We start from the raw sequence: 55,383 nt of genomic DNA, 5'->3' as shown, positions 1-55,383 counted from the left end.
TACGAGGACCGACGGGAACCTGTGGACAACCTGCCGGCCTGTCGAGTCGTCCCGTAACCGGTGTTTCAGACCGACCGGTGCTTCGGCCAGACCGGCGCCTCAGCTCAAGTCGTCGAATGCGTCCCCGAAGTCCAGGTCGGGTATCGCGGACACCGCCGGAGCCGTGATGCGCGCCGCGAAGTCGTTGCGCCGGCGCTCCGTGTGTGCGTCATGTGCGTCCTTCTGGACGACCACCCACACCGTGACCTCGCCCTGGACGTCGTCCCTGACGCCCCAGTCGTCGGCCAGCGCGGTGATGATGTTCAGCCCACGGCCGCCGTGTGCGGTGACCGAGGGCGTGGCCGGAACCGGGCGGGTCGGACCACCGCCGTCCGTCACCTCGACGGTCAGCCGTCCGCCCGGGTCCACCCGCCATGCGGCCCGGACATCCCCGTCCCCCGCCAGCGCGTCGCCCAGCGGCCGGCCGTGCCGGCACGCGTTGCTCAACAATTCAGAAAGGATCAGTACGGCATCGTCGATGACCGCTTCCGCCACGCCACCGGAGCGCAACTGATCGCGCATCCGCTGTCTTGCTTCCCCCACGCCCGCAGGGCCATGGGGTACGGCCATGCTCGACGACGTGGGCACCTCCTGTGCCACCACCAACGCCACCCCCGAGACCTCCTTCGCCCCACGCCACGGTGTGGATGCCCCCCTGGACTGGACCGGAAACCGGCCAATGCACATGCAGTGACGCACTCGTAACTCTCGAACACGGACCGAACGCGCCGGAGCACTCCCCGTAATGCCATGGCCGGATTTCGACGGTCTGGCCGAGGCCCGCGGACCTCGCAGGTCAACGGCCCAGCTGGCGCAGTACCGCGCGCGGGCGGTTGGTGATGATGGCGTCGACACCCAACTCGACGCAGAGGTCGACGTCTTCGGGTTCGTTCACGGTCCATACGTGAACTTGGTGTCCGGCCCGCTTCAGGCGCTCGATGTACGGCGGGTGGTTGCGCACGATCCGCATGGACGGGCCCGCGATCCGGACACCCACGGGCAGGCGTCCGTCGCGCAGCCGGGGCGAGAGGAACTGGAGCAGATAGACCGTCGGCAGTGTCGGGGAAGCCGCCCGTACGCGGTGCAGCGAGCGCGCCGAGAAGCTCATGACGCGCACGGGCGATTCGGCGGCGGAGGCCGGGGCGTCCAGGCCGAAGCGCTTCAAGAGGTACAGCAGACGCTCCTCGACCTGGCCCGCCCAGCGGGTGGGGTGTTTCGTCTCGATGGCCAACTCCACGGGGCGGCCGGCGTCGGCGACGAGCTCAAGGAGGCGCTCGAGCGTCAGGACGGACTGCTGCTCCCAGGATGGCGGCCGTTGCTGCTCCCAGTCGGGCGCCTCGTCCTGGTTCTTCCAGGAGCCGAAGTCCAGGGCGGCGAGGTCGGCGAGCTCCAGGGCGGAGACGGCGCCGCGGCCGTTGGAGGTGCGATTGACGCGGCGGTCGTGGACACAGACGAGGTGGCCGTCCGCGGTCAGCCGTACATCGCACTCCAGGGCGTCCGCCCCGTCCTCGATCGCCTTCTCGTACGCGGCCAGGGTGTGCTCCGGGGCTTCTTCGGAGGCGCCGCGATGGGCGACCACCTGAATCAGGTGCTGTCGTGCGTGGGTCACCGCGTCATGGTGCCACCGCGCGCGCGTGGTTGCGTCATGCTCCCCACGCGCGTGGGTACGCGCTAGAGGCGGCGGCCCAGGAGCTGCGGTGGTTATGTCGGACTGGTCCCATGTAAGGGAAGGAAGTCCGGGCCTTCAGGTACAAAGGAAGGTCCCGGACCCACAGGCACCGCTTATGGCGCCCTGACGTCCCGTGGGAAAAGCTGACGGCATACAAGGAAGTACCTGCACAGCTGAATCGCGCCGGATCGCGTTCCCGTATGAGCAGGTATGAGTGAGCAAGACCGAGCGCGACCGGAAGAAACAGCAGTGGTGGATCGAGAGGAAGAGCTGTGAGCACCGAGAACGAGGGCAACAACGAGGGCAACGCGGTACCCCCCGCCCCGTCCGCCCCTCCTGTGCCGGTGGACGCTCCCGCTGCTTCCACGCATCCGGAGCATGGGGCTCCACCGCGGCCGGGGCCCCATCCTGGATCTCAGGAGGGCGATGCGACGGCCGTGCTGCCGCCTGTGCCCTCCGGAACGACCGACGGCGCAAGTGCCGTCCCCGGTGCGGAGCCGGGCGCCTGGCCCCCTCCGCCTCCGCCGGCCACGCCCGCGTATGCGAACGGCTCTGGAGCCGGCTGGGGATCCACGTACCAGCAGCCCGCGCCCAAGTCCGGCGGCGGCCGTGGCGGCCTGATCGCCGCGGTCCTGGTGGCTGCGCTCGTCGCGGGCGGCGTGGGCGGCGGCATCGGCTACTGGGCGGCCGACAGCAACGACTCCTCCACGGGCTCGACCACGGTGTCCGCATCGCAGAGCGGCGGCGACTTCAAACGCGACGCGGGCACGGTCGCGGCCATCGCCAACCAGGCGCTCCCCAGCACCGTCACCATCGAGTCGGAGAGCGGCAGCGGCGAGGGCGGCACGGGCACCGGCTTCGTCTTCGACAAGCAGGGCCACATCCTCACCAACAACCACGTGGTGGCGGAGGCGGTCGACGGCGGCAAGCTCTCCGCGACCTTCCCCAACGGCAAGAAGTACGACGCCGAGGTGGTCGGCAACGCACAGGGCTACGACGTCGCGGTCATCAAGCTCAACAACGCGCCCGCGGACCTGAAGCCGCTGCCGATCGGCAACTCCGAGAAGGTGGCCGTCGGCGACTCCACGATCGCGATCGGCGCGCCCTTCGGTCTGTCCAACACGGTGACCACGGGCATCATCAGCGCCAAGAACCGCCCGGTGGCCTCCAGTGACGGCAGCTCCAGCGGCAAGGCCTCGTACATGAGCGCCCTGCAGACCGACGCCTCGATCAACCCGGGCAACTCCGGCGGTCCGCTCCTGGACGCGAACGGCTCGGTGATCGGCATCAACTCCGCCATCCAGTCCGCGAGCAACGGCCTGGGCGGCACCGGTCAGTCCGGCTCCATCGGCCTGGGCTTCGCGATCCCGATCAACCAGGCGAAGAACGTCGCCCAGCAGCTGATCAGGACCGGCCAGCCGGTCTACCCGGTGATCGGCGCCTCGGTCTCCCTCGAGGAGGGCACCGGAGGCGCGAGGATCACCGAGAAGGGCGCGGGCGGCGCGGACCCGGTCGAGCAGGGCGGCCCCGCCGACAAGGCCGGTCTCAAGCCGGGCGATGTCATCACCAAGATCGACGACACGGCGATCGACAGCGGCCCCGCCCTGATCGGCGAGATCTGGACCCACCAGCCCGGCGACACCGTCACGCTCACGTACACCCGCGACGGCAAGACCAACACGACCGAGGTCGCCCTCGGCGAACGAGAGGGCGACAGCTGACCCGCCACTGACCCGCCACGCCGGCTGACCCGTTAGTCTTGATCCCGCGCCGATCTCTGGTCGGCGCGGGGTGGGTTGCCCGAGCGGCCTAAGGGAACGGTCTTGAAAACCGTCGTGGCAGCGATGTCACCGTGGGTTCAAATCCCACACCCACCGCCGCAGGTCAGAAGGGGTGTCTCTCTGTGAGAGACACCCCTTCTGCGTGCACCCTCGGGAGCCTCGCCCCTCCCTCACCCCTGTCGGCCACCCACCAGGCGCCGGGCCGACCCCACCGTCGACCTTGCCTCCCGCTCCGAAAGGCCCACCTGGAGCGCAGCGTCCACCAGCGGTTCGACGAGTTCGTCGCCGATGCCGTTCTCGTACGCCCGGCAGGCCGCCCAGAACAGGCGGGTGTTGCGTTGGCCCTCATGGGCGGTGGCGACGAACTGGACCAGGCCCTGGCCGTGCCCGCCCGTTGAGGAGGGTGTGGGGTGGTGCGTCCTGGGCGGGGGTGTGAGCAGGCGCAGGAGGGCGCGTGGGCAGGGTGCGGGCGCCAGGTGGGAGGTACCAGGAGCCGTGCTGTAGACGCCGTGCGCGGAGCGCGAGCCGGGGCCGACGAGGTAGCCGCCGGCGCCGCGGATGTCGATGCCGGGGGCGAGACGGCCCGCCGAGTTGGGGACGACGACGTCGGGTGGGCCGGACAGCCACAGGTGGCGGCCGCCGCTGGGGGTCAGGACGACGACCGTCTCCGGGATCGTGAACAGGTGGCGCAGGGCGAGTTCGCGCAGCGCCGCCGAGGAGTCGGTGCCCGATTTGGTGTCGAGGTCGATGCCGACGAGGTGGTGTGGCTCAAGACCGCAGGCGATGCCGTAGCCGGTGGCCCAGGGGGCGGCGGCGAAGAGCTCGCGAATGCGTTCCGGTTCGGTCGAGGCGTCGTACACACCGTGCCCGAAGCGACCGCACTCCCCGTGGCAGGGCGGCGCTGTCGGGTCGTCGCGGTGTGGGGAGCGCAGCGCCGGGAGCTTGGTTCGGGACAGTGGGATGACGGCCAGTCCGCGTTCGGCGGCTGACAGCGCGTGTGCAAGGGCCAGCGTCGTGGCCTGCCGGTCGATGGTGGCCATGACTCCATGTTCGTACGCGTGTTCGAAAAAGGGAAGAGGGGGCGGCCTTGTAGAGGCGGTTGGGCCTCGGTTTCGACGGGGTGTTTCCGGTGACCTTGACAGTCCCCAGGATCTGACGGACAGTCAGAAATCCTTGTTCGTACGAGGTCCGGGAGGGCCGTCGTCGTGCACCTCGCCCCCACCGAGCGCCAGCGACGGCTGCGCGCCGAACTCCGTACGTACTTCCGGGACCTGATGCCTGACGGGCCGCCGCGCGCCACTGATTCGGGTCGGCAGCGGGCGCTTCTTCGGCGCATCGGTGCCGACGGCTGGCTGGGGCTGGGCTGGCCGGTGGCGTACGGAGGTCAGGGGCGCGGCGCCGATGAGCAGTTCGTGTTCTTCGACGAGGCCTACCGGGCGGGCGCACCCGTCTCCATGGTCACGCTGAACACGGTCGGGCCGACGCTGATGAAGTACGGGACCGAGGAGCAGAAGGACTTCTTTCTGCCGCGGATTCTGCGGGGGGACGTCGTGTTCGCGATCGGGTACTCGGAGCCGTCGGCCGGGACCGACCTCGCCTCGTTGCGGACGCGCGCCGTGCGCGACGGCGGGGACTGGATCGTCGACGGGCAGAAGGTCTTCACCTCCAACGCGCAGAACGCCGACTGGATCTGGCTCGCCTGCCGCACCGACTCGGACGCGCCCAAGCACCAGGGCATCTCGATCCTGCTCGTGCCCACCGACGCCCCAGGTTTCTCATGGACGCCGATCGAGACGGTGGGCGGGCTGACCACGACGGCCACGTACTACGACGGGATCCGCGTTCCGGAGGGCAATCTCGTCGGCGAGGAGAACGGCGGCTGGGGTCTCATCACCAACCAGCTCAACCACGAGCGGGTCGCGCTCGCGGCGATCGGCATGCAGGCCGAGGACTTCTACGCCGCCGCACTGACCGCGGCCCGTACGCCCGATCCGGTGACCGGGCGGCGCAGAGTTGACGAGCCGTGGGTGCGATCGAGACTGGCCGAGGCGCATGCCCGGCTGGCGGCATCGCGCCTGCTCAACTGGCGTTTGGTGGGGGATGTCGGGGCCGGTCGGCTGGCGCCCGGCGATGCGAGCGGCGTGAAATTCGCGGGAACCGAATCGACGGTCGCGGTGTATCGAATGTGTCAGGAAATTGTGGGAGCGGACGGGTTGATCCGCTCGGGTTCGCCGGGTGTGTTCGGGGACGGCGAGCTGGAGCGGATGAACAGAGCGGCGCAGATCAACACGTTCGGGGGCGGGGTGAGCGAGGTGCAGCGGGAGATTGTGGCGACGATGCGGCTCGGGATGACGAGGGGGCGGCGGTGAGCGAGGAGTCCGGCGGGGACCTCGACGCACGGCTGAAGGCGTACGAGGGACGGGCGGCAGCGGTAGCGGGCGTGGGCAAGGACCCGGTCAACGAGCCGATGATCCGGCACTGGTGCGAGGCGATGGGAGACAGAAATCCGGCGTATGCGGGGCCGAATGCCATAGCTCCGCCGACCATGCTCCAGGCGTGGACCATGGGGGGACTCTCCGGGCATAAGGACCGGTCGAAGGCGTACGACAAACTGCTCGGTCTGCTCGACGACGCCGGTTACACCTCCGTAGTCGCCACCGACTGCGAGCAGGAGTATCTGCGCCCGCTGCGGCCGGGAGACGAGATCACCTTCGACTCGGTGGTCGAATCGGTCTCCGCGCGCAAGACGACCAAGCTGGGCACGGGCTATTTCGTCACGACGCGAATGGATGTACGGGCAGGGGGCCAGCCGGCGGGGACACATCGCTTCCGGATCTTCAAGTACGCACCTGCGATCCGGAGACCAAGGACTCCGGAAGATGCGTCACCGGCGACCGAGGCGGCGGCTTCGGAGGCCTCGACGGTGTCACGGCCCCGGCGTCCCCGTCCTGTCGTCAACCGTGACAACGCCGGTTTCTGGGAGGGCGTGGCCCGGCACCGGCTGCTGATCCAGCGCTGCGACGGGTGCAAGACCCTGCGCTTTCCCTGGCTGCCGGGGTGCAACGCGTGCGGGTCACTGGAGTGGGACACGGTCGAGGCGAGCGGCGAGGGGATCGTGTACTCGTACGTCGTGATGCACCACCCACCCTTCCCGGCCTTCGATCCTCCCCATGCGGTCGGGCTGATCGAACTCGCCGAGGGCGTGCGGATGATCAGCAACGTGGTGGGAGTGCCGCACGACGAGGTGCGGATCGGGATGCCGGTACGCCTCGAATACGAGCGGGCGGACGAGGAGTTGGAGCTGCCGGTCTTCCGTGCTGTCGGAGCCGTCGAGGGGAGTGGGGGCTGACATGGACTTCACACCCACACAGGAGCAGGCGGCGGCCCGTGAGCTGGCCGCGCGAATCTTCGGCGACCTGTCCACGCCCGAGCGGCTCGCCGCCGCCGGGACGGGCAGTGATGCCGAGCTGTGGAAGGCGCTGTGCGAGGCCGGGCTGCTGGCCGCCGTGGAGGAGATAGGGCTCCTCGGGCTGGTGCTCCTGTTGGAGGAACAGGGGCGGACGACGGCCCAGGTGCCGTTCGCGGCGAGCTGTGTGTACGGGCTGTTGGCGGTGTCGGCACATGGTTCGGCGGAGCAGCGGGAGCGGCTGCTGCCGGGCATCGGGGACGGGACAGCGGTGGTGAGCGGGGCGCTGTGCGAAGCGGCTGTACGGGAGGAAAGGCCCGGGGAGTTGAGCGGCACCGTCGCCGCAGTGCCGTGGCTCCGCGACGCCACCCATGTCCTGGTCGTGGACGACAAGCGCCGACTGTGGCTGGTGCGGAGCACAGACGCGGAGTGCACTCCCGTCGAGCTGACGGCGCCCTGGTCTGCGGGGCGGCTGACGCTGGACGGCACGCCGGCAGAGCGGCTCGGCGAGGGGGCGTACGAGAGCGGGGTGCGCCGGGACGGGGCGCACGAGGGCAGGCCGTACGACGACGTACTCGCCACCGCGCGTACCGCCTTCGCGGGGCTGCAGGCCGGAGTGTGCGCGGGTTCGCTGGCTCGGGCGGTGGAGCACACCAATACCCGCGAGCAGTTCGGGCGGCCGCTTGCGGCCAAGCAGGGGGTCCAACTCCGGGCAGCGGATTCGTACATGGACACGGAGGCGATACGGGTCACGGCGTACGAGGCGGCCTGGCGACGTGACGAGAGGCTGGAGTACGCCAGTCATGCGTTGACCGCCGCGTGGTGGGCCTCGGAGGCGGGGCAGCGCGTGGTGCACACGGGCCAGCATCTACACGGCGGCATGGGGGCCGACCTCGACCATCCTGTGCACCGGCACTTTCTGTGGGGGCGGCAACTGGACGCGTATCTGGGATGCGGGAGCGAAGTGCTCCAGGAACTGGGGGAGTTGATCGTGCACGGAGAGGGCGAGGGAGAGGGAACGGGGGTGGTGGAGGCATGAGCGCCGGTGCCGGGCAGATGGTCTGTGTCGGTGATGAGCTGCCGTCGCTGGAGATCGAGATCACCCGCACGCTCATCGTCGCCGGGGCCATCGCGTCGCGCGACTACCAGGACGTACACCACGACGCGGAGCTCGCACGGCAGAAAGGCTCGCCGGACATCTTCATGAACATCCTGACGACCAATGGTCTGGTCGGCCGCTACATCACGGACCACTTCGGTCCCACGGCGGTTCTCCGCAGAGTGGCGATCAGACTGGGGGTACCCAACTACCCCGGCGACACGATGGCGTTGACCGGCACGGTCGAGGAGGTCACGGAGGTCGAAGGCGAGGATGCCGTGGGCAAGACGGTCACGGTGAGGGTGGTCGGGGCCAATGGCATAGGCAAGCACGTCACGGGGACGGTGACCGTGACGGTCCCGGGCGGTGCGGACGGGCTGGGCCGGTCATGAGCGTACGGACGAGGGACACGCTCGGCGGACGGGCGGCGGTCGTGGGGATCGGGGCCACCGAGTTCTCCAAGGACTCGGGGCGCAGTGAGCTGCGGCTGGCGGTGGAGGCGGTGCGGGCCGCGCTCGACGACGCGGGGCTCACGGCGGCCGATGTGGACGGGATGGTGACGTTCACGATGGACACCAGCCCGGAGATCACGGTTGCCCAAGCCGCCGGTATGGGGGAGCTGTCCTTCTTCTCACGGATCCACTACGGCGGCGGGGCGGCCTGCGCAACCGTTCAGCAGGCCGCGCTCGCGGTGGCGACGGGGGTGGCCGAGGTCGTGGTCTGCTACCGGGCGTTCAATGAGCGGTCGGGGCGGAGATTCGGGTCCGGGGTGCAGCGACGGGAGCCGTCGGCCGAGGGTGCGGCGCTCGGCTGGGGCCTGCCGTTCGGGCTGCTCACACCTGCCTCCTGGGTGGCGATGGCGGCGCAGCGCTATCTGTACACGTATGGGCTGACGTCAGAGGCGTTCGGGCAGGTCGCGGTCGTGGACAGGAAGTATGCGGCGACCAACCCGGCGGCGTACTTCCACGGCAGGCCGATCACGCTCGCCGACCATGCCGCCTCGCGCTGGATCGTCGAGCCGCTGCGGTTGCTGGACTGCTGCCAGGAGACTGACGGCGGACAGGCCCTGGTCGTCACCTCCGTGGAGCGGGCGCGAGACCTGCCGCATCCGCCGGCGGTGATCACGGCGGCGGCCCAGGGCGCCGGCCGGAGACAGGAGCAGATGACCAGCTTCTACCGGGACGATCTGACGGGGCTGCCGGAGATGGGGGTGGTGGCGCGGCAGTTGTGGCGTACGTCCGGGCTGACGGCGGCCGATATGGATGTGGGGATTCTGTACGACCACTTCACGCCGTTCGTGCTGATGCAGCTGGAGGAGTTCGGGTTCTGCAAGCCGGGTGAGGCGGCGGACTTTGTCGCTGAGGAGCGGCTGCCGCTCAACACACACGGGGGACAGCTCGGGGAGGCGTACCTGCACGGGATGAACGGCGTGGCGGAGGCGGTACGGCAGCTGCGTGGGACGTCCGTGAACCAGATATCCGACGCCCGCCGGGTGCTGGTCACGGCGGGCACGGGGGTTCCTACGTCCGGGCTGATTCTCGGGGCGGATGACGGAGGCTGAAAACGGGGCGATTCCCGCGGGGGCTACTCCCCACTGCCGAGTGCCTGAGCCTTCCGTACTCCTACGGAACCGCGCGGCGCCGCCCTGTACTACTCCTGTGGGAGGGGTCTCTCAGGGGTGGACCCTCAGGGGTGCGGGCTGTCACGTCCACCTCCAGGAGGTGGAGGTAGCACCACTCCTACAACCTGAGGCGGACAAGGCTTCAGGACCTCCGGCCGATCCGCTCGAGTAGGGGGCGATTCTAGCGTGGAGCCATGACCACACCCGTCTGCACCAGCGCTTCGAACGCCGCTACGCCAAGGGCGGGAACCCTCGCGTATCCGTCGTTCGCGTCGTACGTGAAGGCCCGCCAGCCCGTGCTGCTGCGTACCGCGCGCTCGCTGACCGCGAACCCCAGCGACGCCGAGGATCTGCTGCAGACCGCACTGACGAAGACGTATGTCGCGTGGGAGCGGATCGAGGACCACCGGGCTCTCGACGGCTACGTCCGCCGGGCGCTGCTGAACACGCGGACGTCGCAGTGGCGGAAGCGGAAGGTCGACGAGTTCGCGTGTGAGGAGCTTCCGGAGCCGCAGGCTCCGCCGGCCGGGGATCCGGCGGAGCAGCAGGCGCTTCACGATGCGATGTGGCGCGCGATCATGAGGTTGCCGGCGCGGCAGCGGGCGATGGTCGTCCTGCGGTACTACGAGGACCTGAGCGAGGCCCAGACGGCGGAGGTGCTCGGTGTTTCGGTCGGCACTGTCAAGTCGGCGGTGTCGCGTGCGCTCGGCAAGTTGCGTGAGGACCCGGAGCTGGACCCCGTTCGCTGACGGGTGCGGCGTCGTCGCCAGGGCTCGGCCCCTGGCCCCCGTATCTGCCTGACGGCCTCGTCCTCGAACGCGCCCCGCTCTTGGCTTCTCCGCCACGGCGGGCTGACTGGCGCTCGGCCGTCTCACAAAGCCCTGCCTTGCCACGGAAGCCCTGCACACCCACGTGATCGATCATCCCGGTACTAGTGACATACCGCGCGGTATGTGCGCACAATCAGCCCCAAACCTTTCACGCCACCGCGCAGGCAATGTCGCCCCGGGAGGACGCCGTGCAGAGCACGATGCAGGACGTACCGCTGCTGATCTCGAGGATCCTGACCCACGGGTCAACCATCCACGGTTCATCGCAGGTGATCACGTGGACCGGCGAGGGGGAGCCGCACCGGCGTTCCTTCGCCGAGATCGGGGCGCGGGCCGCCCGGCTGGCGCACGCCCTGCGGGAGCTCGGAGTCGAAGAGGGACAGCCCACGGGCACCTTGATGTGGAACAACGCCGAGCACGTCGAGGCGTACTTCGCGATCCCCTCCATGGGCGCGGTGCTGCACACGCTCAATCTCCGTTTGCCCCCGGAGCAGCTGGCCTGGATCGTGAACCACGCCGCCGACCGTGTGGTGATCGCCAACGGTTCGCTGTTGCCGCTGCTCGCGCCGTTGCTGCCGCATCTGAAGTCGGTCGAGCATGTGATCGTCTCGGGTCCCGGAGACCGTTCGCTGCTGGACGGGGCGTCGGTCCAGGTGCACGAGTACGAGGAACTGATCGCGGACAAGCCGGAGACGTACGACTGGCCGGAGCTGGACGAACGCCGGGGCGCGGCCATGTGCTACACCTCCGGGACAACGGGTGACCCGAAGGGTGTCGTCTTCTCCCACCGTTCCGTCTATCTGCACTCCATGCAGATCAACATGACGCAGTCCATGGGTCTCACCGACCAGGACACGTCCCTCGTCGTGGTCCCGCAGTTTCATGTGAACGCCTGGGGGGTGCCGCACGCGACGTTCATGACCGGTGTGAACATGCTGATGCCGGACCGTTTTCTCCAGCCGGGCCCGCTCGCCGAGATGATCGAGAGCGAGAAGCCGACGCACGCCGCCGCTGTCCCCACCATCTGGCAGGGGCTGCTCGGGGAGCTCAAGGCCAAGCCGCGGGACGTGAGTTCGCTGACGCAGGTCACCATTGGCGGCTCCGCCTGCCCGCCCTCCCTCATGACGGCCTTCGACGAGCTGGGCATGCGCGTCTGCCACGCCTGGGGCATGACGGAGACCTCCCCTCTCGGCACGATCGCCCGGCCGCCGGCCCATGTAGTCGGTACGGACGAGGAGTTCGCGTACCGCCTCACGCAGGGCCGTTTCCCCGCGAGCGTCGAGGCCCGGCTGACTGGCCCCGGCGGCGAGCGGCTGCCCTGGGACGGCGAGTCCGCCGGCGAGCTGGAGGTACGCGGTCCATGGATCGCGGGCGCGTACTACGGCGGCCATGGCGCCACCGAAGCCCTGCGCCCCGCCGACAAGTTCAGCGAGGACGGCTGGCTCAAGACCGGTGACGTCGGCACGATCAGCCCCGACGGCTTCCTGACTCTCACCGACCGCGCCAAGGACGTCATCAAGTCGGGAGGGGAGTGGATCTCGTCGGTGGAGCTGGAGAACGCGCTCATGTCCCACCCCGACGTCGCCGAGGCCGCAGTAGTCGCTGTGCCCGACGAGAAGTGGGGCGAACGCCCGCTGGCCACCGTCGTCCTCAAGGAGGGCGCCACCGCCGACTTCAACACCCTGCGAGCCTTCCTCGCCGACGAGGGCAGGATCGCCAAGTGGCAGCTCCCCGAGCGCTGGACGGTCATCGAGGCGGTGCCGAAGACCAGCGTCGGCAAGTTCGACAAGAAGGTGCTGCGCAGGAAGTACGCCGCGGGCGATCTGGACATCACGCAGATCTGACAGGTCCGACGGCTTTGAGCGCCGCTATCTGAGTTGGTCGGTATGTGAGCCGGGGCGCTGTTTCACGTGAAACAGCGCCCCGGCTCACATATGTGCAACCGATCAGTTCGTGCCGATCCGTGCCAGCAGTTCCACGATCCTGCTCTGCACCTCGGTGCTCGTCGAGCGTTCGGCGAGGAACAGGACCGTCTCCCCCGCGGCCAGGCGCGGGAGTTCGGACTGGTCGACGGCGGCGGTGTAGACGACGAGCGGGGTGCGGTTCAACTGGCCGTTCGCGCGCAGCCAGTCGACGATTCCGGCACGACGGCGGCGTACCTGCATCAGGTCCATCACTACGAGGTTCGGCCGCATCTGCGCGGCCAGGGTGACAGCGTCAGAGTCGGATGAGGCCCGAGCTACTTGCATCCCGCGCCGCTCCAGCGCCGAGGTCAGAGCCAGCGCGATCTCCGCATGCTCCTCGATGAGCAGCACACGCGGTGGGTGCTGCTCGCTGTCGCGGGGCGCCAGCGCCTTCAGGAGTACGGCAGGGTCGGCGCCGTAGGCCGCCTCGCGCGTCGCCTGCCCGAGTCCCGCCGTCACGAGCACCGGGACCTCGGCGGCGACGGCGGCCGTACGCAGCGACTGGAGCGCCGTACGCGTGATGGGCCCGGTCAGTGGATCGACGAACAGCGCGGCCGGGAACGCGGCGATCTGCGCGTCCACCTCCTCGCGCGAGTGCACGATCACCGGCCGGTAACCGCGGTCGCTCAGCGCCTGCTGCGTACCGACGTCCGGCGCGGGCCAGACCAGCAACCGACGCGGGTTGTCCAGGGGCTCCGGGGGCAGCTCGTCGTCCATCGGCTGCGGCAGGGGCTGGTTCGCGACCTCGACCGCGCCGCCGGGGCCGTCGAGCGGCTCGGGACCTTCGTCGGCGTTCTCGTCCGGGGCTCCTATGGCGTACGAGCGGCCGGGGCCCTCGGTGGCGTCGGCCGGCCGGGGCTCGGGTGCTGGCGCGTTCGGCTGGGGCTGGGGCGCCGCGGTCGGCTGCGGGTGCGGGCGAGCCGCCGTCTCCGGGTGCTCGCCGGCGGATTCGGGCACGGGGACGGGCTCGGGGATGGCTTCGTTACGGGTGCCGAGCTTGCGGCGGCGGCCGGAGCCGTTGGTCGCGTGAGGCGGCGGCGGCGTCGGAGCTTGGGGTTGGGGCTGCGTCTGCGGCTGGAGTTGCTGCTGAGCCTGGGACTGCGGCTGGGGAGCCGCCAGTGGCGTGGGCTGGGGCTGCTGGGCGTCGCTCATACGGCGACCGAACGGGACGCCCTGCCCGAGCGTACGGACGCTGAAGGCGCGGCCCTGGGTGGAGTTGGGGTCCACGGCGGGCGCGGCGGCAGCGGGTGCTGCGGGGGGTGGGGCTTCGGCGGGGAGCGGCTGGGCTGTGCGAGGCGCGTCCGCTTCGGTCGGGGCCGGGGCCTGGGCGGCGGGGGCTGCGGCCTGGGGTGCCGGGGCTTCGCCCGAGCCCGGCCAGGGCTGGGACTGGGACTGAGGGCTCGGGGCCGCCATGGGCTGGGGTTGCGGCTGCGGCTGCGGCTGGGACTGGGAGTTCTGCGCGACGGCAGTGCCCTGAGGCGACGTACCCGCAGCGGGGACACCGCCCGCAGGCGTGGTCGCGGCAGCGGCCTCCGCGGGAATTCCCTGCGGAGGTACGCCCTGTGCCGGGATCATCGGCTGAGGCATGCCCTGCCCGGTAGCCCCCGGAACGGTGACGCTCTGGCCGGGAGCTCCCTGCTCCGGGACGCCTTGCGCGGCGACGGGCTGTCCGGGAACGCCCTGGGCGGAAGCATCACCTTGCGCGGGAACCCCCTGAGCGGGAGTGAGTTGTGCGGGAGCCCCTTGAGCCACCGCCTGCGCGGGCGCCATCTGCCCGGGAACACCTTGCCCCGCCCCCGTGGCGTCCCCCTGTCGGGCCCGCCGCCGCCCGGTAGGAGCCGACACCGGATGCGGCTGTGGCGGAGTGTGATCCTCGGCAGGATCGTGCAGGGCCGCATCATGACGCCCATCGTCGGCCGGCACCTGCCCGGCCTGCACCTGCCCGGCCTGGCCGTGACCGACTTGCTGTTGTCCAGTCTGCCCATGCCCGGCCGGCACCTGCCCGGCCTGCTGCTGTCCGGCCTGCACCTGACCGACCTGCCCGTGCCCGACCTGCACCTGTCCGGCCTGAACCTGTCCGCCGGCCTGAACTTGTCCGGCCTGCCCGTGACCGATCTGCACCTGCCCCGCCTGCCCCTGGGCCGGCTGCTGAGCGGCGTACCCAGGCCCGCGGTCCGCCTCCGCCGGCGGCAGCGCGAACACCGAGCGCGGCCCGGCCTCCTGAGCGGCCTGGCGTTCGGCCGCCGCGGCCAGCGCACGCCGACGCCGCCCGGTCGGCCGGCCGGCTCCGTCACTGCCATGGCCCGACGGCAGCGCGGCAGGCAGCGCCTGCCGCTCACCGCCGACCTGCCGCGCACTCTGCCCCTCGGGGGCGGGCACGCCCTGCGGAGGCACCGTCGGCCCGAGCCCGGTGGCCGCGGCACCCGCAGCATGCTCGGCTGCGGTCACGACCGCACCCTCGGCAACCCCGCCGCCGCTTTCCGCGGGACTCGGCCGCCCCCGCCGCCGCCCGGTCCCACCGGACACCTGGGAACCCTCACCGGTCCCCTGCGCAGGAACGGGCACCTGCGCCGTCTGCGATTCATTCGCCGCAGCCCGCCTGCGCCGCCGCCCGGTGGGCGCGGCCGCCCCGGTCTCCGTTCCCGTCCCTGCCCCCTCGGCCGAGGGCGTGACATCACTCTCCAGGAAGGCGTCCACCGAGGCCCGCCGAGCCCGCCGTCGCCCGCCACCCGCCTGCGCGGGGACCTGTTCGGGCAACGCAAGCGCGGAACCAGGCCCACCCTCCGCCGAGGCACCCGAGCCCGCAGCCATATCCGCACCAAGATCCGGCGCCGGAGCCTGAGCGGAAACCGCCCCGGCCCCACCCCCGATGGGCACCTCGAGCACAAACGCACTGCCGCTCATCCCTGGCACCTCGTGCGTCTGCAGCACTCCACCGTGCGCCCGCACGATCCCGCGCACGATCGGCTCGTGCACCGGGTCTCCCCCGGCATACGGCCCCCGCACCTCGATCCGTACGACCTCGCCGCGCTGGGCCGCCGCCACGACGACCGTGTTGTCCATGTAGCCACCGGCCGAGACCGGCGCGTTGCCCGTCGAGTCGACGCCCGCGACGTCCGCGACAAGGTGCGCGAGCGCGGTCGCGAGCCGCTGGGGGTCGACCTCGGCCTCGATGGGCGGCGCGTGCACGGCGAACTGCACCCGCCCGGGCCCGATCAGCTCGACGGCTCCGTCGACACCGGCCGTGACGACCGCGTCGAGCATGACCTTCGTCCGTACGACGTTCTCGGCCCCGGCGTCGAGCCGCTGGTAACCGAGCACGTTGTCGATGAGTGTGGTGATCCGGGAGTAGCCGGCCGCAAGGTGGTGCAGTACCTGGTTGGCCTCGGGCCACAGCTGTCCGGCGTCGTCGGCGGCGAGGGCGGACAGGTCGCCGCGCAGCTGGTCGAGCGGGCCGCGCAGGGACTGCCCGAGCACGGCAAGCAATTGCTCGTGCCGCGCGGCCAGCGCCTCGTACCGGTCCTTTTCCCGCTCGGCGAGCGCCGCGTAGCGGTCGTCGCCCGCGGCCAGCTCCTCCTCATGCGCCTCGCGCAGCCCGGCGAGCTCCTTGCCGTGCTCGTCCCGGAGCGCGTTCAGCGCCGCGGCATGCTCCTCGGCGACCCGCGCGAGCTCCTCCTGATGCCGCAGGGCAGCCGCGTCCTTCTCCTCGACAAGTGCGTCGTACGCCCGCCGGTCGGTGAAGGTCATCACCGCGCCGACGAGCTGGTCCCCGTCCCGCACGGGCGCGGTCGTCAGGTCGACGGGCACCTGGTCGCCGCTCTTGGACCACAGCACCTGTCCGCGCACCCGGTGCTTGCGCCCCGAGCGGAGAGTGTCGGCGAGCGGCGACTCCTCGTACGGGAAGGGGGTGCCGTCGGCGCGCGAGTGCAGCGTCAGCGGATGCAGTTCCTGCCCGCCCAGGTCGCTGGCCCTGAAGCCGAGAATCTGCGCGGCAGCCGGATTGACGAGGACGACCCGCCCCTCCGTGTCGGTCCCGACCACGCCTTCGGCGGCGGCCCGCAGAATCATCTCCGTCTGCCGCTGCGAACGCGCAAGTTCGGCCTCGGTGTCGACGGTGCCGGAGAGGTCGCGTACGACAAGCATCAGCAGCTCATCGTTGGTGTAGCCGGAACTGTCGTACGCCTGCTGGCCGTTCTCCAGATTCGCGCTCGTGACCTCGACCGGGAACTCGCTGCTGTCGGTGCGCCGGGCCATCATCCGCCGCGGCTTGGTCCCGCCGCGCGGGTCGATGCTTTCGGGCCGGCGCATCGACCCGGGGATCAGCCGGGAGTCGAACTCGGGCAGCAGATCGAGCAGCCCGCGCCCGACCAGAGCCGTCCCCGGGGCCTCGAAGGTCTCCAGGGCGATGGTGTTGGCGTTGACGACGGTCCCATTGGCGTTGACCAGCACCAACGCATCAGGAAGCGCGTCCAGTATGGCTGCGAGGCGAGCAGCGCCTCGGGATGGCCTGCTGCTCACGAGACGCTTCCTCCCTGTTACCGCACCTTGCCGACCGCGGAGGCCATCTTGCCAACCGGTCCGCGACGTGTCACGCGAGGGAGTCTACGGGCAGAGGTTGCGCTCGCGACGCCGGATGAGAGGGAGGTCGCACGCAGAAGGGAAGTAGAGAAGACGCAGAAGCTGTGACCTCCTCGTTGGCCCTCGTCCGCGGCCCTCCCCCTCGGCAGGCCAGGGGCCACTCAGGAACCGAGCCCCGGAAGTACGGGCACCATGGCGTCCCACCGCGCGATCTCACACCCGTCACCGCGCTCGTACGTGGCGTCGACGGGCCGCCCGGCCCACGTACCCGTGACGCGAGCGGTGGCCGGACCGCCGTACTGCATCGTGCACATTCCCTTGGGCTCGACGGGCGCGAACGGGTCCTCACCCCAGCCCGTCCCTCTGTCCAACCGCTCGCAGGCGCCCTCAGCGTCGGGATGACTACCGCCCTGCGGATGACACTCCAGCTCGTACGTCCCGTCCAGCCCGTCCCCCGCGTCGCTGACCGTCACCGTGAGGCGGTCGCCGTCGGGAGCCGGCGGCGGCATCTGTGGAAGCGGCGCGGAGGGAAGCGGTTCGGCGTACGCGGCCAAGGGCGCCGCTGCGAGCACGGCGAGGGAGGCGGCGGCGGAGGCGGCTGCGGTGAGGGCGAGACGGCGGAACATGGGGGGCTCCACGGGGTGGGGGGGCGGGATGATCGGGCTGTGGTCGGTTCTGTGGTCGAATCGCTGGTCCGGGGCACAGGCCCCATCCCTTTAACGCTGCCCGTCCCGCGACGTTGCGCCGCGTTACGCCTTTGCCCTTCGCCCTTTCCGCCTAGTACCGTGGGGGGCGATTGGTGACACCCCGCTGGGCTGTGTCATCATCTGCACGCACCACTCGCGCTCGCGCGGGAGGCTGTGCTGGAGGCGTCGCCTAGTCCGGTCTATGGCGCCGCACTGCTAATGCGGTTTGGGACTTCAATCCCATCGAGGGTTCAAATCCCTCCGCCTCCGCCTCATGATCCTGAAGCCCTGGTCACGACTGGCCGGGGCTTCGGTCGTTCATCGGCCCTTCCCAGGCCGTTTCCGCAGGTCATGCAGGGTCCGCTAAACGGATTTCGCGAGGCGCCACCAGTCATGTAATGTTGTTCCCGCAACGCCGACCGGGCCCAAAAGCCCGCCAGGAAGAGCCAACACAACAGAACACACAGGCACTCGTAGCTTAACGGATAGAGCATCTGACTACGGATCAGAAGGTTGCAGGTTCGAATCCTGCCGAGTGCACACAGGTCAGTGGCCCCGGAGTAGTCCGGGGCCACTGGCGTTTTTGGGCCGTACAGCAGCGAAGTACAGCAACGGGCTGATGTCAGCCGTCAGCTGGGCCGCTATCGGTGCCGCCCATCGCTGCGGACAGCTTGTCGAGCGCCGCGCCACCTCCTCCTCGCTGGCTTCGGCGTAGGCCTCCATCGTCATGGCGATCTGCGAGTGCCGGAGGATGCGCTGAGCGACCTTCGGGTGCACCTTCAGAGCCACCAGGAGCGAGCTGCACGTGTGCCGGGTGTTCCGGAGGGGGGATGTCCCGGAGTCCGGCGCGACGGGCCCGCAGGGCGAACATGCGGGTCAGGTTTCCCGGCTCGATGGGCGTCCCATGCTTCGTGGTGAAGACCAGGCCGCGCATGTCCTGCCAGAGATCGCCAGCCGCCTTCCGGTCCCCGGTCTGCTGAGCGCGGCGCATCCGTAGCGCCTTAAGGCAGAACTCCGGCAGCGGCAGGAAGTGGTCCGACTCCTCGGTCTTGGTCTCCCGGTGGAGGATCTGACGGCGCCTCATTCAGCCCCGTTCACGGCCGTTCAGAGAGGGACACACGTCAAGCTCGCCACACGGGCTCGTACGACCGGCGCCTGAGCCAGTCCGTCTTGACCGCGCGCCCCAGCCCGTCGTCGACCACCCGGCCGGACGTCTCGTAGGCCTCGCCCGCGGCGAACTTCTCCTTCGCCAGACGGTCCCGGAACGTCCTTAGTGCGGTCAGCACGATCGTGGGGAGGGGAAGCCACCGGTCACCGGCGTCGGTCTTGGTGTCCTTCTCGCGCAGCCGGTTCGATGGTGGGGGCGCGTCCCGAGCGTTGCGACGCCGCGGAGATCAACCAGAAGCCCTTAGGCGCGGGGGATGGACTCGCGGAAGCCGTACAGGGCAGACGGCCACTGCTGCCCGTCTGGTACGAGCGGCTGCCCGAACCACCCAAGACCCGCAGGACCTGCCTCTCGGTGGCCTTTGGGAGGACACCCGGGAATGGGTGAGCCAGGGCGACATGAACAACGAGTGCTTCGACGTACCGCAGATGTCCTGGGAGCCCTGATGTGTCTCGGCCGAGCCCTGATGTGTCTCGGCGCCAAAGCGTTCCCGAAAGAGGTTACCGATAGGCCAACTGTTCGAGAACAAGATGGTAAGCAGACCCAACCATTACACCAACTCCCCGGTCTAGCCATCAGTTAGCTGGATGAGACGGAGATACGGGGACGCATGCAGATTTCCTTTGCGTTACACAGTGATTACGGAATTGGGGGTGCGATCCGGACGACGTTCAGCCTTGCCCAGCAGCACGACGTCGAGATCACCTCGGTACTCGGCCACCGCGACGAGCCGGTGTTCCAGCGGAACCCGCGCGTGCGCGTGCGCCACCTCGTAGACATCCGCGAGGACGGCCCGGGACGTGACGGGGACTCCGCAGACCGGGCGCCGGCCCGGATCTTCCCGTGCGGGGAGGGCCGCTACGGCCAGTACAGCGCGCTCACCGACCGCCGCATCGCCGAGCACCGCTCCACGGTCGAGGTCATGCGCTGCGGCCTGCCCGTCGTCTCCACGGACTGCCCGCACGGCCCGGGGGAGATCACCGACAACGGCGTGGATGGACGTCTCGTCCAGGTCGGCAAGGTCGGGGCCATCGCCGATGGCCTGCTCGAACTGATCAACAACGAGGCGCTGCAGCATCGGATGGCGGGTGCGGCGCTCAAGAACTCCGAGCGCTTCGACCCGACCGGCCGGGATCGCCGAGTGCTAGAGCCGATCGCCGCCGCACCGCAGGCGGCCGACTTCTTCAACACCATGGTCCGCTGGGAGGCGCCGTGATCCGCAACATCTTTCGCACATCCACCGCTGCTGCCGCCACCGCCACATCGGCGAACGTGACGCAGGCTGGTGTGCCCAAACTGATTCACGTCATATGGATCGGCAAGAAGGCCTTCCCCTACCGGGACAACTTCCGCACCTGGAAGGAGCACAACCCCGACTACCGGGTGCAGCTCTGGACCGACAAGAACCTCCCGGCACTGCACAACCAGTGGGTCTACGACGCCCTCGCCGACCAGCCGCCCGCCGTACGGGCCGACTTTCTCCGCCTTGAACTCCTCGCCCAGTACGGCGGCATCTACACCGACGCCGACTCCTGGTGCACCCAGCCCATCGCCCCCCTGATCGACGGCCTGACCCTGTTCGGTATGACCGGCAACAAGGGCAACGTCCAGAACGCCACCCTCGGCACCGTCCGGGACCACCCCGCCTACCGCATGATCGTCCAAGGCGCCGGAGCGCGCTACCTCCGCCTGGCCTACCTCAAGCGCAACACGACCGAGAAGTACGAGGTCTTCGACATCTTCGGCACCCGCTACATCACCCCCATACTGCGTTCCTTTCCTGACTTCACCCAGATCGACCGAGGTGCGGTCAAGGGAAGTCGCCGCCTGATAGTCGTTGAGGGCCAGGACGACACCAGCGAGGCATTCATCGTCCACGCCAACGCAGTCAGTTGGAAGAAGCCGGGTGGCGACAACCGGCTCACGCTCACACCGGCCCGCCCCGAAATGTAGAGAGGAAGAAACGGCTGATCACTGTCGCCGGCGCACCACCGACCCCGTGCTGCTGATGCCCGACACCGGCGGTGCCCGGCGCGGGCGTGCGGGTCGGCTCCGGCGGCTTGGTCGTCCTCGGCCGCGAGGCAACCTTGCAGGGCAGCTACTACGCGGGCTAGGTACTACGACCTGGTACGTGCGAACGCCCCATGGAGCTCATGGACCCCACGGACGGCCTTCGTGCCACTACGGATCGGAAGGGCAGGTTCGAATACTGCCGAGTGCACGCAGGTCAGAGGCCCCGGAGTATTCCGGGGCCTCTGGCGTTTTTCGGGCCGTACCGCAGCGAAGTCCACCAAGGGGCTGATGCCAGCCGTCAGCTGGGCCGGTAGTGAGCCGCAGGTGGCCGCTGCCGATGATCAGTAGCAGTGGCGATCACGGCGGAAAGGACGGCGGTCGCGGCGAGGGTCCCCATCATGATCAACCCCACGCCGACCGCGAAGAGGCCGGAGGTGTCGTCCGACCAGTCGTAGAAGGCGGCAGTGGTCAGGCCGGCCGTGGGGCCGAGCACAGCGCCTACGAAGTAGCGCCGGGATGCCGCCCAGCACACCGGTACCAGCAGAGTCAGCACCAGCCCGATCACTTGCCACGCCTCGTACGGGCCGGTCATCGTGCCGTCAGGCTGCACGTCACGTTGCTGGTCCCAGCCCAGCCAGGCAGCCCACATCGCTATCGAGACCCCAGCCGTCGCGGGGATCGACAACAGCTGGAGAACGGGTTTCCGTAGTCCTTGGCTCATCTGCCAAGCGTTTCGGCTCACGCCGTCACCGACCAGGGCACAAGTACTCAGCACTCCCTGAGTACTTCGGGGCCGCCGCGGCCGTTCGGGGGATACGCGGGGCGCCTCCGGCGGGATTTCTCCCCGCGGTGGCATCCCTTGAGGGGACGAAAGGGAGACATGATGCCGCTCTATCTATCGAGGTTCAGCTATACGCCGGAGACTTGGGCGAGGCTGATCGGTCACCCGGAGGACCGTGCGCAGGCCGCTCAGTCGTACATCGAGTCCGTCGGCGGGAAGCTCCATGGCTTCTGGTACGCCTTCGGCACGCACGACGGCTACAACCTGTGGGAGGCCCCGGACAACGTGTCCATGGCCTCGGTGGCGCTGGCGATCAGTGGAGGCGGCGCGCTCAGTTCGTTCGAGACGACCGCCCTCCTGACCGTCGATGAAACACTCGAGGCCCTGCGCACAGCCGGGCAGGTCCAGTACCGGGCGCCTGGCGCGTCCACATAGACGGCGGCCCTGGCCGCAACAACGGCATACACAGGTGAGAGGTCCCCGGTGAATCACCGGGGACCTCTTGTCAGTGGTGCCCTTTACGCTTTCGGTGATGGCACAGGTGTGGAGATGTACGGGGCTGCGGTGGGGTGTCGAAGGGCCCGTGCTCGGGTGGGGTGGTGGGCGGAGCAGCGCGTTGTCGTGGGGGAAGCGGGTGGCGTTCGCGATGGTCGACGGGGGTGTGCGGACGTGTGTGGGGGCGCGGGGGAACAGCTGTCCCGTGCGGGCTGTCGTGTCCGGGCGCAGTGTCGGGGCGCAGTGTGAGGAGTGTGCGCGGCTGGAGCGGACGCACTCTGTCGCCGCCGACACCGTCGCCGATGATCCGCGGCCGTATCACGTGTATCTCGCGTGGTTCGGGAGCGGGATGGTCAAGGTCGGGATCACCGCTGTGGAGCGGGGAGAGGCGAGGCTGCTGGAGCAGGGGGCCGTTGTCTTCAGCTGGCTGGGGCGTGGGCCCCTGATGGCCGCCCGGCGCAGTGAGGAGTTGCTGCGTACGGCGTTGGGGGTGCCGGACCGGATCGCGTACGACGCCAAGCGCGCCGTACGCAGTGCGTTGCCGGAGGCGGCGGTGCGGGCGGGCGAGGTCGAGGCGCTGCACGCGAAGGCCGTGGGGCTCGGTGGCTGGCCGGAGGCTCTGGAGCGGATGCCGTTCGTGGCCGTCGATCATGCCGGGGTGTTCGGGCTCGACGGGTCGCCCCCGGCTGGGGGCGTGGTGAGTGAGCTTGTGGCGGGGGGTGTAGTGAGGGGTGAGCTGGTGGCTGCCGCCGGGCCCGATCTGCATCTGGCCGGCGAGCGTGGGGTCGTCGTGCTCGATACGCGGCTGATGAAGGGGTGGGAGCTGAGTGCCGCCGGTGAGGGTGAACCGGCCGGTGCGGTGACGGTGCCGGTACGGGAGTTCGGGGGGTTGCAGGGCGGGATGCAGGACGGGCTCTTCTGAAAGGCACTGAATGTCGCTGGACGTCGTGCGGGGTGCGCGCCGAGAGTGGGGGACATGAGCGATCAGTCCAGTGCGCCTGTCGCCGCGCACGAACCGCCGTACTACGCCGTCGTGTTCACCTCCGTGCGGACCGAGGGGGACAACGGATACGGCGAGACGGCCGAGCGGATGGAGGAGCTGGTGAAGGAGATCCCGGGGTTTCTCGGGATGGACTCGGCGCGGACGCCGGGCGGGCTCGGGATCACCGTCGGGTACTTCCGGGATGCCGAGGCCATCGAGGAGTGGCGGGGCGACATGGAGCACCGGGCGGCGCAGAAGCAAGGGCGTGAGAGCTGGTACGAGGGCTACACCGTCCATGTCGCCAGGGTTGAGCGGAGCTATGGGTTCCGGCGTGGGCAGGGCTGAGGGGGAGGACGGGGCGGCGGCCGGACCTTCGCAAGAAGGCGGCGATGTCCCGTCGGCTTCAGGCGGCGCTGACGTCCGGTCGGCTCAAGAAGGCGCCGAAGTCCGGCAGTTCTGGGAGGGCCTCGGGCTGCCCGGGCTCGTCGACGTGCACACCCACTTCATGCCCGAGCGTGTTCTGCGGAAGGTCTGGGAGTACTTCGACGCCGTCGGTCCGCTGACCGGCCTCGACTGGCCGATCACCTATCGGGGCGAGGAGGATGAACGGACCGCTGTCCTCAGGCAGTTCGGCGTGCGCGCGTTCACCGCCATGCTCTACCCGCACAAGCCGGGCATGGCCGAGTGGCTGAACGAGTGGGCCGTCGACTTCGCCCGCCGGACCCCTGACTGTCTGCATACGGCGACCCTGTTCCCAGAGCCGGGCGTGGCGTCGTATGTGCGCAGGGCGGTGGACGACGGGGCCCGGGTCTTCAAGGCGCATGTGCAGGTGGGGGCGTACGACCCGGCGGACGAACTCCTCGATCCCGCCTGGGGGTTGCTCGCCGAGGCCGGGATACCCGTCGTGATCCACTGCGGGTCCGGGCCCGCGCCCGGCAAGCACACCGGGCCGGAGCCGATCCGGCGGGTGCTCGCCCGGCACCCCCGGCTGCGGCTCGTCGTCGCGCATATGGGCATGCCCCAGTACGAGGACTTCCTCGGCCTCGCCGAGCGGTACGGCGAGGTGCGGCTGGACACGACGATGGCGTTCACCGACTTCAGCGAACGGTTCGCGCCTTTCCCGCGCCGGGCGCTGCCCCGGCTGGATGCCCTCGGCGACCGGATCCTGCTCGGCTCCGACTTCCCGAACATCCCGTACGCGTACGTCCATCAGCTCCAGGCACTGGAGCGGCTCGGGCTCGGGGACGACTGGCTGAGGGCGGTCTGTTACGGGAACGGGGTGCGGCTCTTCGGGCTGTGAGCGTCGCTCGTCCGCAGCCCGGCCCGACGGCCGGCGAACACCGAGGCGCGCTGCACGGCTCCGCGCGGCGGGGCCCGGCAAGCCGGACAAGGGCTTCCCAGGAGTTCCCTGAGTGGCTCCTGTGTGTTTCTCAGGTAATTCACAGGTTCCCGCAAGGGTGTTCTCAGAGCCGCCCAGCAATGTGTCGGTTATGACCACGACCTCGCCCCAGGGGCGCACCGAACTGCTGAGGCCGGACGGGAGCCCCGTCCGCGTGCTTGTGGTGGACGACGAGCAGTCGATCACCGAGCTGTTGTCCATGGCCCTCCGTTACGAAGGCTGGCAGATCCGCAGCGCGGGGGACGGGACCGGGGCGGTACAGACTGCCCGGGAGTTCCGGCCCGACGCCGTGGTGCTCGACATGATGCTGCCCGACATGGACGGGCTCGCCGTACTGGGCCGCCTGCGCCGCGAACTGCCCGACGTCCCCGTCCTCTTCCTGACGGCGAAGGACGCCGTCGAGGACCGTATCGCCGGGCTGACCGCGGGAGGCGACGACTACGTCACCAAGCCGTTCAGCCTGGAGGAAGTCGTCGCGCGGCTGCGCGGGCTGATCCGTCGCTCCGGTGCCGCCGACCGGCGCTCCGACTCCACGCTCGTCGTCGGAGATCTCACGCTGGACGAGGACAGCCACGAGGTGTCGCGCGCCGGGGACAACATCCACCTCACCGCCACCGAGTTCGAGCTGCTGCGCTTCCTCATGCGCAACCCGCGCCGGGTGCTCAGCAAGGCGCAGATCCTCGACCGGGTGTGGTCGTACGACTTCGGCGGCCAGGCCAACGTCGTCGAGCTCTACATCTCCTACCTGCGCCGGAAGATAGACGCCGGGCGCGAGCCGATGATCCACACGCGGCGCGGAGCCGGTTACCTGATCAAGCCCGCCGCGTCATGAGCGGACGACGACAGCTGCGGAAGCAGCGGCGCCGACAGCCTCGGACGCTGCGGACGCGGCTCGTCGTCGCGTCCGTTGCGCTGATCGCTGTGGTGTGTGCGGTGATCGGTACGGTGACCACGATCGCACTCCGGTCTCATCTGTACGAGCAGCTCGACGACTCGCTGAAGGGTGCGGCCATGCGGGCGGCCGGGCCCGAGGAGCTGGTCGGCAAGGAGCCCCCTGTCGACAAGAAGATGCAGACGCTGTCGGAGTTGGTCGTCCGAGGCCCGCAGCCGAGCAACGGCGGCACGCTCGCCGCGAAGCTCACAGGCGGCAACATAACCGAGGCCAAGGTCGGCAAGAAGTCCGAGGGCGACGGCGGGGTACCCGAATTCAAGCCCGAGTCACTCACCTCGGCGCAGCAGGCCGTCCTCGAGGACGTGCCGCGGGACGGCGAGCCGCACACCGTCGACCTTCCGGGCCTCGGCGAGTACCGCGTCCAGTACCAGAGGGGCATCGACGGTGACTACTACGTCGGCCTGTCCACCGAGGACGTCACAGAGACCCTCAACACCCTCATCATCGTCGAAGTCAGCGTCACCGCCGCAGGTCTCGCCGCCGCCTCCCTCGCCGGCGCCACCATCGTGAGCGTCGCCCTCCGCCCCCTCCGCCGAGTCGCCGCCACCGCCACCCGAGTCTCCGAACTCCCCCTCCACAGCGGCGAGGTGACCCTCAACGAGCGCGTCCCCGAGTCCGAGACCGATCCCCACACGGAGGTCGGGCAGGTCGGCGCCGCCCTCAACCGCATGCTCGACCACGTCCACGGAGCGCTGCACGCGCGCCAGGAGAGCGAGACGCGGGTACGGCAGTTCGTGGCGGACGCCAGCCATGAGCTGCGTACGCCCCTCGCGTCCATCCGTGGATACGCCGAACTCACCCGACGCGGAAGGGAAGAGACCGGGCCCGACACCCGGCACGCGCTCGGCCGGATCGAGTCCGAGGCCGGGCGGATGACCGGGCTCGTCGAGGACCTGCTGCTGCTCGCGCGGCTCGACGCCGGGCGACCCCTCTCCTACGAGCACACCGATCTGTCCCCGCTGGTCGTGGACGCCGTGAGCGATGCCCGCGCGGCCGGGCGAGAGCACAACTGGCGGCTCGAGCTGCCGGACGAACCCGCGCTCGTGCAGGCCGACGCCGCCCGTATCCAGCAGGTCATGGTGAACCTGTTCGCGAACGCCCGTACGCACACCCCGCCCGGCACCACCGTGACCGCACGCGTGCACCGGCGGGGCTCCTGGGCGTGCCTGGACGTCGAGGACGACGGGCCCGGCATTCCGCCGGATCTGCTGCCGCGTGTCTTCGAACGGTTCGCGCGGGGCGACTCGTCGCGTTCGCGTGCCTCCGGGTCCACCGGTCTCGGGCTCGCCATCGTGCAGGCCGTCGTGGCCGCGCACGACGGTGCGGTGACGGTCGACAGCGTGCCCGGGCGGACCGTCTTTACCGTGCATCTGCCCGCGCTGGCACCCGAAGCGCGCCATTCTCATGAGGCCTTCATTTCGGAAACAAATACGCAAACGTATCCACAGGCACAGCACAGCACCACCACACGGGTGTAACAGGGCGCTTGACGACAGTCGTCGTCATGCGAACCGAACCTTCTCCCGGCTCCCTGCCGGCGCGGGAGCACCTCCCGGCCGGGAACGCCGGTACGCCTGTCCTGGACGTAGTGATCCCCGTCTACAACGAGGAGAAGGACCTCCAGCCGTGCGTGCGCCGACTGCACGAGCACCTGGCGCGCACCTTCCCGTACGCGTTCCGCATCACCATCGCGGACAACGCCTCGACGGACGCCACCCCGCTGGTGGCGGCGCGGCTGGAGGCGGAGATCCCAGAGGTCAGGTCCTTCCGCCTGGATCAGAAGGGCCGCGGCCGGGCCCTGCGGACCGTGTGGTCCGCCTCCGACGCCCCGGTCCTCGCCTATATGGACGTCGACCTCTCCACCGACCTCAACGCACTGCTCCCGCTGGTGGCCCCGCTGATCTCGGGCCACTCCGACCTCGCGATCGGCTCGCGTCTGGCCCGCTCCTCGCGGGTGGTGCGTGGCGCCAAGCGGGAGTTCATATCCCGTACGTACAACCTGATCCTGCGGGGTTCCCTGCAGGCCCGCTTCTCCGACGCCCAGTGCGGTTTCAAGGCGATCCGGCGTGAGGTGGCGCAGGTGCTGCTGCCGCTGGTCGAGGACACCGGATGGTTCTTCGACACCGAGATGCTGGTGCTGGCCGAACGGGCCGGACTGCGCATCCACGAGGTGCCGGTCGACTGGGTCGACGACCCGGACTCGACCGTGCACATCGTGAAGACCGCGACCGACGACCTGTTGGGCGTGTGGCGCGTGGGGCGCGCCCTCGCGACCGGCTCGCTGCCGCTCGACCGGCTCGCCCGGCCGTTCGGTGACGATCCGCGCGACCGCGAACTGACCGGCGTACCCACGGGACTCGCCCGCCAGCTCGTCGGGTTCTGCGTCGTGGGCGCGCTGTCCACGCTGTTCTATCTGCTGCTCTACAGCGGCTTCCGTACGTTCACGGGGTCGCAGTTCGCCAACGCGCTCGCCCTGCTCGTCTCGGCGGTCGCCAACACGGCGGCCAACCGGCGCCTCACCTTCGGCGTCCGCGGCCGTGAGCGGGCGATGCAGCACCAGGCGCAGGGCCTGGTCGTCTTCGGCATCGGCCTCGCCCTGACCAGTGGCTCGCTCGCCGCGCTGAACGCGGCGACGACCGATCCCGCGCACTCCACCGAACTGGCGGTGCTCATCGCCGCCAACCTCGCGGCGACGGTGCTGCGGTTCCTGCTCTTCCGGGCGTGGGTGTTCCCGGAACGGGACGACCACACGCCGTCGACCGTCGTCGTCTCACACACACCTGGCACGCCTGTTCACGCGACGACGCCTCAATCTCCGTACGCCAACCGAACCTGGGGGGACGCGACCGTGCAGCTGCAGCCGGTGCGCCCGAATGATCACGATCTGAGGAACGCACGATGACGACGACTCAGCCAACTGCCGTACAGGAGACGGTCGTTCCGGCGAAGCCCACCGTGGCCCCCGAGGACGGCAGCCCCAAGCAGCCCTTCGTACGCCGCCTGTGGCGCGGGCGGCCCGAGGACCACCGCTGGGTGCGGCCCGCGTTCCTCGGCGCGCTGCTGCTGATCGGCGCGCTCTACACCTGGAACCTCACGGCCTCCGGGTACGCCAACTCCTTCTACTCCGCGGCCGTTCAGGCGGGCAGCCAGTCGTGGAAGGCGTTCTTCTTCGGCTCGCTCGACTCGGCCAACGCCATCACCGTCGACAAGCCCCCGGCTTCGCTGTGGCCGATGGCGCTGTCGGTGCGGCTGCTGGGCCTCAACTCCTTCGCGATCCTGTTCCCCCAGGTGCTCATGGCCGTCGCCACGGCGGGTGTGCTCTACGGGGCCGTGCGCCGCCGGTTCGGCGCTGCGGCCGGCTTCATCACGATGGCGGTCTTCGCGCTCACGCCCATCGCCGCGCTGATGTTCCGCTTCAACAACCCGGACGCGCTGCTCGCGCTCCTGATGGCCGTCACGGTCTACTGCGTGCTGCGTGCCATGGAGAAGGCACAGACGAAGTGGCTGGTGTGGGCGGGTGCCGCGGTCGGCTTCGCCTTCCTGGTGAAGACACTCCAGGCCTTCCTGATCCTCCCGCCCCTCGCGCTGATCTACGTGCTCTTCGCGCCGACGACCCTGCGCAGGCGCATCGGCCAGGTCCTCCTCGCGGGCCTTTCGATGGTCGTCGCGGGCGGCTGGTGGGTCGCGATCGTCGAACTGTGGCCGGGCTCCTCGCGCCCGTACATCGGCGGCTCGCAGAACAACTCCTTCCTTGAACTGACCTTCGGCTACAACGGACTCGGCCGCATCAACGGCGAGGAGACCGGCAGCGTCGGCGGCGGCCGGGGCGGCGGCTGGGGCGAGACCGGCTGGGACCGCATGTTCAGCTCGAACATCGGCGGTCAGATCTCCTGGCTGATGCCGGCGGCCCTGATCCTGTGCGTCGCGGCCGTGGTCCTGCTCCGCAAGGCAGGGCGTACGGACACTGCCCGCGCCGCGTTCCTCGCCTGGGGCGGATCGCTGCTCATCACCATGGTGATCTTCAGCTTCATGCAGGGCATCTTCCACGAGTACTACACCGTCGCCCTGGCCCCCTACATCGCGCCGCTGATCGGCATGGGGGCGGTTGTTCTCTGGGAGGAACGCGGCAGGACATGGACCGCGCTCACAATGGCGGGCGCGATGACGGCGACGGCGGCGTGGGGGTACGTCCTCCTCAACCGGTCCTCCGACTACCTGCCGTGGCTGAAGTGGCTGGTCCTGGTCGGCGGTCTGGCCGCCGCCCTCGGCCTGATCTTCGTGAACAAGCTCGGTCGTCGACTGGCCATGGGGGTCATCGGGTTGAGCTTCGTCACCGCGCTGGCCGGTCCGGCGGCGTACACGCTCACCACGCTGAACGAGGGCCACTCCGGCTCGATCGTCACCGCCGGTCCGGCGGTCGCGGGCGGTCGAGGTGGCCCCGGCGGCGGTGGCGGCATGGGCGGCCGTCCCGGCGGGATGCCCGGCCAGAACCAGCAGAACGGCAACGGTCAGATGGGCCGACCCCCGACCGGCGGCTTCCCGGGCGGCGGTACGCCCGGCGGCGGCCAGAACCAGCAGGGGCAACAGGGCCAGAACCAGCAGGGTGGCACGCCCGGTGCCCAGGGCGACGGCGGAGGCATGGGCGGCGGTGGGGGCATGGGTGGTTTGCTCAACGGCGCGACCGTCGGCGACGAGGCCAAGGAACTGCTGGAGGCGAACTCCGGTGACTACACCTGGGTCGCCGCGGCCATCGGCGCCCAGAACGCCGCGAGCTACCAGCTCGCCACCGGCGACCCGGTGATGGCCATCGGCGGCTTCAACGGCAGCGACCCGTCGCCGACGCCGGCCGAGTTCAAGCAGTACGTGGAGGACGGCAAGATCCACTACTTCATCGCAGGCGGCGGCATGGGAGGCGGCAACGACAGCTCCGGCACCTCGTCCCAGATCAGCGAGTGGGTGCAGGAGAACTTCAAGGAGGTGACGGTGGGTTCGGCCACGTTCTACGACCTGACGCAGCCGACGAGCAGCTGACGGCCGGCTGAGGTTCACGGGGGCGGTGGCCCGGGGTGCGGACGCACCTCGGGCCACCGCCGTTGTCGTACGGCGCCGTGAGCACGACGCCCTTGCCGTACGGCCGGAAACCGTGTTGTACGCCGTATAGGAACTGTTCTACGGTGTACAGCATGACCACGTCCCCCCAGGAAGAAGCCCAGGCCCAGGAGCAGGAGCAGCCCCAGGGCCATCCCCAGCGCTGGCTGATCCTCGGTGTCATCTGTCTGGCGCAGCTCACCGTGCTCCTCGACAACACCGTCCTGAACGTCGCGATCCCCTCCCTCACGGACGAGCTGGGCGCGAGCACCGCGGACATCCAGTGGATGATCAACGCGTACTCACTCGTTCAGTCCGGACTGCTGCTCACGGCGGGCAGCGCCGCCGACCGTTACGGCCGCAAGAAGATGCTGGCCGCGGGACTCGTCCTCTTCGGCACGGGCTCGCTCTGGGCGGCCTTCGCCCAGTCGTCCACGCAGCTCATCGCCGCCCGCGCGGGCATGGGCATCGGCGGCGCGCTGCTGATGACCACGACGCTCGCGGTCGTCGTACAGATCTTCGACGACACCGAGCGCGTGAAGGCCATCGGCCTCTGGTCGACCATCAACTCCCTCGGATTCGCGGCCGGTCCGCTGCTCGGCGGATTCATGCTGGACCACTTCTGGTGGGGATCGATCTTCCTGATCAACATCCCCGTCGCGCTGATCGGCCTCACCGCGGTCATCAAGCTGGTGCCCGAGTCCAAGAACCCGCAGGGCGACCGCCCCGACCTTCTGGGCGCGCTGCTCTCGACGACCGGCATGGCCTCGGTCGTGTACGCGATCATCTCCGGGCCCGAGCACGGCTGGACGTCGGCACAGGTCCTGGTGGCCGCGGCCGTCGGCTTGCTGCTCCTCGGCGCGTTCGCGCTCTGGGAGCTGCACATCCCCTACCCGATGCTGGACATGCACTTCTTCCGCAACCAGCGCTTCATCGGCGCCGTGGCGGGCGCGATCCTGGTCGCCTTCGGCCTCGGCGGCTCCCTCTTCCTCCTCACCCAGCACCTCCAGTTCGTCCTCGGTTACGAGCCCTTGGAGGCGGGCCTGCGGCTGGCGCCGCTCGCCGTGACCGTCGTGGCCCTGAACCTCACGGGCGTCGGCGCGAAGCTGCACGCCAAGCTCGGCACACCCGCGACGATCGCGGCCGGTATGAGCCTGCTCGCCGGAGGCCTCGCGGTGATCGCGCTGCTCGGCGGCGACGACTACAACGGCATGCTGGCGGGCCTCGTCATCATGGGCGCGGGCATCGCGTTGGCCATGCCCGCCATGGCCAACGCGATCATGAGCGCCATCCCGCCGGAGAAGGCGGGTGTGGGAGCCGGGATCAACGGCACGCTCGCCGAGTTCGGCAACGGCCTCGGCGTCGCGGTCCTCGGCGCGGTCCTCAACGCCCGCTTCGCCGCGCTGATCCCGGTCGCCGCGGCATCACTTCCGGCCGCGCTCGCCTCCGCGGAGTCGGCCGGGGAGCGGGCGCGGATCATGGACGCGTTCTCCTCCGGCCTTGAGACCAGCCAGCTGGTGGGGGCGGTTGCCGTACTCCTCGGAGGGCTGCTGGCGGCCGAGTTGCTGCGGCGGGCGGTGGGGGTACCACCCAGACATTAAGTACTGGAGGAGGGCGGACTCCGCGGTGGCTGCGTAACGATGTCGCGTACGAGGCACGCATAGCATCAGGCGACAGTGATACGCGCTGTGTATCGAGTACGCGCTGGATATCGAGCTCCGAGGAAGGTACGCCATGGTGAGGGCGGGCGACCGGGCCAAGGGTCCGGCGCGGACCAGCGTCTGGCTGGAGGGCAGGCAGAGGGCTGCGCGCGGCGGTCAGCCCTCCGGGCTCGACCGGGACCGGATCACCCGGGTGACGGTGCGGCTGCTCGATGCCGACGGGCCGGCCAAGTTCTCCATGCGCCGGCTGGCCGCCGAGCTGAACGTCACGGCGATGTCGGTGTACTGGTACGTGGACACCAAGGACGACCTGCTCGAACTCGCCCTCGACTCGGTCTTCGGCGAACTCGAGCTGCCCGACCCGGAGTCGGGCGAGGACTGGCGCGATCAGCTGCGCGCGCTTGCGAGTGGGTACCGGGAGCTGCTGGTGCGCCACCCCTGGGTGTCGCCGCTGATCGGCAGCTTCCTCAACATCGGCCCGCATTCGATGGCGTTCTCGCTGTGCGTGCAGCACGTGATGCGCAATACCGGGCTGCCGGCGCACGGTCAGATGGGTGCGATCGCGGCCGTCTACCAGTTCGTGTACGGCTTCGGGACGATCGAGGGGCACTTCGTTCAGCGGTGCGCTTCCGCGGGCATGACGCAGGACGAGTACTTCCACCGGGCCATGAGCACGATCCGCGAACAGCCGGAGTTCGCCAAGAACTTCGAGAGCGCCACGGATCTCATGGAGGCGCGAGGTGGCGACACGGTGGAGGAGATGCGCGAACGTGATTTCAGGTTCGCGCTGGAGCTTCTGGTGGCGGGAATCGAGGCGATGACGCTCCGCTGGGGGCGCGGTTCGTAAGCTGCGGGTGCGTTGTGGTTGCTCGCGCAGTTCCTCGCGCCCCTGGGGTGCGTGGTGGGTCGGGGCCGTGGGCCGGTGCGTCAGCCCGTCGCAGGGTGGGCATACGGCCCTTCGGCTTCCACAGGGTGCGGGTTTCCTGAGACAGAACCTAAGCGACGGGCATACGACGCACCGGCCCACGTCCCCTCCCGCCGGTGGGAGGGTGCGGGTAGGTGGGGGTACGGGCTTTCCCTGGGCGCCGGGAGCCGCAGGCTTTTGCTTTTCAGGGGCGCGGGGCTGTGACATTAGCGGCTCCGCCGCGGGGCGCGACCAGCCACGGCGGACTGGCAGCCGCGACACGACGTGTCACCCCCACCCCCTGGCGGGGGCCTGGGGGCGGCAGCCCCAGGGATGGGACGGGTAGGGGCGGCGGGGGCGAAAACCTACTCCTGCGGAGCCAGCCGCGCAGGGAAGCCGCCGGTCGCGACCGGCCCCCACCGCACAGGCGTGACCCGGATGATCGACTTGCCCTGCTTGAGCATCGCGGCCCGGTACTCGTCCCAGTCCGGATGCTCGCCCGCGATGTTCCGGTAGTACTCGACGAGCGGCTCGACCGAGTCCGGCGGGTCGATGACCTCGGCCGTGCCGTCGATCTGGACCCAGGGCCCGTTCCAGTCGTCGCTCAGCACGATGAGGCTGACCCGCTCGTCCCGCTTGGCGTTGCGGACCTTGGCCCGCTCGGGGTAGGTCGAGACGACGATCCGGCCCGCGTCGTCGACACCGCAGGTCAGCGGAGAGCCCTGCGGGCTTCCGTCGGCCCGCCGGGTGAGCAGGACGGCGCGATGGCGGGGACGTACGAAATCCAGCAGATCGTCGAGGGAGACGGAGGTGTTCGTAGCGATGTTCGGTGCCATGGGGGCAGCCTAGGGTGAACGGCCGTCGAACGCCTGACGCGTGGGGCCGCGGGGCCTACGCTGGCGGGCATGGCAGCCGGCGACCTCAGCCCCGACGAGCAGTGGCCGCTGCCGCCCGCCTGGATGTGGGACTGCGCCGAGTGCGTCCGGCTCTACGAGGCGATGAAGCACGTCCAGGCGGTCATCGCCGGACTGCACGCCACCGAGGGGTACGACGTCGACTGGGACATCACGGACAGCGTCGTGGGCACGCAGATCAGCCTCAGCCGCCACCTCGCCGACGCCCACCCTCAGGAACTGCCCGAGTGGGACCCCGCCTGCACGACCTGCGCGGGCCACCGGCAGGCCCTCGCCAGAACGGACCGCGCGCCCGACATGCGCGCCGGGACGGAGATGGTGGCCGAGGAACACCGGGCCCGCCACCTGTTCGCCCCGCCCCGCATGGTCGGCCTGATGTAAACCGACCGTGCATCGAGTCCGTGGCTTCGAACTACTCGCCCGGATGGCCGAGTTCGATGTCATGGTCGTCGACACCGTGCCCGTTCACGGTCAGCGCCGTGGCCACCGGCGGGTAACCCGTCGCGATGACGGTGTACTCCCCGCTGTCCAGATCGGCGAAGGCGTACGCCCCGTCCTCCCCGGTCGTAGCGGTGGCGACCACGTTGCCCGCCGCGTCGACGAGCGTGACCCGGGCATCGGCGAGAGGCCCGTGCGCTGCCCGTACGGTCCCCTGCAGCCGGGCGCCCGCCGTGAGGCCGACCTCGACACGGGTGACACCGGTGCCGCCGACCTCGACCGGCAGGGCGGCCGGCCGGTGACCCGCCGCGTTCACCGCCACGGTCACGGTGCCCGGGACCAGCCCGGCGAAGTCGAACTCGCCCTGCTCGCCGGTGTTCCCGGTGGCCAGCACGTCACCGCGTACGTCCGTGACGACGACCATGGCGTCCTTGACGGGCGTACCGGTCCCGGCGTCCCGCACCACACCACTGAGCCCACTCGTACCGCTCACGAGGATGTCGTACGAAACCGGCTCGCCGTTCACGACGATCGTCGAGGCCTGCGGCTGGAACCCGTCGGCAGAGGCGATCAGGACGTACGACCCCGCCCCCGGCGCGCTCAGCGCATAACCACCGTCGGCGTGCGTGACCGAGCGGCCCAACTGCCGTCCCCCGAGGGAGATCAGCGTGACGGCGGCCCGAGCGACGGGCGTGCCCTCGGCACCGCGTACGCACCCGTGCACAGGAATGTCACCACCCGAGTCACCGGATTCCGCGGCGTTGTCTGTCGCGGCAACAGGGACCGTCTGCTCGACAGGGACCTCTTGCTCAGCCGGAGCCGCAGTCGAAGCCTCGGCAGCCTGCGCCATGGCGCCCCGTGTCCTCAACGGAACCTCCTTGATGAAGAGGGCCATGAGGAGGGCGAGCAGTGCCAGAGGCGCGGAGTACAGGAAGACGTCCGCGACCCCGTGCCCGTACGCGCTCTCCACGACCGTACGGACCGGCGCGGGCAGCGCGCCGAGGTCCGGGATGCTCCCGTCGCCCGTGCCGGCGTGCCCGAAGGACGCGGCCTTTGAACCGAGGCCCGCGAGACCGTCCTTGACGTAGTCGGTGATCCGGTGGGCCAGGACCGCGCCCAGCGCCGAGACGCCCATGGCACCGCCGAGGGACCGGAAGAAGGTGACCGTGGAGCTGGCGGCGCCCAGGTCGGTGGGGTCCACCTGGTTCTGCGTGCAGAGCACCAGGTTCTGCATCATCATGCCGACGCCGAGGCCCAGCAGCGCCATGAAGATCGCGATGTGCCAGTACTCGGTGTCGTACCGCATCGTGCCCAGCAGGCCGAGACCCGCGGTCACCAGCACCCCGCCGCCGATCAGCCAGCCCTTCCAGCGCCCGGTCCGGGTGATGACCTGGCCGGAGACCGTCGAGGCGACGAACAGGCCGCCGATCATCGGGATGGTCATGACGCCGGACATGGTGGGCGACTTGTCGCGGGCCAGCTGGAAGTACTGGCTGAAGAACACCGTGCCCGAGAACATCGCGACACCGACGAAGAGCGAGGCCAGAGAGGCCAGCGTGATGGTGCGGTTGCGGAACAGCCGCAGCGGGATGATCGGCTCGCTCGCCTTCGCCTCGACGAGCACGAAGAGCAGCCCGAGGACGACGGAGCCACCGACCATCGCGTACGTCTGCCAGGACAACCACTCGTACTTGTCACCGGCGAAGGTCACCCAGACCAGCAGCAGGCAGACCGCGGCGGAGATGAGGAAGGCACCGGCCCAGTCGACCTTGACCTTCCGCCTGACGACCGGGAGGTGCAGGGTGCGCTGGAGCACGATCAGGGCGACGACGGCGAACGGAACACCGACATAGAAGCACCAGCGCCAGCCCAGCCAGCTGGTGTCGGTGATGACGCCGCCGACCAGCGGGCCGCCGACCATCGCGGTGGCGAAGGTGGCACCGAGGTAGCCGTTGTACCGGCCGCGCTCCCGCGGGGCGATCATCGCCGCCATGATGATCTGGGCCAGTGCGGACAGCCCGCCCATGCCGATGCCCTGCACCGCGCGGAACGCGATGAGCGTGCCGGGGTTCTGCGAAAGGCCGGCCGCCGCCGAGCCCAGCACGAAGATGACGAGGGCCACCTGGATCAGCAGCTTCTTGGAGAAGAGGTCGGCGAGCTTGCCCCACAGCGGGGTGGACGCCGTCATCGTCAGCAGCGAGGCGGTCACCACCCAGGTGTAGGCGCTCTGGCCGCCGCCGAGGTCGCCGATGATCCTGGGCAGGGCGTTGGAGACGATCGTCGACGACAGGATCGCGACGAACATGCCGAGCAGCAGCCCGGTCAGCGCCTCCATGATCTGGCGGTGCGTCATCGGAGCGCCCGGAGCGCCGTCGGTGGAGCCGCCTCCGGAGTGCTTGGCATGAGAGCCCCGCACAGCGGTCGGTGCGGTCGTGGCCATGGTCTTCCTTTTCTTACGTTCCGTCATGTCACTTCTGGTGCGGGGGTGGACGCCGCCGGCCGGCACTCGTCGAAACTGGTACGCAGCCGTCCGAGCAGGGAGTTGAGCTGCTCGACCTCGTCGTCGGACCAGTCCCCCAGGTAGTGGGCGAGCGCCCGCGTGTACCGCTCGGCGATCTCGGCGAGCATGTCCCGACCCGCGGGAGTGAGCCGCAAGATGCGCGACCGCTTGTCGCCGGGATCGGGGGACCGGACGATCCACCCGCGCTCCGCGACATGGGCAACATGCCGACTGGTCACCGACATATCGATGGCCAACAGCTCCGCGAGCCGGCTCATCCGCATCTCCCCGTGGCGCTCAAGGAGCGTGAGCACGGCAGCGGCCCCTGCGGGGCATTCGTGCGGCAACATCCGCCCGAGCCCACGCTTCACAGCTCCGATGGCGCTGAGCTGGCGGGCGAGCTCCTCGTACTGGTTGCGAGCGGCGGCCATCACACCCTCCTTCGTTGCTCTAGGCAACCATAGAACTGCTTGGTTGCTACAGGCAAATGAATGTGGGTGGCGGGGGCCTAAAACCTTGGCAAAGGGGGGGCGAGGCGCCACGGCGGGGGGCGGCCGGTCGCTTTGGAGCACGGTCCAGCCACAACCAGCCCGTCTGGAGGTACCTCCCAGCTGTAGCTGGGGGAGCTTGAGGACGAGGCCGTTCAGGCCGACAGAGGGGGGCCGGGGGTGGAGCCCCCGTGACGGCGACACCAAGTCAGGGTGGCCAGCACCAGCACACGGCACCCCAGCACTTGGGCAAGCCGGAGGCATTCGCTAGGGTCCAGGGCCATGGCAAACACCCAGGGCCCCCAGGGCAACAACGACCCCGCGGGCAGCACCCAGATGTTCCGCGCCTTCGTCGACGAGGCTCCGCAGGGCCGCCGCCAGCAGGCAGCCCCGGCAGGCCCCCGCATCGGCGTGATCGTAGGCGTGATCGCCGCCATCGCGATCGTGGCCGGCGTGGCCTGGCTCGCGTTCATGTAACCCGGGTACGCCGAAAACTCCCGTTCGCCGGAGCCCTACTCCCACCGCACGGACACGTCACGCGTCTCGATGTGCATGCCCAACGGCACACGCCACGCGTCGACGCACACCGTCCAGGTCTTCTCCTTACGCGCCCCCGCGCCGACCGGTGCGGGAAGCTTCTCGGCAGACTTGATCGTCGCCCAGTCGATGCCGAGCGAGTCGATGATGTGCGTCTCGAAGGTCACCGTGCCCGAACGCACCGCGCTGCCCCCGGTGTTGTGGAAGTCGAGGGCGACCTTTTCGCACCAGCGTTTGTCGGTGGGTTCGCGTGCGGGGTCGCTCACTTTCAGTGCCGCGGGTGTATTGGGCGCCGTACCGCTGTCGCCCTCACCCGCAGACGACGAAGGCGCCGGACTTTCTTCGGTACGTCCCTCTCCGCGCCCCTCCGTGCGACCGGAACCGCCGTCGCCCCCTGCCGTTCCCTGACCCGCGGAAGGGGAAGGACCAGCCGCCGGTTCCGTCCCCGGCTTCCGGGCTGCGCCAGAACCAGCACCATCGGGATCGGGCGCCCCCTCTGGCCTCCCGCGCCCGCCATCGCCATTGGAGCCCGATGCTCCCTCCAGCGGTACCAGCGACACCTCTCCCGTAGGAGCCGCCCCCGCCCCGGACGCCGGAGGCGAACCACCGGCCGCCCCCACCGCGACGTACCCCTCGTCACCGCTCCCGTCGCCCCCGCACGCGGCGAGCACTCCGCCCAGACACAACGCGACCGCCGCCGAGGCACCGGCCACGGCGCCCCGGCGGCCACGTATCCAAGTCACCTGACGCATCGCGCCAGTGTGACTGACGGTACGTCAGATAGAAAGAGACGGATGGGCATTGAGTGTTCCCACGAGTGAACCTTCGCCCCACGTATCTCGTCTCACAGAACGCCATGCCACTTCCGTCGGGTGACTCCCTTGCGGTTCGGGCAAGTTGGGACGCGAGGGTGCGTCCGGCCGGGGTGGTCAGTACTTGGTACAGAACGTCTGGAGACACCCCCACATGCGTCTTTCCTCCACTCGCATTTCCCCCGCTCGCATTTCCCCCACTCACAGAACAGCGGCCCGGCGGATCGCCACCGGCGTCATCGCGGCCAGTGCGGCACTCGGGCTCGCGGCCGCGTCCGTAGGAACGGCCCATGCCGCGGATTCCGCTGACCGCGGCCGTCCGGGCACCCGCATCATCGGCGGCACCGAACAGCCCGACGGCAAGCACCCGTTCATGGCGGCGCTGCTGGCGAAGGGCGCCGGCAACGCCCACGACCGGCAGTTCTGCGGCGGCAGCCTGCTGGAGGCCGGCGTCGTGATGACGGCCGCGCACTGCGTCGAGGGCACGAAGCCCAAGGAGATCGAGACTGTCGTCGGCCGAACTGTGCTGTCGAAGAAGAACCAGGGCCAGCTGCGCGATGTCGCCGAGATAGTCGTCCACCCCCGCTACGCCAAGGGCGAGGGGGCGTACGACCTGGCCCTTCTGATGCTGAAGGAGCCTGTCGAGGGCATCGCCCCGGTCAACCTGCCGACCGCCGGCACGGACGCGCTCATCCGTCCGGGTGCCAAGGCCACCGTCATCGGCTGGGGCAACACCAACACCGAGGTGCCGACTCATCCGGACCGGCTGCGCGCAGTGGACGTGCCGATCGTGTCGCACATCGAGTGCAAGGCGTCGTACCCGCAGTACGACACGAAGGTCAACATGTGCGCCGGCGTCGAGGGCAAGGACTCCTGCCAGGGCGACAGCGGCGGGCCGATCTTCCGCAAGCTGCAGGGCCGCAAGGGCGTGTTCCAGGTCGGGATCACGTCATACGGCGACGGGTGTGCGGCGCAGGGTGCTCCCGGTGTCTACACGTACACCGGGTCCGCGAAGCTGTGGGACACGCTGGAGGAGTCCGCGGCGGGCAAACGGGCGCTGAGCAAGCTGGGCCGGTGAGCCGTACGTTGAGACAGCCGCACCTGTGAAGGTGCGCAGGTCCCGAACCCCGTACGAACCCCCATGCGGACGGGGCTCGGGACCTCCCAACCAGCCTTCGACCCAACAGCCTTGGACGGACGCGTCCGCCTAGTCCGAGATCAGGCCGTCCCGCAGCTGCGCCAGCGTCCGCGTAAGCAGCCGGGAGACGTGCATCTGCGAGATGCCCACCTCGTCGCCGATCTGGGACTGGGTCATGTTCGCGAAGAAGCGGAGCATGATGATCTGACGCTCGCGGGGCGGGAGTTTGGCGAGCAGCGGCTTGAGGGACTCGCGGTATTCGACGCCCTCCAGGGCCGTGTCCTCGTAGCCGAGGCGGTCCGCCAGGGAGCCCTCGCCGCCGTCGTCCTCGGGGGCCGGGGAGTCGAGCGAGGACGCGGTGTACGCGTTGCCGACCGCCAGACCGTCGACGACGTCCTCCTCGGACACGCCCAGTACGGTGGCGAGTTCGGGAACCGTCGGGGAGCGGTCCAGCTTCTGGGAGAGCTCGTCGCTCGCCTTCGTCAGCGCGAGCCGCAGCTCCTGGAGCCGGCGCGGAACGCGGACCGACCACGAGGTGTCGCGGAAGAAGCGCTTGATCTCGCCCACGACCGTCGGCATCGCGAACGTCGGGAACTCCACGCCCCGTTCGCAGTCGAAGCGGTCGATCGCCTTGATCAGGCCGATCGTGCCGACCTGGACGATGTCCTCCATGGGCTCGTTACGGCTGCGGAAGCGGGCTGCCGCGTAGCGCACGAGCGGGAGGTTGAGCTCGATGAGGGTGTCTCGGACGTAGGCGCGCTCCGGGCTGTTCTCGTCGAGTGCGGCGAGCCGCAGGAACAGGGAGCGGGACAGGGTGCGTGTGTCGATGGCTTCCGAGGTCGGGGGGGCCGGGGCCGGAGGGGCCGGGAGGACCGCTACATCGACAACCGGTACATCGACACTGTGAAGCACGTCGGGCGCGGACTCGCTCTGCGCGAGCTCAAGCACCTTCGAGCTGCCCTGATCTGCGGACATGCCACCCCCTTTGGGTCGCGGACGGTCGCGGCGGACGCTCCCGTCGAAGGAACGCAGCCTCCACCTGAATACCGGAGGCAGAGCTGCGGCAAACGCGCTTCCGGAAGAATGTCACATGTCGGCAACACGCTGTAGTGACTTGTCGACTCTGAGAGGGGCAATCGGCCCTGGATAAAGAGGGTCTGGCCATTTTTCGCCGCAGAGCTGTCGGGAAATCACCTTGAGAGTGATTCGCTCCTGCGAGCTATGACTCGATCCTGTTTGCGGATCGCAGCCGGGCGAAACTCCGGGCGAGCAGCCTTGACACATGCATCTGGGAGACACCCAGTTCGGCACTGATCTGCGACTGGGTGAGATTGCTGTAGTAGCGCAGCAGCAGGATGCGCTGTTCCCGTTCCGGGAGTTGGACCAGGAGGTGGCGTACGAGGTCGCGGTGCTCGACTCCGTCCAGCGCCGGGTCCTCGTAGCCGAGCCGGTCGAGCAGGCCCGGCATCCCGTCGCCCTCCTGGGCCGCCTCCAGGGAGGTCGCGTGGTACGAGCGTCCGGCCTCGAGGCAGGCCAGCACCTCCTCCTCGGCGATCCGCAGCCGCTCGGCGATCTCGGCGGTGGTGGGCGAGCGCCCGAACGCCGTCGTGAGGTCCTCGGTCGCGCTGTTCACCTGTACCCACAGCTCGTGCAGCCGGCGTGGTACGTGCACGGTGCGGACGTTGTCGCGGAAGTACCGCTTGATCTCGCCGACGACGGTCGGCATCGCGAAGGTCGGGAACTGCACGCCGCGGTCCGGGTCGAAGCGGTCGATCGCGTTGATCAGCCCGATCGTGCCGACCTGGACGACGTCCTCCATGGGTTCGTTGCGGCTGCGGAAGCGGGCGGCGGCGTAGCGCACGAGCGGCAGATTGGCCTCGATGAGCGCGCTGCGTACGCGATGGTGCTCGGGCGTGCCCGGCCGCAGCTGCTTCAGCTCCCCGAAAAGCACCTGTGTGAGCGCCCGGGTGTCGGCACTGCGACGCTTCTCGGGGGCAGGAGCAGGCGCCGGGGCATCTTCCTGGGGCGGCGCAGTACTGGCCGACACGGTCAACGCCACCTCTTTGTCCATCAACTCTTGCAAACCGTGCAACTCATCCGTCAAAAGCGGTCATAGCATCACAAGACATGTCCACTGTGTGCAAGCACCGCTAAGAGTGGTGTTGATTCCCGGATGGGGCCGTAAGGAGCATTTCAGCCCCGCATCATTCCGATACGGGGCTGGGGCTGGGGCTGTACGAGGCGACGTGGGGCCGTTCTCAGTCGTTTGCCCCATTGGCGAGCCATGTCATGAAGTCGCCGACGGCCTGAGCGGCGTTCGATATGCCCTCGAACCCCATGGTCATGTATTCGCCGGCCCTGTCCGGGTCGGTGATGATCACGTACAGCACGAAGACCACGAGCGCATAGATGGCGATCTTCTTCGAATTCACCGCCATCGCGGCCTCCCCTGTGCCTGCTCCGCCGTCTGGTACCCCTGCTGCCGGCGGTGAGTGTATCTCGGCCACTTGCCCCAACATCGTTCGTGTGCACGACACTCGGTCAATCTCCACGGTCGGGACACGCACGAAAGGCCCCGTCTCCAGACGGGGCCCTTCCGAAGCGGTAGCGGAGGGATTTGAACCCTCGGTGACTTGCGCCACACTCGCTTTCGAGGCGAGCTCCTTCGGCCGCTCGGACACGCTACCGGGAGAGATCCTAGCCCACGTTGGGGTGTGCGCTGAAATCCGTTTCGAGGCCGGTTCGGGCCGGGACGGGTCAGCGGTCGCGGAAGAAGTCGGTGAGCAGGCGGGCGCACTCCTCGTCGAGTACGCCGCCGATCACTTCGGGGCGGTGGTTGAGGCGCCGGTCGCGTACGACGTCCCAGAGGGAGCCGGTCGCGCCGGCCTTCGCGTCGCGGGCGCCGTAGACGAGGCGGTCCACACGGGACTGCACGATCGCGCCCGCGCACATCGTGCAGGGTTCGAGGGTCACGACGAGCGTGCAGTCCGTCAGCCGCCACTGTCCCAGCTCGGCGGCGGCGCGGCGGATGGCGAGGACCTCGGCGTGCGCCGTGGGATCGCCGGTGGCTTCGCGTTCGTTGTGCCCGGTGGCGAGCACCGTCGTCCCGTCCGCGGACAGGACGACGGCGCCGACGGGGACGTCCCCGCCCCGGACGGCCAGGCGTGCCTCGTCCAGGGCGAGCCGCATCGCGGCCCGCCAGCGGTCGCGTACGGGGTCGTGCGCCTCCTGAGCGGTCAGCGGACGGTCTCCAGGACCTCCGCCGCGCCCAGGACTTCGGCGATCTCGTTCAGTGCGTCATTGCTGTCCAGGGCGAGCAGTTCCTTCTCGTTCACGCCGAGGTCGGCGAGGACCTCGCGGTCTCCGATGGGTCCGGACGGCACGGCCTCGCCCGAAGCGGTGCCGCCGGCGTCGTCTTCGTCGTCGGAATCGTTCTCGGGTTCACCGTCTTCCGTGCCGTCGAGGTCGAGGGAGTCCAGGTCCGGTACGTCGTCGTCGCCCGGCTCCCTTCCGAGCAGTTCGTCCGTGAGCAGGATCTCGCCGTACGAGCTGCGGGCTGCGGCGGCGGCGTCCGAGACGTAGATACGAGGGTCCTCCTCGCCGTCCACGCGGACGACGCCGAACCACGCGTCCTCCTGCTCGATGAGTACGAGGACCGTGTCGTCTTCGGGCGAGGCTTCACGGGCCAGGTCGGCCAGGTCCGACAGGGTCTCCACATCGTCGAGCTCTGTGTCGCTCGCTTCCCACCCGTCTTCGGTGCGCGCGAGCAGTGCGGCGAAGTACACCGTGACTCTCCCACTGGTCATAGGCGTGCCGGTTGGGGATCCCCCCGGCGGAGGTTGTGGACGGGGAGTGCTGCGCCGAGCCCCGCCCACTCGGAATCGTGGCAGAAACAGAGCGTTCAGGAGAGGTCTTCGGCTCGCTGTGTCCCGGTCGCGTCTTCACGGCCGTACGCGTGGCCCCTCACCTGGGCGCCCGGCGCCCGCCGTCAGCGGGATCGTACGCCGAGGAGAGCTCCGTGACGCAACGGCTGTCCGGTGCCGACCCGTACGCCTCACCAGTGGCGCTCCGTTGCGCTGTGTACAGGCCTGTACGTGTCCGGCGTGGCCCACCGCCTACCAACGGAACGTGCGCATCCGCATGGCGTGCCGCAACCGCGCGGTCTTGGCCCGCCGTGGCTGCACCCGATCCCGCAACTCCCGCGCCTCGGCAAGGTCCCACAAAAACTGAGCCCGCCGCCTACGCCGCTCGGCGTCACTTTCGGCCACGCCGCCGGTGCCTCCGCCAGCGCTTCCGGCGCCTCCGGTGGCGCCAACGGTGCCCACACTTGTGCCCTGGCCGGAGGCCCTCCGCGGCGTACGCCGGTCGGTGGGCTCCCGTGTCGAGGATCGGTTCGCGGGCTCGCCCACAGCTCCCCGACCGGAGTTTTCCTGGTTCTGTTCCCCGTTCCGCATAGGTCACCACCCCAGTCCGTCCCTGCCACCTTCCCTCAGACGGGCGGTTTGATGCCGGTTAGGGTTTGCGGGGGCGTGGGAGTGGGGCCCGGATACTCTGGCCGCATGCGTCTTCACGTCGTCGACCACCCTCTGGTCGCCCATAAGCTCACCACGCTGCGCGACCAGCGCACCGACTCCCCGACCTTCCGGCGGCTGGCCGACGAACTGGTCACCCTGCTCGCCTACGAGGCCACCCGTGACGTGCGTACCGAGCAGGTCGACATCGTGACCCCGGTGGCCGGTACCACCGGGGTCAAGCTGTCCCACCCGCGCCCCCTGGTCGTACCGATCCTGCGGGCCGGCCTCGGCATGCTGGACGGCATGGTGCGCCTGCTGCCGACCGCCGAGGTGGGTTTCCTGGGCATGATCCGTAACGAGGAGACGCTCCAGGCGTCCACGTACGCGAACCGCATGCCGGAAGACCTCTCCGGCCGCCAGGTGTACGTACTCGACCCCATGCTCGCCACCGGCGGCACCCTCGTCGCGGCCATCCAGGAACTGATCAAGCGCGGCGCCGACGACGTGACCGCCGTGGTGCTCCTGGCGGCCCCGGAGGGCGTCGAGGTCATGGAACGCGAGCTGGCCGGCACGCCGGTGACCGTCGTGACGGCGTCCGTCGACGAACGGCTCAACGAGCACGGCTACATCGTGCCGGGCCTCGGAGACGCGGGGGACCGGATGTACGGGGTTGCCGAGTAACCCAGCCGGGCCGGGGTCTGATGGCCTGTTTGACCGGCTGGTCGGCTAACAGCCCTGCTTCGTCGGTGACGGCGTCGGCGTCGGCTTGGCCAGCGTGGTCATGGCCTTGTCGGCGTCCGCCTTCGTCGCCAGTGCCTTGAAGCCGGTGCCGATGACGAGGTCGACCTCGGCGGGCTTCGTACGGGTGTCGGTCTTCAACTGGGCGTCGGCCAACTGGGTGCGGAGTACGCGGAGCGCGCTGTCGGTGGCCGCCGCGGAGCCGAGCAGTATCCCGGAGCCCTTGACCTTCTTGTCGTACTCCTTCGTCGCGTTGCCGACCTCGCCGATCTTGAAGCCGCGCTTCTTGAGTTCGTCCGCGGTGCTCTTGGCGAGGCCGCTGCGGGGCGTGGCGTTGAGGACGTTCACGGTGATCTGGCCGGGCTTGGGGAGGGCCTTGACCGGCTGCTGCGAGGGGGACGGTGACGGCGAGGGCGTGCAGTCCGCTGCCGCGCCCACGGCGTCGGCCTTGTCGCCGCCCGTGAACACGTCGATGAGCTGCAGCGTTCCCCAGCCGAGCAGACCGAGTGCGGCGACGGCGGCGATGACCGCGAACGCGAGCCTGCGGCGCCCCCGGTTGCGGCGCATCCGCGGGTACTTGTCCCCCGTGATCTTGTACTGGCCGCCCATGCCAGGGGGAGTCAGCATGCTCATGGGCGCAGCGTAGTGCGCCTGAGCGGCAATGCCTACTAGATGATCAATGCCAGGCTCAGTCCAACCCGGAAGGCCCAACGCGGGGGTCGGCTCGCTCGGCCGAACCCCGTCGCTCAGTCCAGCTCGAGGACCCTCGCGTGCAGCACCTGGCGCTGCTGGAGCGCGGCGCGGACGGCTCTGTGCAGGCCGTCCTCCAGGTACAGATCGCCCTGCCACTTCACGACATGCGCGAAGAGGTCGCCGTAGAACGTCGAGTCCTCGGCCAGCAGCGTTTCCAGGTCGAGCTGGCCCTTGGTCGTCACCAGCTGATCGAGGCGGACCGGGCGCGGCGCGACATCCGCCCACTGCCGGGTGCTTTCCCGGCCGTGGTCGGGGTACGGCCGGCCGTTTCCGATGCGCTTGAAGATCACACGGAAAGCCTACCGGTCATGACCTTCCGGGCGCAGCCAAGGCGCCGTAGTGGGCCCTGGAAATCACGTCGCAAAGCAACAGGAAAGGGTAATTCCACACGGTTGGCTTGGTGTGTTCCTACTGAGCGGGGCCTGAACAAAACGGAAACACGTCGCGTGCCGCACGAGGCGGACATCACCGGTCGGTTGTCACGCCACCACCGCGAGGAGCGTGGTCGCGGCCGTGGTCAGGGGCTCGTCGCCCGCCAGTACGGAACGGCGGCGGGCCTCGGCGGGGAGGATGCCCCGGGTGGCCAGCCGCCACAGGGTGTCCTGGTCCGTAGTCACCCGCGCCGCGGCCTGGCCGCCGGACGCGCCGGGAAGCCAGCGGTCGGCGCCCCGCGTTGCCCACCAGGTGCCGCCCGCGGGGCCGGTGACGTCGAAACGTACGGTCGTTCCCCGCGGCCGGCCCACGGTACGAAGCGTGTGCGGCAGCGCGCGCAGGAACGTGTCGATCACCGGGCCGAGCAGCTCCGGCTCGTCGGCACCGGGGCGGTCGACGGCGTCGCGGATCTGCTGCTGGTGCACCCAGAATTCGGTGTACTCGCGGGCGATGTCCAGCCAGGCGGGACTGGGCTCGTCCGTGGAGGCCCAGGACACGTCGACGGCGGCGGGGGCGTCGAGTTGGGCGCCGGCCCAGACCTCGTCGAGCTGCGGGCCGAGGTGCGCGAGCAACTCGACCATCAGGCGCGGGCTGCACTGGCGGGTCGCCTCGACGAAGACACCGTTCACGCGTGCCACGTACGCGGGCAGCGTCTCGTCGTCGGCGAACACGGCACCGCTCCACCCGTCCCGGAGGCCCGAGAGGCGGCGCATGTAGTCGTTGAGAACATGGCCGACCACATCGTGCACGTCCCACCCCGGGCAGACCGTCGGTCGCCCCCAGTCCCCGGCCTCCAACGAGCCGAGCAGGTCGAGCAGGGCCCGGCGCTCACGCACGAACAAGGGACGGGTGTCGATGGCAGGCCCGAAGGAGGTGGTCATACGGAAACGCTAGGTGTTCCGCCACCGGAAGTTCCCCTACTTGTCCGCGGACTTGCCCGAGCCCTTCGCCGCTTTCGCCGCCGCCTTCAGCTCCTGCTTGTGTGCCCGTACCTTCGCCAAGGAATCGGGGCCTGTGATGTCGGCGACCGACCGGAACGACTCCGGGTCGCCGTACGCGCCTGCTGCCTCGCGCCAGCCTTGTGGGCGTACGCCGAGTTGTTTGCCCAGGAGGGCCAGGAAGATCTGGGACTTCTGGGCGCCGTAGCCGGGGAGGGCGTTGAGGCGGCTGAGGAGTTCCGTGCCGCTGGCCGCGTCCTTCCAGAGCGCGGCGGCGTCACCGTCGTAGTGCTCCACCAGGTACTGGCACAACTGCTGGATCCGCTTGGCCATTGAGCCCGGATAACGGTGCACGGCCGGCTTGGTGGCGAGGAGTGCGGCGAAGGCCTCGGGTTCGTATGCCGCGATCTCGTGTGCGTCGAGATCGTCCGCGCCCATCCGCTGGGCGATGGCGTACGGCCCCGCGAACGCCCACTCCATCGGAATCTGCTGGTCCAGCAGCATCCCGACCAGCGCGGCCAGCGGACTGCGCCCGAGGAGTTCGTCGGCTTCGGGCTGCTGAGCGAGGTGAAGGGTCACGTCCATACTTCGAGGATCGCCCCCCAGGCCTCGTCACGCCTGCCCGGCGCTCAGCCCTCCACACTCGCTGAACACCACGCTCACCCCTCCCGCCAGTAACCCGACGAGCCGTCCAGGCAGGGCCCCGCCCCCCGTACGGGGCGCGGACGCCTGGCGCGAACGACTCGGGGGTGCGTCGGCGGGGCCCCGTGAGGCATGGTCAGGGGATGGCCAGTGACATCACTCCCGAAGATCTTGTCGCTCACTTCCAGCTGGAGCCGATCCCCAAGGAGGGCGGGCGGTTTCGGCAGCTCTGGGCCGGGCCCGAGCGGGGGGACGGGCGGCCCGAGGGGACCTCGATCGTTGTGCTGCTGACGTCGGAACCGGGGGATTTCTCGGCGCTGCACCGGCTCCCCACCGACGAGGTGTGGCACTTCTATCTCGGTGATCCCTTGGAGATGCTGCTGCTCGACCCGGACGGTACGTCCCGCACCGTCGTCCTCGGTCCCGATGTGCTCGGTGGGCAGTACGTCCAGTTCACCGTGCCCGCGGGAACCTGGATGGGTGCGCGGGTCGTGGCGGGCGGCGCCTGGTCGTTCTTCGGGTGCACGATGGCGCCCGGGTTCACCTATGGCGGGTACGAGCACGGGGACGCGGCCGAGCTGACCGCGCGGTATCCGGCGGAGGCGGTGCGGATCGCCGCGCTGAGCCGGCCGTGAGCGGGCTGCTCGACGGGCAGGTCGCGCTGGTGACCGGAGCCTCGGGCGGCATCGGGCGGGGGATCGCGTTGCGGTTCGCCGAGGCGGGGGCGGCGGTGGCCGTTCACTACCGTACGGACGCGGTGGGGGCCCGCGAGGTCGTCGGGCTCATCGAGGACGCGGGCGGCAGCGCGGTCGCCCTGCACGCCGAGCTCACCGTCGAGGCCGAGTGCCGGCGCCTGGTGCGCGAGGCCGCGGACTGGGGCGGCGGCACCCTGACGGCACTGGTCGGCAACGCGGGCGTACAGCCGGTCCAGGAACTGCCCGGCATGACCCTGGCCGACTGGCGGGCGGTGGTCGACGCGAACGTGTCGAGTGCGTTCGCTTGTACGCAGGCCGCGGTGGAGGTGATGCGAGAGGGCGACGACAGGGACGGCAGCCGCGGGAGCATCACCCACATCGCGTCGATCGAGGCCACGCACCCCGCTCCGCTGCACGCCCACTACTCCGCGTCCAAGGCGGCCGTCGTCATGCACGCACGGTCGGCGGCCCTGGAGTACGGTCCGTACGGGATCCGCGTCAACACCGTCTCACCAGGGCTGATCGACCGCGCAGGCCTTGCGGAGGCCTGGCCGGACGGCGTACGGCGCTGGCAACAGGCCGTCCCCACCGGCCGGTTGGGCCGCCCGGAGGACGTCGGTGACGCCTGTGTGTTCCTCGCCTCCCCGATGGCCTCGTGGATCACGGGGCACGACCTGGTCGTGGACGGCGGGGTGTCGGCGCGACCGACGTGGTGAGGAGGGGCGGGGCGCGCGGGCGGGGTGTTGAGCAAGGTGCTGCGTACATTCGTATCTCCAACCGGGGCTTGATGCGCAGGGGGAAGTACGCAGCGGAAAGGGAGAGGAAGAGGCAACGTGGGCCGAATACCGCGGATGGCGGCGCCGCGCCGGGCGGTGGCCCTCGCCCTGATGCTGGGCACCCTGCTCCTGCTGGGCGGTGCCGGAACCGCGTCCGCGCACTCCTCCGTGCGCGACAGCGACCCCCGCGAGGGCACCGTCCTCAAGACCGCCCCGAAACAGGTCACCATGACCTTCACCGAGTCGGTCGGTATCTCCGACGACTCGATCCGGGTCCTCAGCCCCGACAACCGGCGCATGAACGCGGGCGCCGCCGAGCACGCCGGCGGCTCCGACACCGTGCGCGTACGGCTCCAGGACGATCTGCCCCAGGGCACGTTCACCGTGGCCTGGCGGGTGGTCTCGGCGGACAGCCATCCCATTTCGGGCGCGTTCACGTTCTCCATCGGCGCGCCCTCGGCGACCACCGCGAACGCCTCCGCCGAGCCCGCCGTGCACCCCGCCTCCGGTCTGCTCTACGACCTGGCCCGGTACGCCGCGTACACCGCCGGGGCGCTGCTCATCGGCGCGGCCACCTTCGTCCTCGCCTGCCGCCCGCCCTCCGTCGCCGCCCTCCGGAAACTCTTCCGCCTCGCCTGGTGGACCCTGCTCCTGTCCACCGTCACGCTGCTGTTCCTGCGCGGCCCGTACGCCCGCGGAACCGGCCCCGCGACCCTCCTCGACCTCTCCCTCCTCAAGGACACTCTGAGCGGCAGGCCGGGGTGGGCGCTGCTGGCGAGGCTGGTGCTGGTGGCGTTGGCGGCGGTCTTCCTCGTACGACTGGGAGCGCGGGAGCCACAGGCGGAGGAGCGGGTGGACGAGCGGCCGAAGCCCGCCGTGCTCGCCTCGGGCGGGGTGCTCGCCGTGGCGATGGCGGTCACCTGGGCCGCCGCAGAGCACGCGTCCGCGGGGATCCAGGTTCCCGTGGCGATCGTCTCCTCCGTACTGCATCTGCTGGCGATGGCGGTCTGGATGGGCGGCCTCGCGGCGCTGCTCACCACGCTGTACCGCGCCGAGACACCGCCCTCGGCGGCGTCGGTGACCCGTTTCTCGCGGCTCGCGTTCGCGTCCGTGGTGGTCCTGGTGGTCACGGGTGTCTACCAGTCCTGGCGGGGGCTCGGCTCCTGGGAGGCGCTCACCGGTACGTCGTACGGCCGGATCCTGGCCGCCAAGGTGTGTGCGGTCGTGCTGCTGTTGGGGGCGGCGGCGTATTCGCGGCGCTGGGCGGCGGGGCTGCTCGCGACGGGAGAGCCGGTGCGGGTACGGGAGTTGGAGACGGTGGGGGCGAGCACGGGGGGCGGGGGCGTGGGTGAGGAGATGACCGGCAATCCTGACAAGCTCGATAAGCCCGGCGAGCTCGACAAGCTCAGCGAACCCGACGAACCTGGCGAACCCGGCGAGGCCTCGCCCTCTCACCAGGCCCTGCGCCGTTCCGTGCTGGCCGAAGTCGTCGTGGGCGTCATGGTGTTGTTGCTCACGACGGTTCTCACCGGCACCCAGCCGGGCCGGGCCGCCACCGAGACCCAGGACGCGCCGACCGCTCCGGCCGGTCAGCCCACGACCTCGATGACCTTGATCCCCTTCGACGTCGGCACCCCGGGCGGGAAGGGCAAGGTCCAGATCGTCCTCGAGCCGGGCCGCGTCAACGAGAACACGGTCCAGGCGATCGTCATAGGCCCGGAGGGCGTCGCCACGGTCCCCGAACTCCGCCTCACCTTCACCCTGGCCGCCGAGAAGATCGGCCCCATCGACGCCGAACTCACCGACCAGGGCGGCTACTGGGGCACCAACTCCCTCAACCTCCCGCGCCCCGGCACCTGGACCATGAAGGTCACGGTCCGCACCTCGGACATCGACCAGGTGACGGTGTCGAGGAAGGTGCAGATCTCGCCCTGAGCCTGCCGAAGTTCGAGCCCTTGACACCCGGCCTGAAGGACATCGCCGAGACACTGGAGACCCAACTCGGTTCGCTGGGCCTCGAGTCCTTCGGGGAGGAGGGGACCCCTTCGACCCCATGCGTCACGAAGCGGCCCGGCATCACGTTTCCCCGGACGCCGACAGCCTGACCTGCACGGAGATCCTCCGGACCGGGTATCGCGTGGGCGACCGCTTGCTGCGGCCGGCTTTTGTGGAGGTGACGGGGCCGGGGGAGCCGGAATGAGGAACGCCGGTTCGCGGGTGAGTGAGTGCGCTACTACTCGTTCGAGAACTCCTCCACCACCGTCGCCCCCAGCTCCTTCACGATCAGTTCATGCCCTGACAACGCCGACTCGTCGAGGTCGGGATCGTCGTCCTCCGGGATGTCGTCCTCCGGAGAGACGGGCGGGGGCTCCGGAGCCGAGGGGCGCGGGGGCGGCGTCGGAGATGTCGGTGCGGAGGCCGGAGCGGTGGTGGCCGAAGCCTGGGGGGTGCTTGGCCGGGGCGTGGGGGCAGCGGGTTGCTGGGGAGCGGAGGGCCTGGACGCGGGCGGAGTGGCGGCGCTTCCGGAGCCGTATCCTCCGCCGGATCCGTAGCCCCCGCCGGTGCCGGGCCCGGTCGATGGTGGTGAGGCCGCCGAGCCCCCTGACGCATCGACGATCGCCTCGATCTTCCACTGCACGTGGAACTGGTCGGCCAGCGCCTGGCGCAGCACGTCCTCACTGCCGCTGCTCAAGAAGTTGTCGCGCGCCCCTGCGTTGACGAAGCCGAGCTGGAGCGTCGTACCGTCGAAACCCGAGACCTGCGCGTTCTGACTGAGCAGGATCCAGGTGAAACGGCGCCGGTTCTTCACCGCGTCAAGGATGTTCGGCCACAGCATGCGGGGGTCGGGCCCGCCGCTCGCGGAAGCCGCCGGAGCGGAAGGGGCGGCGGGGGCGGATGGCGCGGGCGGGCCCGCAGGCGCCGGAGCTGTGGGAGACGAGGAAGCGGCCGGAGTCTGCCCCCCGCCCGCGGGCGCCGCCGTCGGCCACCCTCCGGGACGGCGACCGCTGCCCGCAGCCGTCGCCGTGGGCCAGGCGCCGGGCGCTTCCCCGGAGGCGGGAGCGCCTGGAGGAGGGCCCGTCGGCGCCTGAGCAGGCGGCTGCTGAGGGGACGGCGCGGGTGCGGCCGGAGGCTGGGCGGGCTGGGCGGCGGCGGCCTGAGCCGGCCCGGAGCCTGCCTCCTGCGGCCTTCCAGCCGCCCCACCAGCACCGGCGCCGGGAGCCCCTGCTGCTCCCCGCACCGCTGCCCGAGCCGCCTCCGGCCCGCTCCCCTGCGGAGCAGAAGGCACCGACGCGGAGCCGCCCTGCGCACCCCCATGAACCTCGGGCCCGGGCACGTACCCCATGGCGGGCCCGGCCGCCGCCCCGGTGAAGTTGACCCCCCGCTCCAACCTGTCGAGCCGAGCCATGACGGACCGCTCATCGCCGTACGCGGCGGGCAGCAGCACCCGTGCGCAGATCAACTCGAGCTGAAGCCGGGGCGAGGTGGCCCCCCTCATCTCCGTAAGCCCGTCATTGACGATGTCGGCGGCGCGGCTCAGTTCGGCCGCACCGAAGACTCCGGCCTGGGCCTGCATCCGCTCCACGACATCGGCGGGAGCATCGATGAGCCCCTTCTCGGCGGCATCCGGCACCGCGGCCAGAATCACCAGGTCCCTGAGCCGCTCCAGCAGATCGGCGACGAACCGCCGCGGGTCGTAACCCCCCTCGATCACACGGTCCACGATCTCGAAGGCAGCGGCTCCGTCCCCCGCCGCGAAGGCCTCGACGACGGAGTCGAGCAACGACGCATCCGTATACCCCAGCAGCGAGGTCGCCATGGCATACGTCACGCCGTCCGCACCGGCGGCGGCCAGCAGCTGATCCATGACGGACATGGAGTCGCGTACGGATCCGGCACCGGCCCGCACGACCAGCGGGAGCACCCCGTCCTCGACGGGAATGCCCTCACGCCCACAGACGTCGGCCAGGTACTCCCGCAAGGTGCCGGGCGGCACGAGCCGGAAGGGGTAGTGGTGCGTCCGCGACCGGATGGTCCCGATGACTTTCTCGGGCTCGGTCGTGGCGAAGATGAACTTGAGGTGCTCCGGTGGCTCCTCGACCACCTTCAGCAGGGCGTTGAAGCCCGCCGAGGTGACCATGTGCGCCTCGTCGATGATGTAGATCTTGTACCGGCTGCCGGCCGGCCCGAAGAAGGCCTTCTCCCGCAGGTCACGGGCGTCGTCCACACCGCCGTGCGAGGCGGCGTCGATCTCGATGACGTCGATGGACCCCGGCCCGTTCCTCGCCAGGTCCCGGCAGGACTGGCACTCCCCGCACGGCGTGGGCGTCGGCCCCTGCTCGCAGTTCAGACAGCGGGCCAGGATCCGCGCACTGGTCGTCTTTCCGCACCCGCGCGGCCCGCTGAACAGGTACGCGTGATTGACCCGGTTGTTCCGCAGCGCCTGCTGCAGCGGGTCAGTTACATGCTCCTGCCCGATGACCTCGGCGAACGACTCCGGGCGATAACGGCGGTACAGCGCGAGAGACGACACACATACGAGGTTATAGGCGCCCACTGACAACCCGGACCGCCCGCGGAACAACCTCGTGGCCAGGCCCGTAAGCACCCCCGGAACGCAAGCGCCCCCCACGCACCCGCCAGAGCCAACCTACCCTTGCTGCCTTCCGGCCCTGGGGGAGTTCAGTCAGATAGCGCCGCGTGAGGGGCTCCGCACAGGGTACAGGATCTGACCGGCACGAACGAGTTCGCGACCACTCCCCGGAGTCCTGTAATGTTTCCGGCGGAGGATTCGCCTAGAGGCCTAGGGCGCACGCTTGGAAAGCGTGTTGGGGGCAACCCCTCACGAGTTCGAATCTCGTATCCTCCGCCAGTGCCTCACCGGGCACGATGTCGAAGGGCCCCACCGTTCGCGGTGGGGCCCTTCGTCGTCGGTGTTGGGGCTCAGTGGGCCGCCCGTCGGCGAGGCAAAGACGTATCCCTTGCCCTCCCAGTCGGCACCAGCCGCGATCCGTTCCTTCTCCTGCTCCTCCTGGTGCTGGCGGAGAAGCTTGATCAGCGGATCCGGCAGACCGATCATCCGCCGTCCGGTGCGGGACTTGGTCGACTTGTGCTCTCGGCGCACCTGCTCACGCTTGGGGCAGTAGCCAGCCTTCCGCCCGCAGGAGGCGTCTCCACAACCATGCGCGTACTTGGGCCGGAGCCGGTTCTTGCGGATACGGACGTACCCCGCATCCAGATCGGCAAATTCGAAGGTAGGGATCCAGGCTGACTTAGCAAGCGGCTCGGGTCGGCGAGCAGTCCCGGTACCTCCAGCGCACCATGGAGTCATCAGCACGGAGGAGGGCGCGACATGGACAGACGGCGCCGCGCTCAGCAACCGAAGTCATGGGGGCCACGTGATCAACACGGGTCCGCACCGCTGCCGGACTCATGGCCACAACCGGGACAAGGCCCCCCACCAGGTCACCCCTATCAGGGCGAACCCACGCCTCCTCCAAGGAAACAGCGCCGCGTCTTCTTCTGGATCTTCCTCGTTGTCCAGATCCTTTTCCTGATCTGCCTCATCGTGAGCATCGGAAGCGTCAGCGGCACCGTCGAAGAGTGCCGGGGCCTGACAGGCGACGAATTGGAACTGTGTGAGGACGCAAACGATGTCGGAACCGCGATCGGAGCGGGCCTCATCCTCGGGCTTTGGGTGGCCGTCGACTTCATTCTGGGGCTCACGTACCTGATCTACCGGCTCGCCAGCCGCCAGCCACACACCTGAGTCGTACGTCAGAGACTTGCAGCGCTTGCCCAGAGGCGTCGCACGCGATGACCGGGACACTGAGGACGCGCACGCCGTCTGGCAAGCCCAGTAGCTCAGCTTCACCGCTCTCAGGCAGTCGAGCCGAGACCCGTTCCGTCACATGGTCTATGCGGGCTTTCTTCCGCGCCTTGGTGGCGGGCCGGCAT

At 69.7% G+C, this 55,383-nt stretch carries 52 protein-coding genes, 5 tRNA genes, 1 other RNA gene and 3 pseudogenes; 35 read left to right on the top strand and 26 right to left on the bottom strand.

All coding sequences use genetic code 11. The features are described from left to right. Nucleotides 1-99: 99 nt before the first annotated feature. Nucleotides 100-651, bottom strand: a complete 552-nt coding sequence (locus ACGFNK_RS26080; RefSeq protein WP_393419668.1) for an ATP-binding protein — start codon at nt 649-651, stop codon at nt 100-102. Here ACGFNK_RS26080 and ACGFNK_RS26075 point away from each other — a divergent pair. After that, entirely contained in the window at nt 608-733 is a 126-nt protein-coding gene (locus ACGFNK_RS26075; RefSeq protein WP_268979219.1) for a hypothetical protein, read from the top strand. The two genes, ACGFNK_RS26080 and ACGFNK_RS26075, sit on opposite strands and share 44 nt — an antisense overlap. Before the next feature lie 102 nt (nt 734-835). Here ACGFNK_RS26075 and ACGFNK_RS26070 read toward each other — a convergent pair whose 3' ends face one another. Further along, nucleotides 836-1,648: a glycerophosphodiester phosphodiesterase gene (locus ACGFNK_RS26070; protein ID WP_393419666.1), complete on the bottom strand. Its 813-nt coding sequence runs from the start codon at nt 1,646-1,648 to the stop codon at nt 836-838. 332 nt (nt 1,649-1,980) lie between these two features. Between ACGFNK_RS26070 and ACGFNK_RS26065 the strand changes: the two genes are divergently transcribed. Both ACGFNK_RS26065 and ACGFNK_RS26060 read left to right on the top strand, forming a co-directional pair. After that, on the top strand, nt 1,981-3,429 hold the full coding sequence (locus ACGFNK_RS26065; RefSeq protein WP_393419664.1) for a S1C family serine protease: 1,449 nt from the start codon (nt 1,981-1,983) through the stop codon (nt 3,427-3,429). 69 nt (nt 3,430-3,498) lie between these two features. Beyond that, a tRNA-Ser gene (locus ACGFNK_RS26060) sits at nt 3,499-3,585 on the top strand. A gap of 74 nt (nt 3,586-3,659) precedes the next feature. On the opposite strand, the gene ACGFNK_RS26055 is transcribed toward ACGFNK_RS26060, so the two are convergent. After that, a complete protein-coding gene (locus tag ACGFNK_RS26055) occupies nt 3,660-4,529 on the bottom strand; it encodes a bifunctional DNA primase/polymerase (RefSeq protein WP_393419662.1) in 870 nt (289 codons plus the stop codon). Between the two features lie 165 nt (nt 4,530-4,694). Between ACGFNK_RS26055 and ACGFNK_RS26050 the strand changes: the two genes are divergently transcribed. From ACGFNK_RS26050 to ACGFNK_RS26020, 7 genes are all read left to right on the top strand, one after another. Further along, on the top strand, nt 4,695-5,858 hold the full coding sequence (locus ACGFNK_RS26050; protein ID WP_393419660.1) for an acyl-CoA dehydrogenase family protein: 1,164 nt from the start codon (nt 4,695-4,697) through the stop codon (nt 5,856-5,858). Continuing rightward, a complete protein-coding gene (locus tag ACGFNK_RS26045; RefSeq protein WP_393419657.1) occupies nt 5,855-6,838 on the top strand; it encodes a bifunctional MaoC family dehydratase N-terminal/OB-fold nucleic acid binding domain-containing protein in 984 nt (327 codons plus the stop codon). Before ACGFNK_RS26050 ends, ACGFNK_RS26045 begins: the two co-directional genes overlap by 4 nt. Nucleotide 6,839: 1 nt before the next feature. Continuing rightward, entirely contained in the window at nt 6,840-7,934 is a 1,095-nt protein-coding gene (locus ACGFNK_RS26040; RefSeq protein ID WP_393419655.1) for an acyl-CoA dehydrogenase family protein, read from the top strand. Continuing rightward, nucleotides 7,931-8,386, top strand: a complete 456-nt coding sequence (locus ACGFNK_RS26035) for a MaoC/PaaZ C-terminal domain-containing protein (protein WP_393419653.1) — start codon at nt 7,931-7,933, stop codon at nt 8,384-8,386. Before ACGFNK_RS26040 ends, ACGFNK_RS26035 begins: the two co-directional genes overlap by 4 nt. Further along, nucleotides 8,383-9,555 (top strand): lipid-transfer protein, encoded by a 1,173-nt coding sequence (locus ACGFNK_RS26030; protein WP_386340292.1) that lies wholly within the window; start codon nt 8,383-8,385, stop codon nt 9,553-9,555. Before ACGFNK_RS26035 ends, ACGFNK_RS26030 begins: the two co-directional genes overlap by 4 nt. A gap of 254 nt (nt 9,556-9,809) precedes the next feature. Beyond that, nucleotides 9,810-10,364, top strand: coding sequence for a SigE family RNA polymerase sigma factor (locus ACGFNK_RS26025; protein WP_386340295.1), 555 nt, complete (start codon nt 9,810-9,812; stop codon nt 10,362-10,364). Nucleotides 10,365-10,612: 248 nt separating this feature from the next. Then, nucleotides 10,613-12,289, top strand: a complete 1,677-nt coding sequence (locus tag ACGFNK_RS26020; RefSeq protein ID WP_393419651.1) for a long-chain fatty acid--CoA ligase — start codon at nt 10,613-10,615, stop codon at nt 12,287-12,289. 102 nt (nt 12,290-12,391) lie between these two features. On the opposite strand, the gene ACGFNK_RS26015 is transcribed toward ACGFNK_RS26020, so the two are convergent. Next, the gene (locus ACGFNK_RS26015; RefSeq protein WP_393419649.1) at nt 12,392-16,927 is read right to left on the bottom strand and encodes a PAS domain-containing protein; all 4,536 of its coding nucleotides are present in this window, start codon (nt 16,925-16,927) and stop codon (nt 12,392-12,394) included. 221 nt (nt 16,928-17,148) lie between these two features. Next, entirely contained in the window at nt 17,149-17,613 is a 465-nt protein-coding gene (locus tag ACGFNK_RS26010; protein ID WP_393419647.1) for an SSI family serine proteinase inhibitor, read from the bottom strand. 239 nt (nt 17,614-17,852) lie between these two features. Here ACGFNK_RS26010 and ACGFNK_RS26005 point away from each other — a divergent pair. Continuing rightward, a tRNA-Ser gene (locus ACGFNK_RS26005) sits at nt 17,853-17,943 on the top strand. Between the two features lie 197 nt (nt 17,944-18,140). Then, a tRNA-Arg gene (locus tag ACGFNK_RS26000) sits at nt 18,141-18,213 on the top strand. 82 nt (nt 18,214-18,295) lie between these two features. Here ACGFNK_RS26000 and ACGFNK_RS25995 read toward each other — a convergent pair. Both ACGFNK_RS25995 and ACGFNK_RS25990 read right to left on the bottom strand, forming a co-directional pair. Then, nucleotides 18,296-18,748 (bottom strand): annotated as a pseudogene (locus tag ACGFNK_RS25995) (tyrosine-type recombinase/integrase); the annotation flags it as partial. Nucleotides 18,749-18,794: 46 nt separating this feature from the next. Continuing rightward, on the bottom strand, nt 18,795-18,959 hold the full coding sequence (locus tag ACGFNK_RS25990) for a hypothetical protein (protein ID WP_393419645.1): 165 nt from the start codon (nt 18,957-18,959) through the stop codon (nt 18,795-18,797). Between the two features lie 153 nt (nt 18,960-19,112). On the opposite strand from ACGFNK_RS25990, the pseudogene ACGFNK_RS25985 reads away from it, so the two are divergent. The 3 genes and pseudogenes from ACGFNK_RS25985 to ACGFNK_RS25975 form a co-directional block, all read left to right on the top strand. After that, nucleotides 19,113-19,284 (top strand): annotated as a pseudogene (locus ACGFNK_RS25985) (amino acid ABC transporter substrate-binding protein); the annotation flags it as partial. A 164-nt stretch (nt 19,285-19,448) separates the two neighbouring features. Continuing rightward, nucleotides 19,449-20,054, top strand: a complete 606-nt coding sequence (locus ACGFNK_RS25980) for a glycosyltransferase (protein WP_393419643.1) — start codon at nt 19,449-19,451, stop codon at nt 20,052-20,054. 71 nt (nt 20,055-20,125) lie between these two features. Further along, nucleotides 20,126-20,791, top strand: coding sequence for a glycosyltransferase family 32 protein (locus tag ACGFNK_RS25975; protein ID WP_393419641.1), 666 nt, complete (start codon nt 20,126-20,128; stop codon nt 20,789-20,791). A gap of 358 nt (nt 20,792-21,149) precedes the next feature. Here ACGFNK_RS25975 and ACGFNK_RS25970 read toward each other — a convergent pair whose 3' ends face one another. Beyond that, nucleotides 21,150-21,572, bottom strand: coding sequence for a hypothetical protein (locus tag ACGFNK_RS25970; RefSeq protein ID WP_393419639.1), 423 nt, complete (start codon nt 21,570-21,572; stop codon nt 21,150-21,152). A 162-nt stretch (nt 21,573-21,734) separates the two neighbouring features. On the opposite strand from ACGFNK_RS25970, the gene ACGFNK_RS25965 reads away from it, so the two are divergent. From ACGFNK_RS25965 to ACGFNK_RS25920, 10 genes are all read left to right on the top strand, one after another. Next, the gene (locus ACGFNK_RS25965; protein ID WP_386340313.1) at nt 21,735-22,067 is read left to right on the top strand and encodes a GYD domain-containing protein; all 333 of its coding nucleotides are present in this window, start codon (nt 21,735-21,737) and stop codon (nt 22,065-22,067) included. Between the two features lie 97 nt (nt 22,068-22,164). Next, nucleotides 22,165-23,049: a DUF2797 domain-containing protein gene (locus tag ACGFNK_RS25960; RefSeq protein ID WP_393419637.1), complete on the top strand. Its 885-nt coding sequence runs from the start codon at nt 22,165-22,167 to the stop codon at nt 23,047-23,049. Between the two features lie 54 nt (nt 23,050-23,103). Next, nucleotides 23,104-23,454 carry an antibiotic biosynthesis monooxygenase family protein gene (locus ACGFNK_RS25955; protein ID WP_386340319.1) on the top strand — a complete coding sequence of 117 codons (351 nt, stop codon included), beginning with the start codon at nt 23,104-23,106 and terminating at the stop codon, nt 23,452-23,454. Further along, the gene (locus ACGFNK_RS25950; protein ID WP_393419635.1) at nt 23,441-24,409 is read left to right on the top strand and encodes an amidohydrolase family protein; all 969 of its coding nucleotides are present in this window, start codon (nt 23,441-23,443) and stop codon (nt 24,407-24,409) included. Before ACGFNK_RS25955 ends, ACGFNK_RS25950 begins: the two co-directional genes overlap by 14 nt. Before the next feature lie 190 nt (nt 24,410-24,599). After that, entirely contained in the window at nt 24,600-25,340 is a 741-nt protein-coding gene (locus ACGFNK_RS25945; RefSeq protein WP_393419633.1) for a response regulator transcription factor, read from the top strand. After that, nucleotides 25,337-26,938 (top strand): ATP-binding protein, encoded by a 1,602-nt coding sequence (locus tag ACGFNK_RS25940; RefSeq protein WP_393419631.1) that lies wholly within the window; start codon nt 25,337-25,339, stop codon nt 26,936-26,938. Before ACGFNK_RS25945 ends, ACGFNK_RS25940 begins: the two co-directional genes overlap by 4 nt. Nucleotides 26,939-26,964: 26 nt before the next feature. Then, nucleotides 26,965-28,362 carry a glycosyltransferase gene (locus ACGFNK_RS25935; protein ID WP_393419629.1) on the top strand — a complete coding sequence of 466 codons (1,398 nt, stop codon included), beginning with the start codon at nt 26,965-26,967 and terminating at the stop codon, nt 28,360-28,362. Beyond that, a complete protein-coding gene (locus ACGFNK_RS25930; protein WP_393419626.1) occupies nt 28,359-30,491 on the top strand; it encodes an ArnT family glycosyltransferase in 2,133 nt (710 codons plus the stop codon). The genes ACGFNK_RS25935 and ACGFNK_RS25930 overlap by 4 nt, the downstream gene beginning before the upstream one ends. A gap of 152 nt (nt 30,492-30,643) precedes the next feature. Further along, nucleotides 30,644-32,149 (top strand): MFS transporter, encoded by a 1,506-nt coding sequence (locus ACGFNK_RS25925; RefSeq protein WP_393419624.1) that lies wholly within the window; start codon nt 30,644-30,646, stop codon nt 32,147-32,149. A gap of 133 nt (nt 32,150-32,282) precedes the next feature. Next, complete coding sequence (locus ACGFNK_RS25920) at nt 32,283-33,056, top strand: TetR/AcrR family transcriptional regulator (RefSeq protein WP_393419622.1); 774 nt, start codon at nt 32,283-32,285, stop codon at nt 33,054-33,056. A 422-nt stretch (nt 33,057-33,478) separates the two neighbouring features. Here ACGFNK_RS25920 and ACGFNK_RS25915 read toward each other — a convergent pair whose 3' ends face one another. Then, on the bottom strand, nt 33,479-33,949 hold the full coding sequence (locus ACGFNK_RS25915; RefSeq protein ID WP_386340341.1) for a PPOX class F420-dependent oxidoreductase: 471 nt from the start codon (nt 33,947-33,949) through the stop codon (nt 33,479-33,481). A gap of 69 nt (nt 33,950-34,018) precedes the next feature. On the opposite strand from ACGFNK_RS25915, the gene ACGFNK_RS25910 reads away from it, so the two are divergent. Continuing rightward, complete coding sequence (locus ACGFNK_RS25910) at nt 34,019-34,408, top strand: hypothetical protein (RefSeq protein WP_386340344.1); 390 nt, start codon at nt 34,019-34,021, stop codon at nt 34,406-34,408. A 31-nt stretch (nt 34,409-34,439) separates the two neighbouring features. On the opposite strand, the gene ACGFNK_RS25905 is transcribed toward ACGFNK_RS25910, so the two are convergent. After that, a complete protein-coding gene (locus ACGFNK_RS25905; protein ID WP_393419620.1) occupies nt 34,440-36,905 on the bottom strand; it encodes an MFS transporter in 2,466 nt (821 codons plus the stop codon). Between the two features lie 23 nt (nt 36,906-36,928). Beyond that, nucleotides 36,929-37,396 (bottom strand): MarR family winged helix-turn-helix transcriptional regulator, encoded by a 468-nt coding sequence (locus tag ACGFNK_RS25900; RefSeq protein ID WP_393419616.1) that lies wholly within the window; start codon nt 37,394-37,396, stop codon nt 36,929-36,931. Between the two features lie 339 nt (nt 37,397-37,735). Between ACGFNK_RS25900 and ACGFNK_RS25895 the strand changes: the two genes are divergently transcribed. Then, entirely contained in the window at nt 37,736-37,930 is a 195-nt protein-coding gene (locus tag ACGFNK_RS25895; RefSeq protein ID WP_386340352.1) for a hypothetical protein, read from the top strand. Nucleotides 37,931-37,965: 35 nt separating this feature from the next. Here ACGFNK_RS25895 and ACGFNK_RS25890 read toward each other — a convergent pair whose 3' ends face one another. Next, nucleotides 37,966-38,256 (bottom strand): hypothetical protein, encoded by a 291-nt coding sequence (locus tag ACGFNK_RS25890; RefSeq protein ID WP_393419614.1) that lies wholly within the window; start codon nt 38,254-38,256, stop codon nt 37,966-37,968. 700 nt (nt 38,257-38,956) lie between these two features. Here ACGFNK_RS25890 and ACGFNK_RS25885 point away from each other — a divergent pair. Further along, nucleotides 38,957-39,880 carry a S1 family serine peptidase gene (locus tag ACGFNK_RS25885; protein ID WP_393419612.1) on the top strand — a complete coding sequence of 308 codons (924 nt, stop codon included), beginning with the start codon at nt 38,957-38,959 and terminating at the stop codon, nt 39,878-39,880. Between the two features lie 129 nt (nt 39,881-40,009). On the opposite strand, the gene ACGFNK_RS25880 is transcribed toward ACGFNK_RS25885, so the two are convergent. From ACGFNK_RS25880 to ACGFNK_RS25855, 6 genes are all read right to left on the bottom strand, one after another. Continuing rightward, the gene (locus tag ACGFNK_RS25880; RefSeq protein ID WP_386340360.1) at nt 40,010-40,915 is read right to left on the bottom strand and encodes an RNA polymerase sigma factor SigF; all 906 of its coding nucleotides are present in this window, start codon (nt 40,913-40,915) and stop codon (nt 40,010-40,012) included. Nucleotides 40,916-41,159: 244 nt separating this feature from the next. Further along, the gene (locus ACGFNK_RS25875) at nt 41,160-42,011 is read right to left on the bottom strand and encodes an RNA polymerase sigma factor SigF (RefSeq protein WP_386340363.1); all 852 of its coding nucleotides are present in this window, start codon (nt 42,009-42,011) and stop codon (nt 41,160-41,162) included. Between the two features lie 187 nt (nt 42,012-42,198). Further along, a complete protein-coding gene (locus ACGFNK_RS25870; protein ID WP_393419609.1) occupies nt 42,199-42,378 on the bottom strand; it encodes a hypothetical protein in 180 nt (59 codons plus the stop codon). 164 nt (nt 42,379-42,542) lie between these two features. Beyond that, a tRNA-Ser gene (locus ACGFNK_RS25865) sits at nt 42,543-42,627 on the bottom strand. Between the two features lie 70 nt (nt 42,628-42,697). Beyond that, nucleotides 42,698-43,129 carry a tRNA adenosine(34) deaminase TadA gene (tadA, locus tag ACGFNK_RS25860; protein ID WP_386340366.1) on the bottom strand — a complete coding sequence of 144 codons (432 nt, stop codon included), beginning with the start codon at nt 43,127-43,129 and terminating at the stop codon, nt 42,698-42,700. Nucleotides 43,130-43,176: 47 nt separating this feature from the next. After that, on the bottom strand, nt 43,177-43,725 hold the full coding sequence (locus ACGFNK_RS25855; RefSeq protein ID WP_386340547.1) for a hypothetical protein: 549 nt from the start codon (nt 43,723-43,725) through the stop codon (nt 43,177-43,179). 774 nt (nt 43,726-44,499) lie between these two features. On the opposite strand from ACGFNK_RS25855, the gene upp reads away from it, so the two are divergent. Then, nucleotides 44,500-45,135, top strand: a complete 636-nt coding sequence (gene upp, locus ACGFNK_RS25850; protein ID WP_386340372.1) for a uracil phosphoribosyltransferase — start codon at nt 44,500-44,502, stop codon at nt 45,133-45,135. A gap of 45 nt (nt 45,136-45,180) precedes the next feature. Here upp and ACGFNK_RS25845 read toward each other — a convergent pair whose 3' ends face one another. The 4 genes from ACGFNK_RS25845 to ACGFNK_RS25830 form a co-directional block, all read right to left on the bottom strand. Beyond that, a complete protein-coding gene (locus ACGFNK_RS25845) occupies nt 45,181-45,825 on the bottom strand; it encodes a LytR C-terminal domain-containing protein (protein ID WP_393419607.1) in 645 nt (214 codons plus the stop codon). A gap of 113 nt (nt 45,826-45,938) precedes the next feature. After that, nucleotides 45,939-46,235 carry a type II toxin-antitoxin system VapB family antitoxin gene (locus tag ACGFNK_RS25840; protein WP_003999914.1) on the bottom strand — a complete coding sequence of 99 codons (297 nt, stop codon included), beginning with the start codon at nt 46,233-46,235 and terminating at the stop codon, nt 45,939-45,941. 189 nt (nt 46,236-46,424) lie between these two features. Continuing rightward, complete coding sequence (locus ACGFNK_RS25835; protein ID WP_393419605.1) at nt 46,425-47,258, bottom strand: maleylpyruvate isomerase family mycothiol-dependent enzyme; 834 nt, start codon at nt 47,256-47,258, stop codon at nt 46,425-46,427. Between the two features lie 36 nt (nt 47,259-47,294). After that, complete coding sequence (locus ACGFNK_RS25830) at nt 47,295-47,900, bottom strand: HhH-GPD-type base excision DNA repair protein (RefSeq protein ID WP_393419603.1); 606 nt, start codon at nt 47,898-47,900, stop codon at nt 47,295-47,297. Between the two features lie 200 nt (nt 47,901-48,100). Here ACGFNK_RS25830 and ACGFNK_RS25825 point away from each other — a divergent pair, with 200 nt between their 5' ends. From ACGFNK_RS25825 to grpE, 4 genes are all read left to right on the top strand, one after another. Continuing rightward, nucleotides 48,101-48,592 carry a cupin domain-containing protein gene (locus ACGFNK_RS25825; protein ID WP_386340384.1) on the top strand — a complete coding sequence of 164 codons (492 nt, stop codon included), beginning with the start codon at nt 48,101-48,103 and terminating at the stop codon, nt 48,590-48,592. Next, nucleotides 48,589-49,368: an SDR family NAD(P)-dependent oxidoreductase gene (locus tag ACGFNK_RS25820; RefSeq protein WP_393419601.1), complete on the top strand. Its 780-nt coding sequence runs from the start codon at nt 48,589-48,591 to the stop codon at nt 49,366-49,368. Before ACGFNK_RS25825 ends, ACGFNK_RS25820 begins: the two co-directional genes overlap by 4 nt. A 168-nt stretch (nt 49,369-49,536) precedes the next feature. Continuing rightward, nucleotides 49,537-51,363 carry a copper resistance CopC/CopD family protein gene (locus ACGFNK_RS25815; protein WP_393419910.1) on the top strand — a complete coding sequence of 609 codons (1,827 nt, stop codon included), beginning with the start codon at nt 49,537-49,539 and terminating at the stop codon, nt 51,361-51,363. A gap of 118 nt (nt 51,364-51,481) precedes the next feature. Then, nucleotides 51,482-51,628 (top strand): nucleotide exchange factor GrpE, encoded by a 147-nt coding sequence (gene grpE / locus ACGFNK_RS25810; RefSeq protein ID WP_393419599.1) that lies wholly within the window; start codon nt 51,482-51,484, stop codon nt 51,626-51,628. A gap of 33 nt (nt 51,629-51,661) precedes the next feature. On the opposite strand, the gene ACGFNK_RS25805 is transcribed toward grpE, so the two are convergent. Together ACGFNK_RS25805 and ffs are read right to left on the bottom strand one after the other, a co-directional pair. Beyond that, nucleotides 51,662-53,959 (bottom strand): DNA polymerase III subunit gamma and tau, encoded by a 2,298-nt coding sequence (locus ACGFNK_RS25805; RefSeq protein ID WP_393419597.1) that lies wholly within the window; start codon nt 53,957-53,959, stop codon nt 51,662-51,664. A gap of 81 nt (nt 53,960-54,040) precedes the next feature. Continuing rightward, nucleotides 54,041-54,139: signal recognition particle sRNA small type (gene ffs / locus ACGFNK_RS25800), an RNA gene on the bottom strand. 71 nt (nt 54,140-54,210) lie between these two features. Between ffs and ACGFNK_RS25795 the strand changes: the two genes are divergently transcribed. Continuing rightward, nucleotides 54,211-54,298 (top strand) — tRNA-Ser (locus tag ACGFNK_RS25795). 57 nt (nt 54,299-54,355) lie between these two features. On the opposite strand, the pseudogene ACGFNK_RS25790 reads toward ACGFNK_RS25795, so the two are convergent. Next, a pseudogene (locus tag ACGFNK_RS25790) lies at nt 54,356-54,679 on the bottom strand (site-specific integrase); the annotation flags it as partial. A gap of 315 nt (nt 54,680-54,994) precedes the next feature. Between ACGFNK_RS25790 and ACGFNK_RS25785 the strand changes: the two are divergent. Continuing rightward, entirely contained in the window at nt 54,995-55,195 is a 201-nt protein-coding gene (locus tag ACGFNK_RS25785) for a hypothetical protein (protein ID WP_393419921.1), read from the top strand. On the opposite strand, the gene ACGFNK_RS25780 is transcribed toward ACGFNK_RS25785, so the two are convergent. Further along, nucleotides 55,149-55,337 (bottom strand): hypothetical protein, encoded by a 189-nt coding sequence (locus ACGFNK_RS25780; RefSeq protein WP_393419595.1) that lies wholly within the window; start codon nt 55,335-55,337, stop codon nt 55,149-55,151. The two genes, ACGFNK_RS25785 and ACGFNK_RS25780, sit on opposite strands and share 47 nt — an antisense overlap. Nucleotides 55,338-55,383 lie beyond the last annotated feature (46 nt).

The organism is Streptomyces sp. NPDC048825, from assembly GCF_043198355.1.
Lineage (GTDB): Bacteria > Actinomycetota > Actinomycetes > Streptomycetales > Streptomycetaceae > Streptomyces > Streptomyces xiangluensis.
Note: the sequence above shows the minus strand (reverse complement) of the source record. Positions and strands in the feature narration are given on the sequence as shown.

Coding starts and splice junctions, on each gene's coding strand:
- tadA (WP_386340366.1), bottom strand. CDS start 43,129: ATGCGGCTCGCCCTGGACGAGGCACGCCTGGCCGTCCGGGGCGGGGAC.
- ACGFNK_RS25930 (WP_393419626.1), top strand. CDS start 28,359: ATGACGACGACTCAGCCAACTGCCGTACAGGAGACGGTCGTTCCGGCG.
- ACGFNK_RS25945 (WP_393419633.1), top strand. CDS start 24,600: ATGACCACGACCTCGCCCCAGGGGCGCACCGAACTGCTGAGGCCGGAC.
- ACGFNK_RS25880 (WP_386340360.1), bottom strand. CDS start 40,915: ATGTCCGCAGATCAGGGCAGCTCGAAGGTGCTTGAGCTCGCGCAGAGC.
- ACGFNK_RS26030 (WP_386340292.1), top strand. CDS start 8,383: ATGAGCGTACGGACGAGGGACACGCTCGGCGGACGGGCGGCGGTCGTG.
- ACGFNK_RS25895 (WP_386340352.1), top strand. CDS start 37,736: ATGGCAAACACCCAGGGCCCCCAGGGCAACAACGACCCCGCGGGCAGC.
- ACGFNK_RS26035 (WP_393419653.1), top strand. CDS start 7,931: ATGAGCGCCGGTGCCGGGCAGATGGTCTGTGTCGGTGATGAGCTGCCG.
- ACGFNK_RS25960 (WP_393419637.1), top strand. CDS start 22,165: ATGGCACAGGTGTGGAGATGTACGGGGCTGCGGTGGGGTGTCGAAGGG.
- ACGFNK_RS25910 (WP_386340344.1), top strand. CDS start 34,019: ATGGCAGCCGGCGACCTCAGCCCCGACGAGCAGTGGCCGCTGCCGCCC.
- ACGFNK_RS25920 (WP_393419622.1), top strand. CDS start 32,283: ATGGTGAGGGCGGGCGACCGGGCCAAGGGTCCGGCGCGGACCAGCGTC.
- ACGFNK_RS25925 (WP_393419624.1), top strand. CDS start 30,644: ATGACCACGTCCCCCCAGGAAGAAGCCCAGGCCCAGGAGCAGGAGCAG.
- ACGFNK_RS25845 (WP_393419607.1), bottom strand. CDS start 45,825: ATGAGCATGCTGACTCCCCCTGGCATGGGCGGCCAGTACAAGATCACG.
- ACGFNK_RS25875 (WP_386340363.1), bottom strand. CDS start 42,011: ATGGACAAAGAGGTGGCGTTGACCGTGTCGGCCAGTACTGCGCCGCCC.
- ACGFNK_RS26055 (WP_393419662.1), bottom strand. CDS start 4,529: ATGGCCACCATCGACCGGCAGGCCACGACGCTGGCCCTTGCACACGCG.
- ACGFNK_RS26010 (WP_393419647.1), bottom strand. CDS start 17,613: ATGTTCCGCCGTCTCGCCCTCACCGCAGCCGCCTCCGCCGCCGCCTCC.
- ACGFNK_RS25900 (WP_393419616.1), bottom strand. CDS start 37,396: ATGGCCGCCGCTCGCAACCAGTACGAGGAGCTCGCCCGCCAGCTCAGC.
- grpE (WP_393419599.1), top strand. CDS start 51,482: ATGCGTCACGAAGCGGCCCGGCATCACGTTTCCCCGGACGCCGACAGC.
- ACGFNK_RS25935 (WP_393419629.1), top strand. CDS start 26,965: ATGCGAACCGAACCTTCTCCCGGCTCCCTGCCGGCGCGGGAGCACCTC.
- ACGFNK_RS26040 (WP_393419655.1), top strand. CDS start 6,840: ATGGACTTCACACCCACACAGGAGCAGGCGGCGGCCCGTGAGCTGGCC.
- ACGFNK_RS25970 (WP_393419639.1), bottom strand. CDS start 21,572: ATGAGCCAAGGACTACGGAAACCCGTTCTCCAGCTGTTGTCGATCCCC.
- ACGFNK_RS25965 (WP_386340313.1), top strand. CDS start 21,735: ATGCCGCTCTATCTATCGAGGTTCAGCTATACGCCGGAGACTTGGGCG.
- upp (WP_386340372.1), top strand. CDS start 44,500: ATGCGTCTTCACGTCGTCGACCACCCTCTGGTCGCCCATAAGCTCACC.
- ACGFNK_RS26020 (WP_393419651.1), top strand. CDS start 10,613: ATGTCGCCCCGGGAGGACGCCGTGCAGAGCACGATGCAGGACGTACCG.
- ACGFNK_RS26075 (WP_268979219.1), top strand. CDS start 608: ATGCTCGACGACGTGGGCACCTCCTGTGCCACCACCAACGCCACCCCC.
- ACGFNK_RS25955 (WP_386340319.1), top strand. CDS start 23,104: ATGAGCGATCAGTCCAGTGCGCCTGTCGCCGCGCACGAACCGCCGTAC.
- ACGFNK_RS25835 (WP_393419605.1), bottom strand. CDS start 47,258: ATGACCACCTCCTTCGGGCCTGCCATCGACACCCGTCCCTTGTTCGTG.
- ACGFNK_RS25905 (WP_393419620.1), bottom strand. CDS start 36,905: ATGGCCACGACCGCACCGACCGCTGTGCGGGGCTCTCATGCCAAGCAC.
- ACGFNK_RS26025 (WP_386340295.1), top strand. CDS start 9,810: ATGACCACACCCGTCTGCACCAGCGCTTCGAACGCCGCTACGCCAAGG.
- ACGFNK_RS25870 (WP_393419609.1), bottom strand. CDS start 42,378: ATGGCGGTGAATTCGAAGAAGATCGCCATCTATGCGCTCGTGGTCTTC.
- ACGFNK_RS25980 (WP_393419643.1), top strand. CDS start 19,449: ATGCAGATTTCCTTTGCGTTACACAGTGATTACGGAATTGGGGGTGCG.
- ACGFNK_RS25830 (WP_393419603.1), bottom strand. CDS start 47,900: ATGGACGTGACCCTTCACCTCGCTCAGCAGCCCGAAGCCGACGAACTC.
- ACGFNK_RS25825 (WP_386340384.1), top strand. CDS start 48,101: ATGGCCAGTGACATCACTCCCGAAGATCTTGTCGCTCACTTCCAGCTG.
- ACGFNK_RS25915 (WP_386340341.1), bottom strand. CDS start 33,949: ATGGCACCGAACATCGCTACGAACACCTCCGTCTCCCTCGACGATCTG.
- ACGFNK_RS25885 (WP_393419612.1), top strand. CDS start 38,957: ATGCGTCTTTCCTCCACTCGCATTTCCCCCGCTCGCATTTCCCCCACT.
- ACGFNK_RS25940 (WP_393419631.1), top strand. CDS start 25,337: ATGAGCGGACGACGACAGCTGCGGAAGCAGCGGCGCCGACAGCCTCGG.